Source organism: Salipiger marinus, from assembly GCF_035481585.1.
GTDB classification, from domain to species: Bacteria; Pseudomonadota; Alphaproteobacteria; order Rhodobacterales; family Rhodobacteraceae; genus Salipiger; species Salipiger marinus.
Genome location: NZ_JAYKSL010000003.1, coordinates 56274 through 112499, shown reverse-complemented (window position 1 = coordinate 112499; position 56226 = coordinate 56274). Strand labels below are relative to the sequence as shown.

The 56226-nt window shown below is 67.8% G+C and carries 53 protein-coding genes and 1 tRNA gene; 20 read left to right on the top strand and 34 right to left on the bottom strand.

Going from position 1 to position 56226, the window contains the following annotated elements; translation table 11 throughout:
- The first annotated feature begins 92 nt into the window (after positions 1 to 92).
- A complete protein-coding gene (locus VK682_RS05265) occupies positions 93 to 1043 on the top strand; it encodes an L-threonylcarbamoyladenylate synthase (protein WP_230796002.1) in 951 nt (316 codons plus the stop codon).
- 15 nt (positions 1044 to 1058) lie between these two features.
- Here the strand turns inward: VK682_RS05265 and VK682_RS05260 are convergent, their stop codons facing one another.
- Positions 1059 to 1643 carry a YqgE/AlgH family protein gene (locus VK682_RS05260; RefSeq protein WP_230796004.1) on the bottom strand — a complete coding sequence of 195 codons (585 nt, stop codon included), beginning with the start codon at positions 1641 to 1643 and terminating at the stop codon, positions 1059 to 1061.
- Between the two features lie 149 nt (positions 1644 to 1792).
- On the opposite strand from VK682_RS05260, the gene VK682_RS05255 reads away from it, so the two are divergent.
- Positions 1793 to 2578, top strand: coding sequence for a protein-disulfide reductase DsbD domain-containing protein (locus VK682_RS05255; RefSeq protein ID WP_230796005.1), 786 nt, complete (start codon positions 1793 to 1795; stop codon positions 2576 to 2578).
- On the opposite strand, the gene VK682_RS05250 is transcribed toward VK682_RS05255, so the two are convergent.
- The 7 genes from VK682_RS05250 to sfsA form a co-directional block, all read right to left on the bottom strand.
- On the bottom strand, positions 2560 to 5952 hold the full coding sequence (locus tag VK682_RS05250; RefSeq protein WP_230796006.1) for an efflux RND transporter permease subunit: 3393 nt from the start codon (positions 5950 to 5952) through the stop codon (positions 2560 to 2562). The two genes, VK682_RS05255 and VK682_RS05250, sit on opposite strands and share 19 nt — an antisense overlap.
- A gap of 4 nt (positions 5953 to 5956) precedes the next feature.
- Positions 5957 to 7441, bottom strand: coding sequence for an efflux RND transporter periplasmic adaptor subunit (locus VK682_RS05245; protein ID WP_230796007.1), 1485 nt, complete (start codon positions 7439 to 7441; stop codon positions 5957 to 5959).
- Between the two features lie 103 nt (positions 7442 to 7544).
- Positions 7545 to 8087, bottom strand: coding sequence for a molybdenum cofactor biosynthesis protein B (moaB, locus tag VK682_RS05240; RefSeq protein WP_089843753.1), 543 nt, complete (start codon positions 8085 to 8087; stop codon positions 7545 to 7547).
- A gap of 24 nt (positions 8088 to 8111) precedes the next feature.
- On the bottom strand, positions 8112 to 8663 hold the full coding sequence (locus tag VK682_RS05235; RefSeq protein WP_230796008.1) for a hypothetical protein: 552 nt from the start codon (positions 8661 to 8663) through the stop codon (positions 8112 to 8114).
- On the bottom strand, positions 8660 to 9445 hold the full coding sequence (locus VK682_RS05230) for a uracil-DNA glycosylase (protein WP_230796009.1): 786 nt from the start codon (positions 9443 to 9445) through the stop codon (positions 8660 to 8662). Before VK682_RS05230 ends, VK682_RS05235 begins: the two co-directional genes overlap by 4 nt.
- Positions 9446 to 9508: 63 nt before the next feature.
- On the bottom strand, positions 9509 to 10321 hold the full coding sequence (gene map, locus VK682_RS05225; protein ID WP_324781537.1) for a type I methionyl aminopeptidase: 813 nt from the start codon (positions 10319 to 10321) through the stop codon (positions 9509 to 9511).
- A 261-nt stretch (positions 10322 to 10582) separates the two neighbouring features.
- Positions 10583 to 11290 carry a DNA/RNA nuclease SfsA gene (gene sfsA, locus VK682_RS05220; protein ID WP_230796010.1) on the bottom strand — a complete coding sequence of 236 codons (708 nt, stop codon included), beginning with the start codon at positions 11288 to 11290 and terminating at the stop codon, positions 10583 to 10585.
- Positions 11291 to 11339: 49 nt separating this feature from the next.
- On the opposite strand from sfsA, the gene VK682_RS05215 reads away from it, so the two are divergent.
- From VK682_RS05215 to VK682_RS05205, 3 genes are read left to right on the top strand one after another with little or no spacing between them, the layout of a single operon-like run.
- Positions 11340 to 12062, top strand: coding sequence for a competence/damage-inducible protein A (locus VK682_RS05215; RefSeq protein ID WP_089843769.1), 723 nt, complete (start codon positions 11340 to 11342; stop codon positions 12060 to 12062).
- Positions 12059 to 12784 (top strand): GNAT family N-acetyltransferase, encoded by a 726-nt coding sequence (locus VK682_RS05210; protein ID WP_230796011.1) that lies wholly within the window; start codon positions 12059 to 12061, stop codon positions 12782 to 12784. The genes VK682_RS05215 and VK682_RS05210 overlap by 4 nt, the downstream gene beginning before the upstream one ends.
- A gap of 23 nt (positions 12785 to 12807) precedes the next feature.
- Positions 12808 to 13737 (top strand): OmpA family protein, encoded by a 930-nt coding sequence (locus tag VK682_RS05205; RefSeq protein WP_230796012.1) that lies wholly within the window; start codon positions 12808 to 12810, stop codon positions 13735 to 13737.
- Positions 13738 to 13825: 88 nt separating this feature from the next.
- On the opposite strand, the gene VK682_RS05200 is transcribed toward VK682_RS05205, so the two are convergent.
- The 4 genes from VK682_RS05200 to VK682_RS05185 form a co-directional block, all read right to left on the bottom strand.
- The gene (locus VK682_RS05200; RefSeq protein ID WP_089843776.1) at positions 13826 to 14731 is read right to left on the bottom strand and encodes a LysR family transcriptional regulator; all 906 of its coding nucleotides are present in this window, start codon (positions 14729 to 14731) and stop codon (positions 13826 to 13828) included.
- Positions 14732 to 14926: 195 nt separating this feature from the next.
- On the bottom strand, positions 14927 to 15487 hold the full coding sequence (locus tag VK682_RS05195) for a type 1 glutamine amidotransferase domain-containing protein (protein WP_230796013.1): 561 nt from the start codon (positions 15485 to 15487) through the stop codon (positions 14927 to 14929).
- A 102-nt stretch (positions 15488 to 15589) separates the two neighbouring features.
- On the bottom strand, positions 15590 to 17608 hold the full coding sequence (locus VK682_RS05190) for an NADPH-dependent 2,4-dienoyl-CoA reductase (protein ID WP_230796014.1): 2019 nt from the start codon (positions 17606 to 17608) through the stop codon (positions 15590 to 15592).
- Positions 17609 to 17690: 82 nt separating this feature from the next.
- Positions 17691 to 20060 (bottom strand): thiamine pyrophosphate-binding protein, encoded by a 2370-nt coding sequence (locus VK682_RS05185; protein ID WP_324781536.1) that lies wholly within the window; start codon positions 20058 to 20060, stop codon positions 17691 to 17693.
- 130 nt (positions 20061 to 20190) lie between these two features.
- Between VK682_RS05185 and VK682_RS05180 the strand changes: the two genes are divergently transcribed.
- Positions 20191 to 20643, top strand: a complete 453-nt coding sequence (locus tag VK682_RS05180; RefSeq protein ID WP_089843792.1) for an Lrp/AsnC family transcriptional regulator — start codon at positions 20191 to 20193, stop codon at positions 20641 to 20643.
- A 10-nt stretch (positions 20644 to 20653) separates the two neighbouring features.
- Here the strand turns inward: VK682_RS05180 and VK682_RS05175 are convergent, their stop codons facing one another.
- From VK682_RS05175 to VK682_RS05155, 5 genes are read right to left on the bottom strand one after another with little or no spacing between them, the layout of a single operon-like run.
- Complete coding sequence (locus VK682_RS05175; protein ID WP_230796016.1) at positions 20654 to 21586, bottom strand: SMP-30/gluconolactonase/LRE family protein; 933 nt, start codon at positions 21584 to 21586, stop codon at positions 20654 to 20656.
- Positions 21583 to 22518, bottom strand: a complete 936-nt coding sequence (locus VK682_RS05170) for an ABC transporter permease (RefSeq protein WP_324781535.1) — start codon at positions 22516 to 22518, stop codon at positions 21583 to 21585. The genes VK682_RS05175 and VK682_RS05170 overlap by 4 nt, the downstream gene beginning before the upstream one ends.
- A gap of 10 nt (positions 22519 to 22528) precedes the next feature.
- Entirely contained in the window at positions 22529 to 23458 is a 930-nt protein-coding gene (locus VK682_RS05165; protein ID WP_089843799.1) for an ABC transporter permease, read from the bottom strand.
- 1 nt (position 23459) lies between these two features.
- Entirely contained in the window at positions 23460 to 24890 is a 1431-nt protein-coding gene (locus VK682_RS05160; RefSeq protein ID WP_324781534.1) for a sugar ABC transporter ATP-binding protein, read from the bottom strand.
- A 5-nt stretch (positions 24891 to 24895) separates the two neighbouring features.
- Positions 24896 to 25906 carry an ABC transporter substrate-binding protein gene (locus VK682_RS05155; protein WP_324781533.1) on the bottom strand — a complete coding sequence of 337 codons (1011 nt, stop codon included), beginning with the start codon at positions 25904 to 25906 and terminating at the stop codon, positions 24896 to 24898.
- 218 nt (positions 25907 to 26124) lie between these two features.
- Between VK682_RS05155 and VK682_RS05150 the strand changes: the two genes are divergently transcribed.
- The 3 genes from VK682_RS05150 to VK682_RS05140 all read left to right on the top strand — a co-directional run bounded on the left by VK682_RS05150 (position 26125) and on the right by VK682_RS05140 (position 30439).
- Positions 26125 to 27327, top strand: a complete 1203-nt coding sequence (locus VK682_RS05150; RefSeq protein ID WP_230796022.1) for a sensor histidine kinase — start codon at positions 26125 to 26127, stop codon at positions 27325 to 27327.
- A complete protein-coding gene (locus VK682_RS05145; protein WP_089843811.1) occupies positions 27324 to 28049 on the top strand; it encodes a response regulator transcription factor in 726 nt (241 codons plus the stop codon). The genes VK682_RS05150 and VK682_RS05145 overlap by 4 nt, the downstream gene beginning before the upstream one ends.
- Positions 28050 to 28123: 74 nt before the next feature.
- Entirely contained in the window at positions 28124 to 30439 is a 2316-nt protein-coding gene (locus VK682_RS05140) for a Tex family protein (RefSeq protein WP_230796023.1), read from the top strand.
- Between the two features lie 43 nt (positions 30440 to 30482).
- Here VK682_RS05140 and VK682_RS05135 read toward each other — a convergent pair whose 3' ends face one another.
- Positions 30483 to 31313 carry an alpha/beta fold hydrolase gene (locus VK682_RS05135; RefSeq protein ID WP_230796024.1) on the bottom strand — a complete coding sequence of 277 codons (831 nt, stop codon included), beginning with the start codon at positions 31311 to 31313 and terminating at the stop codon, positions 30483 to 30485.
- Between the two features lie 173 nt (positions 31314 to 31486).
- Between VK682_RS05135 and VK682_RS05130 the strand changes: the two genes are divergently transcribed.
- Positions 31487 to 32509: a GlxA family transcriptional regulator gene (locus VK682_RS05130; protein ID WP_230796025.1), complete on the top strand. Its 1023-nt coding sequence runs from the start codon at positions 31487 to 31489 to the stop codon at positions 32507 to 32509.
- Positions 32510 to 32565: 56 nt separating this feature from the next.
- Here VK682_RS05130 and wrbA read toward each other — a convergent pair whose 3' ends face one another.
- Positions 32566 to 33186, bottom strand: a complete 621-nt coding sequence (wrbA, locus tag VK682_RS05125) for an NAD(P)H:quinone oxidoreductase (protein ID WP_230796026.1) — start codon at positions 33184 to 33186, stop codon at positions 32566 to 32568.
- Positions 33187 to 33287: 101 nt separating this feature from the next.
- On the opposite strand from wrbA, the gene VK682_RS05120 reads away from it, so the two are divergent.
- Positions 33288 to 34199 (top strand): LysR family transcriptional regulator, encoded by a 912-nt coding sequence (locus tag VK682_RS05120; protein WP_230796028.1) that lies wholly within the window; start codon positions 33288 to 33290, stop codon positions 34197 to 34199.
- 78 nt (positions 34200 to 34277) lie between these two features.
- Here the strand turns inward: VK682_RS05120 and VK682_RS05115 are convergent.
- A tRNA-Arg gene (locus VK682_RS05115) sits at positions 34278 to 34354 on the bottom strand.
- 168 nt (positions 34355 to 34522) lie between these two features.
- Between VK682_RS05115 and VK682_RS05110 the strand changes: the two genes are divergently transcribed.
- Entirely contained in the window at positions 34523 to 35545 is a 1023-nt protein-coding gene (locus VK682_RS05110; protein WP_089843830.1) for a LacI family DNA-binding transcriptional regulator, read from the top strand.
- 3 nt (positions 35546 to 35548) lie between these two features.
- Here the strand turns inward: VK682_RS05110 and VK682_RS05105 are convergent, their stop codons facing one another.
- On the bottom strand, positions 35549 to 36280 hold the full coding sequence (locus VK682_RS05105) for a Crp/Fnr family transcriptional regulator (protein ID WP_324781532.1): 732 nt from the start codon (positions 36278 to 36280) through the stop codon (positions 35549 to 35551).
- A gap of 92 nt (positions 36281 to 36372) precedes the next feature.
- Between VK682_RS05105 and VK682_RS05100 the strand changes: the two genes are divergently transcribed.
- Entirely contained in the window at positions 36373 to 36744 is a 372-nt protein-coding gene (locus VK682_RS05100; protein ID WP_230796030.1) for a hypothetical protein, read from the top strand.
- A 182-nt stretch (positions 36745 to 36926) separates the two neighbouring features.
- Here VK682_RS05100 and hydA read toward each other — a convergent pair whose 3' ends face one another.
- Together hydA and VK682_RS05090 are read right to left on the bottom strand one after the other, a co-directional pair.
- The gene (gene hydA, locus VK682_RS05095; protein WP_324781531.1) at positions 36927 to 38381 is read right to left on the bottom strand and encodes a dihydropyrimidinase; all 1455 of its coding nucleotides are present in this window, start codon (positions 38379 to 38381) and stop codon (positions 36927 to 36929) included.
- A 93-nt stretch (positions 38382 to 38474) separates the two neighbouring features.
- The gene (locus VK682_RS05090; protein WP_230796032.1) at positions 38475 to 39725 is read right to left on the bottom strand and encodes a Zn-dependent hydrolase; all 1251 of its coding nucleotides are present in this window, start codon (positions 39723 to 39725) and stop codon (positions 38475 to 38477) included.
- A gap of 168 nt (positions 39726 to 39893) precedes the next feature.
- On the opposite strand from VK682_RS05090, the gene VK682_RS05085 reads away from it, so the two are divergent.
- Together VK682_RS05085 and VK682_RS05080 are read left to right on the top strand one after the other, a co-directional pair.
- The gene (locus tag VK682_RS05085; protein ID WP_230796033.1) at positions 39894 to 40544 is read left to right on the top strand and encodes a TetR family transcriptional regulator C-terminal domain-containing protein; all 651 of its coding nucleotides are present in this window, start codon (positions 39894 to 39896) and stop codon (positions 40542 to 40544) included.
- A gap of 23 nt (positions 40545 to 40567) precedes the next feature.
- Positions 40568 to 40810 carry a hypothetical protein gene (locus tag VK682_RS05080; protein ID WP_089843852.1) on the top strand — a complete coding sequence of 81 codons (243 nt, stop codon included), beginning with the start codon at positions 40568 to 40570 and terminating at the stop codon, positions 40808 to 40810.
- A gap of 76 nt (positions 40811 to 40886) precedes the next feature.
- Here the strand turns inward: VK682_RS05080 and preA are convergent, their stop codons facing one another.
- From preA to rpsD, 3 genes are all read right to left on the bottom strand, one after another.
- On the bottom strand, positions 40887 to 42191 hold the full coding sequence (gene preA / locus VK682_RS05075; protein WP_230796035.1) for an NAD-dependent dihydropyrimidine dehydrogenase subunit PreA: 1305 nt from the start codon (positions 42189 to 42191) through the stop codon (positions 40887 to 40889).
- Positions 42192 to 42203: 12 nt separating this feature from the next.
- The gene (locus VK682_RS05070; protein WP_230796036.1) at positions 42204 to 43526 is read right to left on the bottom strand and encodes an NAD(P)-dependent oxidoreductase; all 1323 of its coding nucleotides are present in this window, start codon (positions 43524 to 43526) and stop codon (positions 42204 to 42206) included.
- A 175-nt stretch (positions 43527 to 43701) separates the two neighbouring features.
- Positions 43702 to 44322: a 30S ribosomal protein S4 gene (rpsD, locus tag VK682_RS05065; protein WP_089843861.1), complete on the bottom strand. Its 621-nt coding sequence runs from the start codon at positions 44320 to 44322 to the stop codon at positions 43702 to 43704.
- Between the two features lie 247 nt (positions 44323 to 44569).
- Between rpsD and VK682_RS05060 the strand changes: the two genes are divergently transcribed.
- The 4 genes from VK682_RS05060 to VK682_RS05045 all read left to right on the top strand — a co-directional run bounded on the left by VK682_RS05060 (position 44570) and on the right by VK682_RS05045 (position 48673).
- Complete coding sequence (locus tag VK682_RS05060; RefSeq protein ID WP_089843864.1) at positions 44570 to 45379, top strand: EAL domain-containing protein; 810 nt, start codon at positions 44570 to 44572, stop codon at positions 45377 to 45379.
- A gap of 181 nt (positions 45380 to 45560) precedes the next feature.
- Positions 45561 to 46736 (top strand): acetyl-CoA C-acetyltransferase, encoded by a 1176-nt coding sequence (locus VK682_RS05055; RefSeq protein ID WP_089843868.1) that lies wholly within the window; start codon positions 45561 to 45563, stop codon positions 46734 to 46736.
- A 146-nt stretch (positions 46737 to 46882) separates the two neighbouring features.
- Positions 46883 to 47605 (top strand): acetoacetyl-CoA reductase, encoded by a 723-nt coding sequence (gene phbB / locus VK682_RS05050; protein ID WP_089843871.1) that lies wholly within the window; start codon positions 46883 to 46885, stop codon positions 47603 to 47605.
- A 141-nt stretch (positions 47606 to 47746) separates the two neighbouring features.
- Positions 47747 to 48673, top strand: a complete 927-nt coding sequence (locus VK682_RS05045) for a VOC family protein (protein WP_324781530.1) — start codon at positions 47747 to 47749, stop codon at positions 48671 to 48673.
- A 152-nt stretch (positions 48674 to 48825) separates the two neighbouring features.
- On the opposite strand, the gene VK682_RS05040 is transcribed toward VK682_RS05045, so the two are convergent.
- From VK682_RS05040 to VK682_RS05030, 3 genes are all read right to left on the bottom strand, one after another.
- Positions 48826 to 48999 carry a YdcH family protein gene (locus tag VK682_RS05040; protein ID WP_089844103.1) on the bottom strand — a complete coding sequence of 58 codons (174 nt, stop codon included), beginning with the start codon at positions 48997 to 48999 and terminating at the stop codon, positions 48826 to 48828.
- Positions 49000 to 49090: 91 nt separating this feature from the next.
- Positions 49091 to 49888 (bottom strand): tRNA1(Val) (adenine(37)-N6)-methyltransferase, encoded by a 798-nt coding sequence (locus tag VK682_RS05035; RefSeq protein WP_324781529.1) that lies wholly within the window; start codon positions 49886 to 49888, stop codon positions 49091 to 49093.
- The gene (locus tag VK682_RS05030; protein ID WP_089843878.1) at positions 49878 to 50093 is read right to left on the bottom strand and encodes a putative signal transducing protein; all 216 of its coding nucleotides are present in this window, start codon (positions 50091 to 50093) and stop codon (positions 49878 to 49880) included. The genes VK682_RS05035 and VK682_RS05030 overlap by 11 nt, the downstream gene beginning before the upstream one ends.
- Positions 50094 to 50147: 54 nt before the next feature.
- Here VK682_RS05030 and VK682_RS05025 point away from each other — a divergent pair, with 54 nt between their 5' ends.
- Positions 50148 to 51149, top strand: a complete 1002-nt coding sequence (locus tag VK682_RS05025) for a polyprenyl synthetase family protein (protein WP_324781528.1) — start codon at positions 50148 to 50150, stop codon at positions 51147 to 51149.
- Here the strand turns inward: VK682_RS05025 and VK682_RS05020 are convergent.
- The 5 genes from VK682_RS05020 to VK682_RS05000 all read right to left on the bottom strand — a co-directional run.
- Positions 51143 to 52018: a 4-(cytidine 5'-diphospho)-2-C-methyl-D-erythritol kinase gene (locus VK682_RS05020; RefSeq protein ID WP_324781527.1), complete on the bottom strand. Its 876-nt coding sequence runs from the start codon at positions 52016 to 52018 to the stop codon at positions 51143 to 51145. The genes VK682_RS05025 and VK682_RS05020 overlap by 7 nt on opposite strands.
- The gene (locus tag VK682_RS05015; RefSeq protein ID WP_230796041.1) at positions 52005 to 53726 is read right to left on the bottom strand and encodes a tetratricopeptide repeat protein; all 1722 of its coding nucleotides are present in this window, start codon (positions 53724 to 53726) and stop codon (positions 52005 to 52007) included. The genes VK682_RS05020 and VK682_RS05015 overlap by 14 nt, the downstream gene beginning before the upstream one ends.
- Positions 53727 to 53825: 99 nt before the next feature.
- Positions 53826 to 54872 (bottom strand): ABC transporter ATP-binding protein, encoded by a 1047-nt coding sequence (locus VK682_RS05010; protein WP_230796043.1) that lies wholly within the window; start codon positions 54870 to 54872, stop codon positions 53826 to 53828.
- On the bottom strand, positions 54869 to 55651 hold the full coding sequence (locus VK682_RS05005) for an ABC transporter permease (RefSeq protein ID WP_230796044.1): 783 nt from the start codon (positions 55649 to 55651) through the stop codon (positions 54869 to 54871). The genes VK682_RS05010 and VK682_RS05005 overlap by 4 nt, the downstream gene beginning before the upstream one ends.
- Positions 55648 to 56226, bottom strand: a 579-nt coding sequence (locus tag VK682_RS05000; protein WP_324781526.1) for an ABC transporter permease, incomplete at its 5' end; no start/stop codon positions are given. The genes VK682_RS05000 and VK682_RS05005, both read right to left, overlap by 4 nt.

The window sequence follows — 56226 nt, the reverse complement described above, 5'->3', positions numbered from 1 at the left end:
CCCCTCGGCTACGAAAGGGCCACTCCTCCGGGCGCGACCCTAGGCCTTTTGTCCCGCCCGGTCCAACCGGAACGCCGCGTCACGGACACCCCATGCAAGACACCCCCACCCTGCGCCTTGGCCCCGATGCCGCTGGCATCTCCCGCGCGGCGGATCTGCTGCAGCGGGGCGGTCTGGTCGCCTTTCCCACCGAAACCGTCTACGGGCTGGGTGCCGATGCGCGCAACGATGCGGCGGTGGCGGGGATCTATGCCGCCAAGGGCCGTCCGGATTTCAACCCGCTGATCGTGCATGTGCCCGACATCGCCGCCGCACAGGCGCTGGTCCACTGGTCCCCCGAGGCCGAGGCTTTGGCGCAGGCCTTCTGGCCCGGCCCGCTGACCATGGTGCTGCCGCTGCGCGAGGATGCGGGCCTGTCCTCGCGGGTGACGGCGGGCCTGCCCACGCTGGCGCTGCGCCTGCCCGCCGCGCCGCTGGCGCGCGCGCTGCTGCAGGCGGCGGGGGTGCCGGTGGCCGCGCCATCGGCCAACCGGTCGGGGCGCATCAGCCCCACCCGCGCCGAGCATGTGCTGGCCGGGCTCGACGGGCGCATCGCGGCGGTGCTGGATGGGGGACCCTGCGCGGTGGGGCTGGAAAGCACCATCCTTGGCCTTGCGGGCCATCCCACGCTGCTGCGCCCCGGCGGCATCACCGCCGAGGCGCTGGCGCAGGTGCTGGGCCGCCCGCTTCTGGAACGCAAGGACACCGAAGCCATCTCTGCCCCCGGGCAGATCGCCTCGCATTACGCCCCCGAGGCGCGCATCCGGCTTAACGCCGCCGACTGGCGCGAGGGCGAGGCGCGACTTGGCTTTGGTGCCATGGACTGCGATCTGAACCTGTCGGAGCGCGGCGATCTGGACGAGGCGGCGGCCAATCTGTTCGCGCATCTGCACCGGCTGGACGCGCTTGGCACGGGCGTGATCGCGGTGGCGCCGATTCCGCATCTGGGGGCGGGCATCGCGATCAACGACCGGCTGAGCCGCGCCGCCGCCCCGCGCGGCTAGGCTCGGGTCACAGGGTCAGGCCCGGCCCCCTTCGGCAGACAGCGCCAGCGCCGGGATGCCCAGCCGTTTCAGCGCCGCGCCCCATTTCTGTTCGTCGGGCGTGGCAAAGACCAGCGCCGGATCGGGCGCGCAGACCAGCCACGCGTTCTGCGCCAGTTCCTGTTCCAGCTGCCCCGGCCCCCAGCCTGCATAGCCCAGCATGGCCAGCCATTGCGACGGGCCGTCGCCGCGCGCGATATGTTCCAGCACATCCAGCGTGCCGGTCATGCAGAAGGTGTCATCCACCTGCAGCGTCGTCAGATCCGACCGGTAATCGGCGCCATGCAGCACAAAGCCGCGCCCCATCTCGACCGGGCCGCCAAAATAGACCGATTTGCGGTCCAGCCCGCTGCTGCCCTCGATCTCCAGCTGCTGCAGCAGCGCGCCCAGCGACACGTCGGCAGAGGGTTTGTTGACGATCAGCCCCATCGCGCCGTCATCGGAATGCGCGCACATGTAGATCACCGCGTGTTCGAATCGCGGATCCCCCATGCCCGGCATGGCGATCAGCATGGACCCTGTCAGATCGGTGGCGCCCGAGGCGGTTTGGCTTTCCTGCATCTGCTCTTTCCGGCGGAGGTGTTTGTGCGACTGTGGCCTTCTGCGACCTGTGGCGCAAGCGCCCTGCCCCCCGCAATCCCTGACCTATCGCTGCAATGTGACTTGGCAAGCCGCGCGGCAGACGGCATCTGCAAGGGATGATCCGCGCCATGATAACCGCCCTTGCCTGTGCCGCAGCCGTTGTGCTGGGCTCCCCCGCCTCGGCGGAAACGCCGTTCATGGCCGAACTGCGCCCCGGCTGGCGCCTGCCCGATGGCGACCATATGGCGGCGCTGCACCTGCGGCTGGCACCGGGCTGGAAAACCTACTGGCGCGCGCCGGGCGATGCGGGCATCCCGCCGCTGTTCGACTGGAGCGGCTCGCATAACCTGCAGGCGGTCAGCGTGCTTTGGCCCACGCCGCATGTGTTTCACCAGTCCGGGATGCGGTCGGTGGGCTATGCCCGCGAACTGGTGCTGCCGCTGCGCATCCATGCGCAGGAGGACGGCGACACGGTGCTGAAGATGCAGGTGCAGCTTGGCGTCTGCAAGGACATCTGCCTGCCCGCGCAGATGGATCTGTCCGCCGTGCTGCCCGCCGCCCTGACCCGCGCCGATCCGATGATCGCGGCGGCGCTGGCCTCGGCGCCGTTTTCCGCCGACGAGGCGCAGGTCAGCGCGGTGCGCTGCAGCGTGACGCCGGTCAAGAAGGGCCTGATGCTACGCGCCGAAATCGACATGCCCCCGGCAGGCGACCCCGAAGATACGGTGGTGGAAAGCGGCGCGCCGATGATCTGGGCCGCTCCGCCGCGCACCGAACGCCATGGCGGCACGCTGGTCACCGAAGCGAAGCTCAAGCATGTGGAAGGACGGCCCTTCGTGCTGGACCGGTCGCGGCTGCGCATCACCGTGCTGGGCCGCAATCACGCGGTGGACATTCAGGGCTGCGACCGCTGAGGCGCGCGGCGCGTTCCCCAGAACAGCAGCCCCAGCCAGACCACCAGCAGCACCCCCGCCACGCCGCCGATAAAGGTAAGGAACCCCGCCACCAGCGGCGGCAGTGCCGCGATCCCCGGCAGCAGCAGCGCCGCAGGCAGCGCGCCCGCCACGGCCACATGGCCCATCGTGGCCCCCAGCCAGACCAGCACCAGCCCGGTCAGGCCAAGCAGCGCCAGCCGCACCCGTGACAGGCGGAACCGCAGACCCCGGCGCAGCGCCGCGATCCGCCGCCCGATGTCATGCTGCACCGCGATCAGCGCGGGCACGACCAGAAGCACCAGCACCATGCCGAAGCCCAGCCCGTAAACCAGCGTGATGACCGTGGGCTTCAGGAACTGCGCGTCCGAACTGCGCTCGTAAAGCAGCGGCGCCAGCCCCAGCACCGTGGTCGCCGTGGTCAGGAAGACCGGCCGCAGCCGGTCCGCCGCGCCATCGACAATCGCCTGAAAGATGCCGCGGTCGGGCGCGTATTCGTCGATCTGCGTCACCAGCACGATGGAATCGTTGATGATGATCCCGGTCATCCCCAGCAGTCCCACCACGGTGAACATCGACAGCGGCACCTCCCACAGAGCATGGCCCCAGATCGCCCCCACCAGCCCGAAGGGGATCACCGACATCACCACCAAGGGCCGCGTCCAGCTGGCAAACACCCAAGCCAGCGTCAGGTAGATCCCCAGCAGCACAAGGATCAGCCCGGTGGTCGCATCGCTGAGAAAGGCACGCTCCTGCTCGGACATGCCCGCCATGTGATAGGCGACCTGCCGCGTCGCCGCGATCTCTGGCAGGATCTCGTCGGTCAGCGCCTGCATGACCTCGGCGGCGCGTTCGGCATCATCCCCCGACAGCTCCCCCGAGACCGAGACGAGCCGCAGCCCGTCCTCGCGCCGCACCGTGGAAAAGCCGCTGCGCTGTTCGACCCGCACGATGTCCGACAGCTGCACATACTGGCCTTCGGGCGTGCGCAGCCGGGTGCGGTCCAGAAAATCGGCGGTCAGTTCGGACTCGGGCAGTTCCACCCGGATCTCGGCGCTGCGCGGCCCCACGGGGAAGGTCGCCGCCTCGATCCCGCCCAGCCTCTGCCGCAGCACCTGCCCCAGCGCGCCCGTGGTGAAACCCAGCGCCTGCCCCTGCGGGGTCAGTTCCAGCACCAGCTCGTCCTTGTCATAGGAAAGGTTGTCTTCCACTGCCGACACTTCGGGAAAGCGCAGCAGCGCGGTCTTCAGATCCTCTGACGCGGCCTTCAGCGTGTCGGCATCGGCGCCGTAAAACTCCACGTCGATGTCATCGCCGCCGGGCCCGGCACGCCAGCCCCGGAAGCTGATGGTTTCCGACAGCGGATGCGCCTCCACCCGCTCCTGCAGGTCGGTGACGAACTGCGCGCTGGAATAGGGGCGTTCGTCCGGGGCGATCAGTTCGATGGAGACGGATCCCAGCTGGTCGGCATCCTTGGTGTCGGCCCCGGCCAGCGCGATGCCCGCATTGCCGCCGATTTCCGCGATCATGTAATCGACGGGGTTGCGGCCATACTCCGCCTCGTATTCGCGGCCCAGATCCGCCGCCGCCTGCTGCATCAGGCGCATCTGTTCCAGCGTGTCGGCGCGTTCCGCCCCCGGCGCCATGGCGAAATTGCCGGTGACCGAGGGCTGTTCGGGGGAATCGAAGAACCGCCAGACCACATCGCCCCGGATCAGCTGCGCCGCCTGCGCGGCCAGCAGCAGCACCACCCCCGCCAGCACCACATAGCGCGCCGCCACCACGCCCGCCATGAACGGGCGGAACAGCGTCTCGCGCAGCCAGACAAAGCCACGGTTCACCAGCCGCGACGGCGCGTCATACCAGTGCTTGCGGTTCGCCCCGGCGATGGCATGCGACATGTGGTTGGGCAGGATCAGGAAACATTCCACAAGGCTTGCCAGCAGCACCACGATGACGGTGAAGGGAATGTCCTGAATCATCTCGCCAAAGCGCCCGCCAATGGCGGTCAGGCCAAAAAACGCGATCACCGTGGTCAGCGTGGCGGAAAACACCGGCAGCGCCATGCGGCGCGCGGCGGTCTCTGCCGCCTCCACCGGCGACAGGCCGCGTTTGGCCAGATGGTCGGCATGTTCGCCCACCACGATGGCGTCATCCACCACGATCCCCAGCGTGATGATCAGCGCAAAAAGCGAGATCATGTTCAGCGTCAGCCCCGAGACATACATCAGCGCCAGCGCCGCCAGCATCGAGGTGGGAATGCCCGCCGCCACCCAAAGCGCGGTGCGCGCGTTCAGGAACAGGAACAGCAGCACCACCACCAGCGCCAGCCCGGTCAGGCCATTGTCCAGCAGCAGGTTCAGCCGGTTGGAAATGGCATCGGCGCGGGTGCGGATCAGATCGATGGAGGTGCCTTCGGGCAGCACCGCCTGAAATTCCTGAGCCACCTCCTCGACACTGCGCTGGATGGCGATGGCGTCGCCCTCGGCGGTGCGGTCCACGCGCACGGATATGGCCGGGTTGTCGCCGACGAAATAGGTGCGCGCCCGGTCGATGCCCTCTTCGCGCAGCAGCGCCACATCGCCCACGGTCAGCTTGCTGCCATCGGGCAGCGACCGCAGCACCACGGCGGCGATGTCGCGCGCCTCGCGCTTTTCCACCCCGGTGCGGACGCGGGCATTGGCGCCGGTCACATCCCCCGCCGGGTTCGCGTTCACCTCGTCCCCGATGGCGGAAGCGATTTCCTCCATGGTCACGTCATGGGCGATCAGGTTGGCGGTCGGCACCTCCACGATGATCTGCGGCGCGGCGAGCCCGCGCAGCGTGGTGCGGGTCACGCCCTCGGCAAACAGCCGGGCGACAAATTCATCGGCAAACCGGCCAAGCTGGTCGACCCCGACGGGCCCGGTGATGACCACATCGGTCACCCCGTCGCGCCACGCATCGGCGGCGATGCGCGGATCCTCCGCCTCTTCGGGCAGGTTGTCGACAGAATCAACCGCCGTGGTCACGTCATCCAGCGCGCGGGCCATGTCGTGATTGGGCTCGAATTCCAGCGACACCCGGGCGGAGCCTTCGCGCGACACGCTGCGCGTGCTGACCACGCCATCCACCGCCAGCAGCACCGGCTCCAGCAGCTGCACGATGCCGCTGTCCACATCCTCGGCCCCCGCCCCCTCCCAGCTGACGGAGACCTCGATCTCGTCCTCGATCACGTCGGGGAAATACTGCGCGCGCATGTTGGGCACCGCCAGCAGCCCCGCCGCCACCAGAATGACCAGCAGCAGGTTGGCGACGGTGCGGTGGCGGGCGAAATAGCTCAGGATGCCGCTGGCCTGTCCGGGGATCTGGCGCATGGGCTCAGCCCCCCATCCGCTGTTCAAGCCGTTCGACCACCTGCGCGGGCACGCGGTCCTGCGACAGCTGCGCCAGCATGCGCTGCCGCGCCTCTTCGGGCAGGCGGCTGTTGCCCTCGACATAGGCCACCAGCCTTGCGCGCCGTTCGGCGGTCAGTTCCAGCAGATCGGCCACGGCGGGCAGCGCGGGCGGCGCGCCACGCGGCGCCTCCTGCGCCTGATCGGCGCCCAGCACCCGCACCTTGATGCCCGCCCCCAGCAGCGGCGTGCGTTCGGCCACCACCTGACGGCCCGCCAGCGCCTCGGCCCGCACCAGAATGTCATCGCCCTGACGGCGCACCAGATCCACCGGCAACGCCTCCAGCCGGTCGTCGGCGCCGATCACCAGCACGTCGCCGCTCGCCGCCAATGCCGTGGCGGGCAGCCGCGCCACCTGCTCCAGCGCCGGTTCTTCCAGTTCTACCGTGACAAAATCGCCGGGCTTGAAGCCGCGCGGCGCGTCCAGCGTCGCGAACAGCAGCCGCCCGGTCTGGCCCTCGCCCACCGCCGCCCCTTCGCGGGTCAGCGTGCCGGTCGTGGCCATGGGCGTGCCGAACAGATCCAGCGTCACCACCACCGGCGCGGGCCGCAGCTGCCCCTCGGCATCCAGCAGCCGGGCATAATCCTGTGTCGACACGCGGAAGGCCACCTCCAGCGCGTCGGGATCGATCAGCGTGGCCAGCTGTTCATTGGCCGAGACCAGCCGCCCCGCCACCACCGCCACATCCTGCAGTTGCGCGGTGAATCCGGCCCGGATCTCGGTTTCGGCCAGACGGCGTTCGGCATCGGCCAGCGCGATGCCGGCGCGGTCCAGCGCGGTCGCCGCCTGATCCACCCGCGCTTCGGCCTGTGCCTGTGCCTGCCGCCGGGTCACCACCGCCTGCCGCGCCGAGGACGCGGCCAGCTCTGCCTCTTCGGCGAGTGCCGCAGTGCCCACCCCGCGCGATGCCAGATCGGCCTGCCGCTGGAATGCGCGCTGCCGCAGCGCCGCCTGTTCTTCGGCGGCTGCCAGCGCGTCGGCCTCCAGCGTCACGGCGCGGGCCGCCTCGCGCGCTTCGGCCTGAGCATCGGCGAGCGCACTCTGCGCCCGCGCCCGTTCCGCCATCATGTCCGCCGGGTCGATCCGGGCCAGAAGCGCGCCCGCCGTCACCCGCCCGCCTTCGACAAAGTCCGGTGCAAGCTCGGTCAGCGTGCCGCCCACGGCGCTGCGCAGTTCCAGCGTGCGGCGGCTCTGCACCTCGCCAAAGGCGGTCATCACCGGGATCACGCTGTCGAGCCGCACCGGCACCACATTGACCGCAAAGACCCGTTCGCGCGCCTGCGGCATACGCGGCGCATCGGCAAGCCGGGTCTGCACCGCATCCCGGACCAGAACCCCCGCCCAGACCAGCAGGCCCAGCGTCATCGAAAGCAAGAAGAGCCCCGCAAGACTCCGTCGGAAAAAGCGCATGCCTGCCTACCTGAACCTTGGGAACATGCTGTCCCGTGCCGGAAGCAGTTTACGCCCTGCCCCGCCAGTTTTCCAAGTCACGCAGGTGATACGCGGCGATCGGTCACTTCCGTCGCTTGTGTTCGTCCAGACGCGGAAAAATTTCGACAAAGTTGCAGGGGCGGTGGCGGTAATCCAGCTGCCAGAGCAGGATCTCGTCCCACGCATCGCGGCAGGCGCCGGGGCTGCCGGGCAGCGCAAACAGATAGGTGCCGCCCGCCACGCCCCCCGTGGCGCGCGACTGCACCGCAGAGGTGCCGATCTTGGCCATGGAAACATGGGTGAACACGGTGCCGAACGCCTCGATTTCCTTTTCGTAGACGTCGCGATGCGCCTCCACCGTCACGTCGCGCCCGGTCAGGCCGGTGCCGCCGGTGGAGAGGATCACGTCGATCTCGGGATCGGCGATCCATGCCCGCAGCTGTGCGGCGATGTCTGCGCGGTCGTCCTGCACGATGGCGCGGGCAGCCAGATGGTGCCCTGCGGTGGTCAGCCGCTCCACCAGCGTGTCGCCGGAGCGGTCATCGCCAAGGCCCCGCGTGTCAGAGACGGTCAGCACGGCGATGCGCACGGGGATAAACTCTCGGCTGTCGTCGATGCGGCTCATGGTGCGGCCTTTCCGGAACGGGGATCAGGGACAATCGGTGGCGACGGGAAGGCGCGGCTGGTCAAAGATGCGGGCAAAGCGGCGCATCGCGGGCTCGCTGGCCAGATAATCCGCAAACCCGACCCAGCCCGGATCCGCGCCATCGCCGGGGCACAGCCCTTCCTGAGCGGCACGGCCACGGACCAGCAGCGCCTCCAGCGCGGCATCGCGGGCAGCGGCATCCAGCGGCGGCACGGTGTTGTCGGCAGCAAACTGCGCCGCCCGCAAGAGCTGTGCCGCGAGCCGGTCGCGTTCTTCGGCGGCCAGCACCATGGGGCAAAGCTGCACGGCGGCGGTGATCAGCGCCAGCCGTTTCAGCGCGCAGCCCGCCGGACCCCAGGCGCTTTGATCCTGCGCGGTCACGTAACCGCCCTGCCGGGTCAGCACGACCGGCCCCGGAAGCTCCAGCACCTCGATGCCGGGGGCCGGGCTCTGCACCTCTGCGGCGTGATCGGCAAAGACCCGGTCAAAATCGGGATCAAAACCCTGCCCGGCGGCGGGAAGCGTCGTCAGCAGCAAAAGAGCGATCGCCCTCATTTCAGCACCCGAAGTTTCATCTGCAATTCCAGAAGGTCCGCCCATGTCTGCCGCTTCATCTGCGGCTGGCGCAGCAGATAGGCCGGATGGAACATCGGCAGGGCGGGCCGTCCCTCGGCCTCGGTCCAGTGGCCGCGCAGGCGGCTGATGCCGCGCCGCCCCAGCAGCGCGTCGCAGGAGATGTTGCCCATCACCACCAGCAGGTCGGGATCGACCAACGCGATATGGCGCGACACGAAAGGCCGCATCATGGCAATTTCCTCGGCGCTGGGGTCGCGGTTCTGCGGAGGGCGCCATGGCAGGACATTGGTGATATAGACCGACTGCGCGCGCGACAGCCCGATGGCGCCCAGCATCCGGTCCAGAAGCTGCCCGGCCCGCCCCACGAAAGGCAGGCCCTGCTGGTCCTCCTCGCGGCCCGGCGCTTCGCCGACGATCATCACCCGGGCCTGCGGCGTGCCATCGGCAAAGACCAGATTGCGCGCGCCGCGCTTCAGATCGCAATGCGGATAGGCGTCAAGGGCGGCGCGCAACTCCTCCAGCGTGGTGGCGGCACGGGCGGCGGCGGTCGCTTCGGCGACGGGATCGGCCTCGGCCATCACGGGCCGGGCGGACAGGGCGGCGGCGGCAGGCGGGGGTGCAGGTGCGGCCCGCGCGGCGCGCTCCGCCGCCTCATGGGCGAAACGGTCCACCGGCGCCTCGCCGATAGCCTCATCCGCGCCCAGCTCTACCTGCCAGGCCAGTGCCGCATAGGCGGCATGCCAGTCCATACCCGATTCCATGCCGGTCACCCTAGGCGATTGCGCGGGGGGCGGAAATGCCCCGCGCGCCGATCCCGCGCCGGATCAGGACCAGGTGGGGTGAAAGCGGCCTGCGGACGACAGGGTGAAGATCTCGACCCCGTCCGCGGTCACGCCCACCGAATGCTCGAACTGCGCCGACAGCGACTTGTCGCGGGTCACCGCCGTCCAGTCATCGGCCAGCACCTTGGTTTCGGGGCGGCCAAGATTCACCATGGGCTCGATGGTGAAGAACATGCCCTCTTCGAGCTTGGGTCCGGTGCCGGGGCGCCCGTAATGCAGCACGTTGGGCGCGGCGTGGAACACCTGCCCCAGCCCGTGGCCGCAGAAATCCCGCACCACCGACATGCGCTGCGCCTCCACATAGGTCTGGATGGCATGGCCAATATCGCCGAACGTGTTGCCGGGCTTCACCGCCTCGATGCCCAGCATCAGCGCGTCATGGGTGACCTCGATCAGCCGCTCCGCCTTGCGCGCGAGCTTGCCCGCCACATACATGCGCGAGCTGTCGCCATACCAGCCATCCACGATCACCGTCACGTCGATGTTGAGGATGTCGCCATCCTTGAGCTTCTTCTCGCCCGGGATGCCGTGGCAGACCACATGGTTGATGGAGATGCAGCTGGCGTGCTGGTAGCCCCGGTAGCCGATCGTGGCCGAGGTGGCGCCCGCCGCCTCCACCGCGTTGCGGATGAAATCATCCACGGCGCCGGTGGTCTGGCCGGGCCAGACCTGTGCCGCGACATCGTCGAGGATGCGCGCGGCCAGCGCGCCCGCGCGGTGCATCCCGGCGAAATCCGAAGGATCGTGAATGCGAATGCCGTCCCGGTTGAGACGGCCGGTGGTGTCATGTCTCAAGACGGACCGCTCCGTAGCTCTGTCACAAAATGATGTAATACGTCTGCGCGGGCAATGCCAGAGCGAGGGCGGGAAAGGCAAGCCCCCGCCCCGGCTTTGCTGTCGCGGGCGGCAGCCGCGACGGACGGGCGGTGCTGGCTTCGCTGCCAGAGAGGCCTCGCGGGCTCTGGCCGATCCGCCGCAGACGGAACCTGACGGCAGAGGGGGCTCTGCCCCCGTCCCCTGCGGGGACTCCCCCGGGATATTTGGGGCCGCTGGAAATCAGGGCGCGTGGAAGGGCAAGGGCGCGGCGATCCGGATGCCTTCGGGATCGAGCCTGCAGCCAAACGCCAGCACCTCGACCCCGGCGGCGGTCGCCGTGGCGAAGGCGCGGGCATAGCCGGGATCGAGATCGGCGGCGAGGGTCACGGCGCGGGCATCGCTGCGCTGCACGAGATACAGCATCACGGCGCGCTGGCCCGCCTGCGCCATGGCGGCAAGATCGGCAAGGTGGCGGGCGCCGCGCGCGGTGACGCTGTCGGGAAATTCGGCAAGCCCGGGCTGGCGCGACAGGGTGACGGATTTCACCTCCACCCAGGCGTCGGGGCGGGCGCCCCCGGTCAGCAGGAAATCGACGCGGCTTTTTTCGCCATAGCGGACTTCGGGGCGCAGCGTGGCATAGCCTTCGAGCCCCGCGACCTGTCCCGCCGCCAGCGCCGGGCGCAGCAGGCGGTTCGGCACGGCGGTGTCGACGCCGGTGAACGCGCCGGTCTCATGCTCCACCAGCCGCCACGCGTAGCGCAGCTTGCGCTTGGGGTCGTCATTGCGTTCCAGCCAGATGCGGGTGCCGGGATCGGCCAGCCCCAGCATGCTGCCGGGGTTGGCGACATGGGCGGTGATCTCTGTGCCATTCTCCAGCCGCGCATCCGCGAGGAACCGCTTGTAGCGGCGGATCAGCGTGGCGGGCATGAGAGGGGTTTGAAAGCGCATGGCGGCGGCCCTATACCATCGGGAAAGCCCCCTGCAAGGAGATCGCGCCATGTCCAACCCCACCGCCGCCATGCTGGTGATCGGAGACGAGATCCTGTCGGGCCGAACGCGCGATTCCAACATGCACCATCTGGCGCAGGAACTGACAAAGCAGGGCATCGTGCTGGCCGAGGTGCGGGTGGTGGCCGACCAGCACGCGGCCATCGTTGCCGCGCTGAACGCGCTGCGGGGGGCGTTTGACCACGTGTTCACCTCGGGTGGGATCGGGCCCACCCATGACGACATCACCGCCGATGCGGTGGCGGCGGCCTTTGGCGTGTCCATCGGCATCCGCGATGACGCGCGCGCGCTGCTGGCCGCGCATTACGAGCGGCAGGGGCAGGAGTTCAATGCCGCCCGCCAGCGCATGGCCCGCATCCCCGAGGGCGCCTCGCTTATCGACAATCCTGTCTCCATCGCGCCGGGTTTCACACTGGAGAACGTGCATGTGATGGCAGGTGTGCCCACGATCTTTCAGGCGATGGTGGCAAGCGTGCTGCCCACGCTGACCGGGGGCGCGCCGCTGCTGTCGCAGAGCCTGCGAATCGCGCGCGGCGAGGGCGAGATCGCCGGGCCGCTGGCGGATCTGGCGGCGGAGTTTCCGGATCTGTCCTTCGGCTCTTACCCGTTCCAGAAGGACGGGGCCTATGGCGCCAATGTGGTGGTGCGCGGGCAGGACGGCGCGCGGGTTGACGCGGCGATGACCCGGCTGGCCGGGATCTTTCCCGCATGACGCCCGATCTGCCGCGGCTTTACGCCGCGCTGGATGCCACATGGCCCGCCGCCGCGATGGTGGAGGCCGGGCCGTGGCGTCTGCGCGAGGGGGCGGGCGGCGGCAAGCGGGTGGCCTGCACCACGGCAGAGGGCGACTGGGGCCCCGATGACCTGCACGCGGCGGAAAAGGCGCAGCAGCTGCTGGGGCAGGTGCCGCTGTTCATGATCCGGCAGGGCGAGGTGGCGCTGGACGCGGCGCTGGAGGCCGAAGGTTATGCGCTGATCGACCCCGTCAACCTGTGGCTCTGCCCGATCGCGCGGCTGACCGACCGCCCCCTGCCCCGCGTCACCGCCTTTGCGGTCTGGGAGCCCTTGGCGGTGATGCGCGAGATCTGGGCGGCGGGCGGCATCGGCCCGGCGCGGGTGGCGGTGATGGACCGGGCGGCGGGACCAAAGACCGGCATTTTTGGCCGTATGTCCGACCGGCCCGCCGGGGCGGGATATTGCGCGATCCATGACCGCATCGCCATGGTGCACGCGCTGGAGGTGCTGCGGGCGCATCGCGGCATGGGCTTGGGCAAATGGATGATGCGCTGCGCCGGGATCTGGGCGGAGGCGCAGGGGGCGGAGTGGATGGCACTGGCCTGCCTGCGCGACAACCACGCGGCCAACGGGCTTTATGCCGCGCTGGGGATGGAACTGGTGGGTCAGTATCACTATCGCATCAAGGTCGCAGCGTGAGGGCGCGCGGCCTTTCTGCCGCCTTGACAGCGGTCCTGACACTGGCGGCGGGCCCGCTTGCGGCGCTGGATCTGGCCCTGCCCTCGGGGGCGCGGCTGACGGCGGAGCGGCTGACCGAGGCGGGCACCTATGCCGTGCCCACCGGCCCGTGGCGCGAGGGCAGCGGCGTGCCGGTGCAGCTTGCCGAAGGCCGGGTGCTGCGGCAGGCCTATCGCATCGATTCCTCTGATCTCACGACGCTGCAGGTGCTGGCGCCGCTGCGCACGCAGCTGGAACAGGCGGGCTACAGCGTGCTTCTGGACTGCGTGACCGGCACCTGCGGCGGTTTCGATTTCCGCTTCGGGATCGAGGTGATGACCGCGCCGGACATGTATGTGGATCTGACCGCCTACCGCTTCCTGTCCGCCGAGGGACCGGAGGGCGATTTCCTGACGCTGCTGGTCAGCCGCAGCGCCGCAGCAAGTTTTGTGCAGCTGGTGCGGGCGAACGGCCCCGAACCCGCGCCAGAGGATCCCGGACCGGTCGTGTCCCCCGGTCCTGCGGATGCCCCCGCCGCCGCCCCGGCCACGCCGGAGCAGATCGCGGCGCGGCTGGAACAGCGCGGCTATGTGGTGCTGCCCGATCTCAGCTTTGCCACCGGCGAGGCCGATCTGGGCGAAACCGAGGTCGCCTCGCTGGAGGCGCTGGCCAGCTATCTGAAGGACAATCCGGCCCGGCGGCTGCTGTTCGTGGGCCATACCGATGCCACAGGCTCGCTGGAGGCGAACCGCGCCCTGTCACAGCGCCGCGCCTCGGCGGCGCTGGCCTATCTGCGCGACCGGCACGGCATCCCGGCTACGCGCATGGCGGCGGATGGCGCGGGCTATCTGGCCCCCGTGGCCAGCAACCTGACGCAGGAAGGGCGCGAGGCGAACCGCCGCATCGAGGCGGTGCTGCTGGAGGCCGAAGGCTGATCGCCGCTTTCCGGCGGAGGCGCACAAGAAAAAGCGCCCCGGACGGACCGGGGCGCAGGTGGCCCAGAGCAGGGCGCAGGGAAATTCGTCACCAGTCCTGCGGGCCCTTGTCGACAAAGGCATCCACAAGAAAATCGATGAAGGCGCGGACCTTCGGCTGCGTGAAGCGGCCCGGCGGATAAACGGCATAGATGCCTTGGGTTTCCACCGGCAGGTCGGGAATGGCATCCTCCACCAGACCCTGTTTCATCGCGTCGGAATAGAGGTAGGAGGGCAGATAGGCGATCCCCAGCCCCGCGATGCAGGCGTTCAGCAGCGACTGCCCGTCATTGACCGACAGCCAGCCCGCCGTGCGGATCTGGCGTTTCTCGCCCGAGGGGGCCGTCACCTTCCACACATTGCCCGAAGACTGGTTGGAGTAGTGCAGCAGCTTGTGATCGTTGAGATCGTCGATGCGCGCGGGCCGTCCAAAGCGGGCGAAATAGGCCGGGGAGGCGATCATGCGCTTGGTGGTGTCGGTCAGCTTGCGGGCGCGCAGCGTGCTGTCTTCCAGCTCGCCGATGCGGACGGCCATGTCGAAGCCTTCGGAAATCAGCTCCACATAGCGGTTGTTCAGCACCATGTTCACGGTGATGTCCGGAAATTCGGCCAGAAACTCGCCCAGCATCGGGCTCAGATGATTGACGCCAAAATCCGTGGCGACGCTGATCCGCAGCAGGCCAGACGGCGCGGACTGCATCGAGGTGACGAGCGCATCCGCCTCTCCGGCATCGTTCAGCACGCGGCGGGCGCGGTCGTAATAGGCAAGGCCGATCTCTGTGGGCGAGACGCGGCGGGTGGTGCGGTTCAGCAGACGCGCCCCCAGCCGGGCCTCCAGCGAGGAGACATGCTTGGACACTGCCGATTTGGAAATGCCCATCTTCTTGGCCGCATCCGTGAACCCTCCTTGGTCCACGACAGTGGCAAAGGCCTCCATTTCGGTCAGGCGATCCATTGGCAATCCCTCGTTCTTCTGGTCCTGCCCAGCTATCCCCACAGAATGGGGCGTAACTTGGACCTCTGAGGGACAATATCTGGAATTCGGGTCAAACTGTGCGCGACGGGGAAACCCCGCCCGGCGCACGGGAAGGACCGCACCGAGGATACGCGGCGCGGCCCTCTGCCCCGGTTCACGGTCGGGGCAACGAGGTCAGGCGGCCTTGCGGCTGTGTTCGCCTTCCTCGATCTCTTCGACGATCTTCGACACGAAGGCCTTCAGGTCGTCAGGCTTGCGGCTGGTGATGATGCCCTTGTCGGTCACCACTTCCGCATCCTGCCAGTTGGCCCCGGCATTGATCACGTCGGTCTTGATCGAATGGAACGAGGTCATGTCGCGGCCCTTGGCCACGCCTGCCTCCACCAGCACCCACGGGCCGTGGCACACCGCCGCGATCACCTTGCCGCTGTTGTGGAAGTCCTTGACCAGCGACAGCACGCTCTCTTCGACGCGCAGCAGATCGGGGTTGATCTGGCCGCCGGGGATGACCAGCGCATCATAATCGCTGGCCTTGGCATCGGCGATCTTCAGGTCGGCTTCGGCATCGCGGCCCCAGTCGGTGCCTTCCCAGCCCTTGATGCTTTGCCCGTCCAGCGTGGCGACATGCACCGTCGCGCCCTTGGCGCGCAGCTGGTCGCGGGGAAATTCAAGTTCCGACTGTTCGAAGCCGTTGGTGGCGATGACGAGGACGTTTGCTGCGGTAATGGCAGTCATGTCTGTGTCTCCTTTTCCTGTAACGCTCTTTTGCGTCTCGGGAAAGGAACGGGCCCGGACCGCCTGTGGTTCCGCCCTGCCCGCACACGGGTTCTTGAGCGGTCAGAGCGCCAGCGCCAGCCGCACCCCCTGATCGATGGCGCGCTTGGCATCCAGTTCCGCCGCCACATCGGCGCCGCCAATCACCTGCGCGGCGATGCCCGCCCGGGCCAGCGCCTCGGCCAGACCACGCTCGGGCTCCTGCCCGGCGCAGATCACCACCGTGTCGCAGGGGATCAGATCCGGCGTGCCGTTCACCTCCACATGCAGGCCTGCCGCGTCGATATGGCGGTAGCTGACGCCGCCGCGCATCTGCACGCCCTTGGCGGCAAGGCTGGCGCGGTGGATCCAGCCGGTGGTCTTGCCCAGCCGTCGCCCGGGCCGTTCCGCCCGGCGCTGCACCAGCATCACCTGCCGCGCCGGGGCTGCGGGCTGCGGCCCTTCGGGGGCAAGCCCGGCGGGGGCAAGCGCGGGATCGGTCACCCCCCATGTGCTGCGCCAGAGCACGGGATCCAGCGTGGCGCTGGCGCCCTGATGCACAAGGTATTCCGCCACATCGAAGCCGATGCCGCCCGCGCCCAGCACCACAACGCGCGGCCCCACCGGGGCACCGCCGCGCAGCACCTCGGCATAGCCCAGCACGTTGGGCCCGTCCTGCCCGGGGATCTTTGGGTCGCGCGGGCGCACGCCGGTGGCCACCACCACGGCGTCATAGCCGCGCAGATCGTCCACGCCCGCGCTGGCCCCCAGCCGCAGCGTCACCGCCGTTTCGCGCAGCATGGTGGCGAACCAGTCGACAAGGCCGTGAAACTCTTCCTTGCCGGGGATGACGCGCGCCATGTTCAGCTGCCCGCCGATCCGGTCATCGCGGTCGAACAGCGTGACATGATGCCCGCGCTGCGCGGCGGTGATGGCGCAGGACAGGCCTGCAGGCCCCGCCCCCACCACCGCCAGCCGTTTCGGCAGGGCCGCGGGCCCCAGCGGCAGTTCCGTCTCGAACCCGGCGCGCGGATTGACCAGACAGCTGGACACCTTGCCCGCGAAGGTATGGTCCAGACAGGCCTGATTGCAGGCGATGCAGGGCGCGATCAGATCGGGCCGCCCCGCCCGCGCCTTGGCCACAAATTCGGGATCGGCCAGAAACGGCCGCGCAAGGCTGACCATATCGGCGCCGCCCTCCGCCAGCAGGCGTTCCGCCAGATCCGGCGTGTTGATCCGGTTGGAGGTGACAAGCGGAATGCCCACCTGCCCCATCAGCTTCTGCGTGACCCATGCAAAACCGCCGCGCGGCACCGAGGTGGCGATGGTGGGCACGCGCGATTCATGCCAGCCGATGCCGGTGTTGATAAGGCTGGCGCCTGCCCGCTCCACCTCCTGCGCCAGCTGCAGAACCTCGGCGAAGGGGGCGCCGCCGGGGACCAGATCGATCATCGACAGCCGGAAGATCACGATGAAATCCCGCCCCACCGCCGCGCGCACCCGGCGCAGCACCTCCAGCGGAAAGCGCCTGCGGTTTTCCGCGCTGCCGCCCCAGTCATCGGTCCGGCGGTTGGTGCGCAGGCTCAGGAACTGGTTCAGCAGATAGCCTTCGGACCCCATCACCTCCACGCCGTCATACCCGGCCTCGCGGGCGCGGGCGGCGGTGGTGGCGATGTCGCGGATCTGTTTTTCGATGCCCGCCTCGTCCAGCGCGGCGGGCACATGCGGAGAGATGGGCGATTTGATGGCCGAGGGCGCCACGCAGCCGGGGCCATAGGCATAGCGCCCGGCATGCAGGATCTGCAGCGCGATGCGCCCGCCGCAGTCCTGCACCCGCTCTGTCACAAGCCGGTGGCTGGCGATGTCCTGCGGCGTGAACAGCCCCGCGGCACCGGGAAACACCGCGCCTTCGGCATTGGGCGCCATGCCCCCGGTCACGATCAGCCCCGCCCCGCCCCGCGCCCGGGCGGCATAAAATTCCGCCACGCGGTTCCAGTCGCCGCGCTCTTCCAGATTGGTGTGCATCGACCCCATCAGCACCCGGTTGGGCAGGGTCACATGGCCCAGATCAAGCGGGGCAAAGAGGTGCGGATAACGGGTCATGGCGGGGCTCCTTGGGCGGAGCCTGCCATTGCGCGCGCCGCGCTGTCACGCTGGGACGTGACGTCACGGCGCGCGGCGTGCGCTAGTGCAGCGCAGAGATCTCCCGCCCCTCGGTCAGCCCCGCCACCCGGTCGACGATGGTGGCGGCATCGATGCCGAAATGGTGGTAAAGATCGCCGATCGTGCCGGTCTGGCCAAAATGTTCGACGCCAAGCGGGATGGTGCGGTGCCCCGCGACCGAGCCCAGCCATGACAGCGTGGCCGGATGCCCGTCGATCACCGTGACCAGATGGCAGTGCCGGGGCAGCCCGCCCAGCAGACGTTCCACGTGTGACAGCGCGCCGCGCTGGCCGCGCGCCCGCGCCCGCTGCGCCGCCGTCCAGCCCGCGTTCAGCCGGTCGGCGGAGGTGACGGCCAGCACCCCCACATCGCGCCGCCCCTCGGCCAGATGGCCCGCCGCGCGGATAGCCTCGGGGGCGACGGCGCCCTGATAGGCGATGACCACCTCGCAGTTCGGGCCCGGCGGGCGCAGCCAGTAGGCGCCGTCGATGGCGCCCTGACGGAAGGCGTCGTCATGGCGCTGGCCGGGCTGCTCCAGCGGATTGGTGCTGAGCCGCAGATAGACCGAGCCGCCGGTTTCATCGCGCAGCCATGTGCGTTCGTCGGGATCCCCTTCGCCATCGCGCTGCAGGTAGTCAAAGGCCCATTCCATGATGACCGCCAGTTCATCGACAAAGGCAGGCTCGAAGGCGGCAAGCCCGTCCTGCGCCATGCCGATCAGCGGCGTGCTGACCGACTGATGCGCGCCGCCTTCGGGCGCCAGCGTCACGCCGGAGGGCGTGCCCGCGATCAGGAACCGCGCGTCCTGATAACAGGCGTAGTTCAGCGCATCGAGCCCGCGCACCACGAAAGGATCATAGACCGTGCCCACCGGGATCAGCCGTCTGCCGAACAGCGTATGCGACAGCCCGGCGGCGGCCAGCAGCAGGAACAGGTTCATCTCGGCGATGCCCAGTTCGATATGCTGGCCCTCGGGGGCGAAATCCCATTTCGCGGTCGACGGGATGTTCTGTGCGCGGAATTCATCGGCGCGGGCATGGCGGGCAAAAAGCTTGCGCCGGTTCACCCATGCCCCCAGCCCCGTGGTGCCGGTCACGTCCGGCGAGGTGGTGACGATGCGTTCGGCCAGCGCGCTGTCGCCCCGCGCCAGATCGTCGAGGATCTTGCCAAAGGCCGCCTGCGTCGACAGGCTGCGGTCGGTGGCGATCTGAAGCTGCGGCACCGGCAGGCGCGCATCGGTTTTCCGGCGCGGCCCTTCGGCGAAAAACGGCACCTCGCGCAGGAAGCTGCGCAGCGCCTCGGGATCGTCCACAGCCGCAAAAGGCTCCCATTCCTGCCCTTCGGGCACGCCCATGTGCCGCTGCCAGTCGGCCATCTGCGCCTTGGTCATCAGCCCGCCATGGTTGTCCTTGTGCCCGGCAATCGGCGTGCCCCAGCCCTTGACCGTATAGGCCAGAAAACAGGTCGGACGGTCATGGTCGATGCTGGCAAAGGTGTCGGCCATGGTCTGCACGCAGTTGCCGCCAAGGTTTTCCATAAGGTCCGCCAGCTCGCGGTCCGACCGCCGGTCGATCAGCGCCGTGACATCGCCCTGATCGCCCAAAGCCTCCATCAGGCGGGCGCGCCAGACGGCGCCGCCCTGATAGGTCAGCGCGGAATAGACCTCGTTCGGGCAGGCATCGATCCAGTCGCGCAGCGCCTCGCCCCCCGGTTCGGCAAAGGCCGCGCGCTGCAGCGCGCCGTATTTCACCCGCACCACATCCCAGCCAAAGGCGGTGAAGATCTGTTCGATCCGCGACCAGAGCCCTTCGCGCACCACGCCATCCAGCGACTGGCGGTTGTAGTCGATCACCCACCAGACGTTGCGCAGGTCGTGTTTCCAGCCTTCCTGCAGGCATTCGTGGATATTGCCCTCGTCCAGTTCGGCATCACCCATCAGCGCGATCATCCGGCCCATGCGCTGCCCCTCTCCCCAGGGCTTGGCGGCGATGTAATCCTGAATGAGCGACGCAAAGGAGGTGACCGCCACGCCCAGCCCCACCGAGCCCGTGGAGAAATCCACGTCATCCACATCCTTGGTGCGCGACGGATAGGACTGCACCCCGCCGAAGCCGCGGAAATTCTCCATCTTCTCGCGCGGCAGGTTGCCCATCAGATACTGCATGGCATGAAACACCGGCCCGGCATGAGGCTTGACCGCCACCCGGTCCTGCGGACGCAGCGCGCCGAAATACAGCGCGGTCAGGATCGACACCATGGAGGCAGAGCTGGCCTGATGCCCGCCCAGCTTGATCGCGTCCACCTTGGGGCGGATGTGATTGGCGTTGTGGATCATCCAGTGCGACAGCCAGAGCAGGCGCTGTTCGACGGTATTCAGGGGGCTGTGCGGCATGAAACTCCTCCGTATGTCGCGGCAGGATACCACGCCCCGCCCGAGCGGATCCTTGCGATTTCCGCGCCACACGGGTTCACTGCTGGTGGAAACGCGCGTGTTGCGTGCAAACAGAGGGGATTCCGCTACGATGGACGAGGTGGATGTGCGAATCCTGCGCCTGCTGCGGCAGGACGGGCGGGCCAGCCTGCAGCAGATCAGCGACAGCGTCGGGCTGAGCCCCACCCCCGTGGCGCGGCGGCTGCGCGGGCTGGAACAGCGCGGCATCGTCACCGGCTACACCGCCCTGCTGGACGAGGCGGCGCTGGGGTTTCAGGTGTCGGTCTTCGTGTCGGTGCAGCTTGACCGGCAGGTGGATCAGGCGCTGGCGCAGTTCGAAACCGCCATCGCCACCTTTCCCGAGGTGGTGGACTGCTGGCTGATGACCGGCAACCGCGATTACCTGATGCGGGTGGTCACCGAAGGTCTGGCGGAGTTCGAGACCTTCCTGACCCACAAGCTGACCCGGGTGCCCGGCGTGGCCAAGATCGAAAGCTCGATCCCCCTGCGCCGGGTCAAGTCGGGCATCTCGCGCATGCCTTAGAGGTTCGGCCTCAGGCGCGGGCGCTCCGCGTCCAGGGCTCCGCGCCTTTCACGTCGACAAAGACGCGATAGACCGAGGTGGTGGCGGTGATGAACAGCCGCTGCCCGTCCGCGCCGCCGAAACACAGGTTGGACACGGTTTCCGGGATCAGGATCTTGCCAAGCCGCGTGCCGTCCGGGGCAAAGCAGTGCACCCCGTCCCCGGCAGAGGACCACAGGTTGCCCAGCACGTCGCAGCGCATCCCGTCCGGCAGCCCGCAGTCCAGCGTGGCGAAATCCCCCAAGTGGGTCAGCGTAGCCCCGTCCACCGCGTATTTACGGATGACCGACGGCACGGTTTCGTCATGGCTCGACCCGCTTTCGGCGACATAAAGCAGGCTTTCGTCGGGCGAGAAGCAGAGCCCGTTCGGCTGCGCGAAGTCCGAAATCACCGGCACCGGCGCCCCGCCTTCGGGCGGGATGCGGAACACATGGCGCGCGCCCTGTTCGGGCTCGGCGCGGTTGCCCTCGAAATTCGACATGATGCCGTAGGTGGGATCGGTGAACCACACCGCCCCGTCGGAACTGACCACCACGTCATTCGGGGAATTGAGGCTCTTGCCGTCATGGGCGGAGGCCAGAACGGTCAGCGCGCCGTCATGTTCGGTGCGCACCACGTCGCGGAAGCCATGGCGGCAGCCCACCAGACGGCCCTGCCGGTCCCGGGTGTTGCCGTTGTTGAACCCCGAAGGCTGGCGGAACACCGACAGATCGCCGGTCTCGGTCAGCCGGTAGAGCGTCTGGGACGGGATTTCGGAAAAGATCAGGCAGGCGTGATCGCCGAACCAGACCGGACCTTCGGTCCATGTGAAGCCGGTGCAGAGCCGCTCCAGTTGCGAGGTGGGATGCACCAGATCGCGGAAGCGGGGATCGTCGATCTGCAGATGGTCAGGCAGGCGGATCATCGCGTGGCCCTTCTTGTGCTGGCGGCAATGACAATGCCGATGATGATGGTGCCGGTCAGGATCAGCCGCACCCCGGCGCCCGCGCCGTAGGAGTTGAGCATCGAGACCACGAGAAACATGAACAGCGAGGCGCCCCAGACGCCGGGCACGTTGGAGGAGCCCCCCGCGATGGAGGTGCCGCCGATGACCACCACCGCAATGGACATGAGCAGGTATTCGGTGCCCATGTTCAGCGCGGCACCGCCCGAAAAGCTTGCCAGCAGATAGCCCGCGATGGCGGCAAAGACGGTGACGGCCAGATAGGTGGCGGCGCGCACCGCCTCGACCGGGATGCCTGCCAGCCGCGCGGCGCGCAGGTTCTGCCCGGAGGCAAGCAGCCAGCGCCCCCAGACCGACCGCTCCAGCAGCACCCAGATCACCACGGACAGCGCCAGCCCCACCAGCGCCACGTTGGGGATGCCGAAAAAGCGGCCCGTGGCGAAATCGGCCAGCCCCTCGGGCGGCTTGATGCGCAGGCCGCGGTTCGACCAGATGGCGATGGACTGATAGACCAGCGAGGCGGCGAGTGTCGCGATGATCGGCGGCAGGCGCAGCAGGTAGATCAGCGTGAAATTGGCAAGGCCGGTGCCAAGCCCCACGAGGATGGCGACGCCCAGCCCCAGCCACGCGGTGCCCGGATCGCTGCCCATGGTCTTGAGCGCAAGCGTGCCCGCCAGCGTCATGGTGGCCGGAATGGACAGGTCCACATTGCCCGGCCCCAGCGTGATGACCAGCATCTGGCCCAGCCCCACGATGGCGGCGAAGGCCCCGAAGCTGAGCGCGGCATAGGCCAGTTCGCTGGCGCCGCTGCCCCCGGTCAGGGTGACGGTCAGCGCAAAGGCGGCGGCGGCGGCAACCCAGGACCAGAGCCATGGTTTGTGCAGAAGTTTCATCAGAGCCCCCTTAGGCCTGCGCGTCGCGGCGGGTGAACAGCAGCCGCGCCGTGAGAACCAGAATGAGGATCGCGCCCTGCGCGCCGATCTGCCAGTCGGGCGACAGCCGCAGGAAGCTGAGGAACGAAGCCGCCAGCGTCAGCGTCAGCGCGCCGATCACCGCCCCCACCGGGCTGACCTTGCCGCCGGTGAATTCGCCGCCGCCAAGGATCACCCCCGCGATGGACAGCAGCGTGTAGCGCAGCGCGATATTGGCATCGGCAGAGGTGGTAAGCCCCACCAGCGCCATGCCCGCCAGCACTCCGAAAAGCCCCGCGCAGCCATAGGCCAGCGCCTTGAGCCGGATCACCGGCCAGCCCGCCCGCGCCACCGAGCGGGCATTGCCCCCCACCCCGCGCAGCACGGTGCCAAGCCCGGAGCGGATGAACAGCAGATGCGTGATCCCCGCGATCAGCACCGAGGCGACCACGGCCATGGGCACGAAGGGCGGCTTGACCGTCATCAGCGTGCGCAGCCAGTCGGGGCTGCTGCCCCCCGGCGAGGGCAGGATGAACAGCGCAAGCCCGCCCCAGACGAAGGACATGCCCAGCGTCACCACGATGGCGGGCAGATCCAGCGCATGGATCACCGCCCCAAGCGCGGCATAGGCCAGCACCAGCGCCAGCAGGATCACCAGCCCCAGCAGCGGCGTGTCGTTGAGAAAGGTGGCGACGACACAGGCCACCAGCGACACGAAGGCGCCCAGCGACAGGTCGATGTCATTCACCATGATGATGCACATCTGCGCGATGGTGGCGAGCGCGATGGGCACCGCGAGGTTGAACAGCAGGTTGACGCCGAAATAGCTCATGGCGCGCGGCTGCATGTAGAAGGTGGCGGCCAGCAGGATGGCAAGCGACAGCACCGGCAGCAGAATCCGGTAACGGGCGAACAGGGTCATGTCAGGCCTCCGCCATTTCGAAAGAGGCGCTCAGGATGCGTTCCTCGGTGATGTCGGCCCCGGTCAGTTCGGCAGAGATCTGCCCGTCGCGGAAGACGAAGACGCGGTCGCACTGGCAGACCTCCTCGGTTTCGGTGGAATACCACAGGAAGGTGCGGCCCCGCGCGGCCTCGGCGCGGATCATGGCATAGACATCCTGTTTCGTGCCCACGTCGACGCCGCGCATGGGATCGTCCATCACCACCACCGGCGCGTCAGAGGCCAGCGCGCGGGCAAACAGCACCTTCTGCTGGTTGCCGCCCGACAGCGACAGGATTGGATTGGTCACGTCTTCGGTGCGGATGCCGATGCGGGCTTTCCAGTCGGCGGCAATGCGGGATTCTTCGGCCCGGTCGACCAGCCCGCGCCGCGCGATGCGCGGCAGGATCGACACGGTGGCGTTGCGCAGGATCGACCACAGCGGCAGCACGCCGTCGCGGCCCCGGTCACCCGCGACAAACACCATGGGCGCAGCCTTGGGCGCGCGCCAGGACGAGGTGGCGCCCAGATAGAGCCGGGCCAGCGCCTCGGCCTGACCATGGCCCGCAAGCCCCGACAGGCCCACGATTTCGCCCCGCCGCGCGGTCAGCCCTTCGGGGGTGGTCACCACGGTCTCGCCAAAGCTGCGCGCCGCCTCGACAGCGGCGGCATCGGGGGCGACATGGCCCATGGCATCCACCAGCCCCTGCCGGGTAAAGCGGTCCGCAGGCTCGTCGGCGACCACGCGCCCGTCCTTCATCACAAGGATCCGCGTGGCCACGGCAAAGATCTCGCCCAGCATGTGCGAGATGAAGATGACCGCGCCCCCGGCGGCGCAGAACCGTTTGATATGGCTCAGAAGCTGCTCCGCGATCCCCGCATCGAGCGAGGATGTCGGCTCGTCAAGGATCACCAGCCGCGCCTCTGTGCCGCGCGGGGCAAAGCCGATGGCGATCTCGACCATCTGGCGCTGTGCGATGCTCAGGCTGTCCACCGGCGCATCTGCGGCGATGCCATGGCCCGGAAACACCTGATCCAGCGCCTGCGCGATTTCCTCCCGCGCCTGACCGCGCCAGCGCAGCCCCTTCAGCGCGGCATGGGAAATGCGCAGGTTCTCCGCCACCGTCAGGTTGGGGCAGAGCGACAGTTCCTGAAACACCGACCGCACGCCCGCGCCCAGCGCGCTGCCCGCGCCGGAGGCCGGAAAGGCGACGGTGCCCGCCGACGGCGAAAGCCCGCCATTCACCACATTGACCAGAGTGGACTTGCCCGCGCCGTTATGGCCGACAAGCCCCAGACATTCCCCGGGAGAGATGGACAGGCTCACGCCGTCGAGCGCCCTGACCGCGCCAAAATGCTTGGCGGCGTCAGTCAGGGCGACGATCGGCGCAGCCGCTGCGGCTGCGCTGTGCATGAGGGTTATTTCGCCTCTGCGATGACGGCCTTCGCGTCATCCAGCGTGTAGACGGTGTTGGCGACCGACCCTTCGGGGGTGCTTTCCAGCGCCTCGTCCAGCGTGTCCTGCGTGACCTTCAGGAAGGGCACCACCAGATCCTTCGGCACTTCCTGCCCGTCGAGGATCTGCTGCGCGACCCAGAACGCCAGCGAGGCGACGCCGGGCGCGATGGACAGCGACATGGTCTCGTAGCCGTTCGCGTCGCGCTGTTCGGCCCACCACGCCATTTCGTCCTGCCGGTTGCCCAGCACGATCAGCGGCATGTCGCGGCCTGCGGCCTTGAACGCCTCGGCGGCGCCATAGCCGTCGCCGCCCTGCGTCACCACGCCCACGATCTCGGGCAGCGAGGGCAGGATGCCTGCAACGGCCTTCTGCGCGACTTCCTGCGCCCAGTCGCCGTTCACCGACCCGGCGATGGTGAACTTGTCATGCGCGGCCACGCCGTCTTCGATGCCTGCGTGGATTTCGTCATCCACGAACACGCCAGCCAGACCGCGGATTTCCAGCAGGTTGCCGCCCTCGGGCAGACGCTCCGCCAGATAGTCGACCTGTTCGCGGCCCATCGCCTTGAAATCCACCGCGATGCGCCATGCGCAGGGGGCAGTCACGATGCCGTCGAAGCTGACCACGGTGACGCCTGCATTGCAGGCCTCTTCCACGGCGCCGTTCAGCGCCGTGGGCGACGCGGCGTTGAGGATGATCGCGTCATAGCCCTGCAGGATCATGTTCTGGATCTGCGCGGCCTGTTCGGTGGCCTGATTTTCCGAGGTGGTATAGGCATCCGCCGCCGCCACCACACCGTCGGAAACGGCCTGCCCGCCGACTTCTTCGAAGGTCTGCAGCATCGCCTGCCGCCACGAATTGCCCGCGTAGTTGTTGCTGAGCGCGATGCGCTTGTCGCTGGTTTCCGCCATGGCGGCACCTGCGGTCACAGCAAGCGTCGCCGCCCCAAGCAGCAGTCTGGAAATGGTCATGTCGCCTCCCTTTGCGCCCGCATCACGGCGGTGCGTCCGATCGCCCGTCCTCCACGGGCACTGGCATGATGGTGACCCTGCCCGCTGCCGCCTGTAAAGTGAGCATCCCGCAGATCGGATGCGGGAACCCGCATCTTGGCTGCGGGAATCGGTGTTTTCTTTGCGACGGACACAGGGCATTCTTGCGGAGACGCGCAAAACCCGCGTCCGGAGGAGAGATGACAGCAGCACAGATGGCAGCCGACCCGCCCGCGCGCGGGGACGTGATCCTGCGGCTTGGCGCACAGCTGGCGGGCGTGGTGGAGATTCGCTCTGCCCTGTCGGCGGTGGCGCCGCAGATCGCGGAGATCGTGTCCTATACCCATGCCGACATCTGCCTGCATGACAGCCCCGGCTGGGTGGTCAGCTACGAGGTGGGCATAGAAACGCGCTGGTCGCGCAAGCGCACGCGGGTGCAGTATTCCCCGGTGCGCGAACTGCTGACCGGACGCACCGACCTGATGCTGACCGCCAATGCGATGACCGATCCGCGCTACACCTATCCCGGCGCCTGCTGCGAACCGATCCTGAACCATCGCCTGCGGTCGCGCATCAACGTGCCCATGGTGGTGATGGGCCGGGTGATCGGCACGCTCAACGTGTCGCACAACATCGAAGGTCTTTACGGCATGGCGCAGGTGGAGGCGGTGCGGGAACTGTCGCAGGTGCTGTCGCCGCATTTCCACGCCCTGCACGCGGCGGAAAAGGCGCAGCAGGCGGCGCGGGCGCGGGCGCGGGCGCAGGAACAGGCCGACGGGCTGCGGCGCGGCGCGCTGGAACTGACGCAGGCGCTGGAACAGGAGCGCCAGCGCATCGGCATGGATCTGCATGATCAGACGCTGGCCGACCTGACCCGCATCTTGCGCGACCTGACCAGCGAGGCGCCGCTGGACCGCGACCTGCTGGCCAAGCGCGTCACCGACACCATCGACGACCTGCGGCGGCTGATCGACATGGCGGTGCCGACGCTGCTGGATCTGTTCGGCTTTGCCCATGCGGTGCGGGTGCATCTGGAACGCGCGGTCGGCAGCGACCCGGTGACCATCGACGTGGAGGATGCCACCGAAGGCGCACCCGACCGGCTGAACCCCACGGCGCGCACGGCGCTGTACCGCATCGCGCAGGAGGCGATCAACAACGCCGCCCGCCATGCCCGCGCCACGCATATCGTGGTCAGCATCACCCGCGATGCCGCAGCCCGGCTGCGCGTCATCATCCGCGACGACGGCTGCGGCATTGGCGCCGATGGCGGCGGGCGACATTCGGGGCTGGCGCATCTGCGCACCCGCGCGCATCTGGTGGGCGCGGATCTGGAAATCGTGGCGGATGGCGGCACCTGCGTCACCGTCACCCTGCCTGCGGGCGCGGAGGGCACGGCATGAGGGTTCTGCTGGTCGAGGATGATCCGTTCCACGCCACCTTCCTGCAGGATGTGCTGGCCGAGGCCCTGCCCGAGGTCACCGAGACCCTGCACGCCACCGATGGCGCCGCAGGCGAGGCCGAGGCCCGCGCCACCCGCATCGAAGCCGTGGTGATGGATCTGCAGATGGACCGCCGCAACGGCATCGAGGCGGCGCGCGCGATCTGGGCCGAACGTCCCCGCACCCGCATCCTGTTCTGGTCCAACTATTCCGACGAGGCCTATCTGCGCGGCATCTCGCGTATCGTCCCCGAAGACAGCGCCTATGGCTATGTGCTGAAAACCGCCACCCGCGAACGGCTGAAGCTGGCGCTGCGCGCCGTGCTGGTCGAGGGCCAGATCATGGTCGACCGCGAGATTCACCGCCTGCAGCGCCGCACCGGCTCGCCCCGGCAGGCGCTGGATGACAGCGAATATGCGGTGCTGCTGGATCTGGCGCTGGGGCTGCAGGACAAGCTGATCGCGGAACGGCGCGGCATGTCGCTGCGCACCGTGCAGAACCGGCTGCTGTCGCTTTACGACAAGCTGGGGGTCGAGGGCGAGGACGAGGGCCCCGCGCTCAACAAACGGGTGCGGGCGCTGTCCCGCGCCTTCAGCACCCGCACGCTGAACGTGGAAACGCTGGAAGGCGCGCAGCGGGAATATGACCGCTGGCTGGTGCGGCGCGCGCGGGGCGCCGCCTGATCCCGCGCGCCCCCTTGGCGGGCGGGCCGCGGATCGGTAAGACAGCGATCCGGACCCAAGAGGAGAGCGCCGCCGTGGACAGCCAGACCCGCATCGCCCGCACCATCGCCACCGAAATTCAGGCCAGCCCGCAGCAGGTGGCCGCCGCGGTGCAGCTTCTGGATGGCGGCGCCACGGTGCCCTTCGTGGCGCGCTACCGCAAGGAAGTGACCGGCGGGCTGGATGACACCCAGCTGCGCACCCTGTCAGAGCGGCTTGGCTATCTGCGCGAGCTGGAAACCCGGCGCAAGGCGATCCGCGAGTCGATCCGCGAACAGGGCAAGCTGACCGACGCGCTGGACCGCGCCATCGAGGGGGCGGAAACCAAGGCCACGCTCGAAGACATCTACCTGCCCTACAAGCCCAAGCGCCGCACCCGCGCCATGATCGCCCGCGAAAACGGGCTGGAGCCGCTGCTGCGCGCCATCCTGTCCAGCCGCGGCACCGATCCGGCGGCGCTGGCGCAGGGCTATCTGGGCGAAAACGTCCCCGGCGTGAAAGAGGCGCTGGAGGGCGCGCGCGACATCCTTGGCGAGGAACTGAGCGAAAACGCCGCCCTTCTGGGCAACCTGCGCGAGTTCATGCGCGCCGAGGCGGTGATCTCTGCCCGCGTGGTGACCGGCAAGGAAGCCGAGGGCGCCAAATTCTCGGATTACTTCGACCATCGCGAAAAATGGTCCGCGATCCCGTCGCACCGGGCGCTGGCGATCCTGCGCGCCTCGAAGGAAGAGATCGTGACGGTGGAAATCGCGCCCGATCCCGACACCGCCACCCGGCGCGGCGAGGATCTGGTGGCCGCCGCCATCGGCATCCGCGGCGACGGCCCCGGCGACCGCTGGCTGCGCGGCGTGGCGGACTGGTGCTGGCGGGTCAAGCTGAGCCTGACCATGTATGTGGATCTGATGACCGACCTGCGCCGCCGCGCCCATGACGAGGCGATCGCGGTCTTTGCCCGCAACCTGCGCGACCTGCTGCTGGCCGCGCCCGCAGGGGCCAAGGCGACGCTGGGGCTTGATCCCGGCATCCGCACCGGCTGCAAGGTCGCGGTGGTGGATGCCACCGGCAAGGTGCTGGAGACCGCCACCATCTATCCCTTCCAGCCGAAAAACGACATTCGCGGCGCCACGGCCACGCTGTTGGATCTGATCAAGCGCCACGGGATCGAACTGATCGCCATCGGCAACGGCACCGCCAGCCGCGAAAGCGAACGGCTGGTGACCGATGTGCTGGGCCTGCTGCCTGCGGGGGTGAAAAAGCCGGTGAAGGTCATCGTCTCCGAAGCGGGGGCGTCGGTCTATTCCGCGTCGGAACTGGCGGCAAAGGAATTTCCCGATCTGGATGTCAGCCTGCGCGGGGCCGTGTCCATCGCGCGCCGGTTGCAGGATCCGCTGGCGGAACTGGTGAAAATCACCCCGCAGAGCATCGGGGTCGGCCAGTATCAGCACGATGTCGACCAGCGCCGTCTGGCGCAGGCGCTGGAAGCGGTGGTGGAGGATGCGGTGAACGGCGTCGGCGTCGATCTCAACACCGCCTCGGCCCCGCTGCTGGCGCATGTGGCGGGGCTGGGCCCGTCGCTGGCGCAGGCCATCGTCAGCCATCGCGACCAGAACGGCGCCTTCCGCGCGCGCAAGGCGCTGCTGAAGGTCACCGGGCTTGGCCCCAAGGCGTTCGAGCAATGCGCGGGTTTCCTGCGCATCCGCGACGGCGAAGAGCCGCTGGATGCCTCCTCGGTCCATCCCGAGGCCTATGGCGTGGCGCGGCGCATCGTGAAGGCCTGTGGCCGCGACATCCGCCAGATCATGGGCGACGGGCAGGCGCTGAAGGGCCTGCGCGCCGAGGAATTTGTCGATGACCGTTTCGGCCTGCCCACGGTGCGCGACATCCTGTCGGAACTGGAAAAGCCGGGCCGCGATCCGCGCCCGGATTTTGTCACCGCAAGCTTTGCCGAGGGCGTGGACAGCATCACCGACCTGCGCCCCGGCATGCTGCTGGAAGGCACGGTGACCAATGTCGCGGCCTTTGGCGCCTTTGTGGATATCGGCGTGCATCAGGACGGGCTGGTGCATGTCAGCCAGCTGGCCGACCGGTTCGTGAAAGACCCGCACGAGGTGGTGAAAGCGGGCGATGTGGTCAAGGTCCGGGTGACCGAGGTGGACGTGCCGCGCAAGCGCATCGGCCTGACCATGCGCAAGGATGGCGGCGGCGAAAAGCCCGCGCCGCGCGGCAAGGACAGCCCCCGCCCGCAGGGCAAGACCCCGCGCGGCCCGATGCAGGCCGCCCCCAAAGGCGCAGGTGCCGGTCAGGGCGCGCTGGGGGCAGCGCTTCTGGATGCGATGAAGCGCAAGCCCTGAGAGCGGCACGGGGGGCAGGCTGCCCTGCCCCCTGCCCCCGCCGTCAGGCCTGCACGAAGGCCAGCAGATCGGGGTTGATCACCTCGGGATGCGTGGCGAACAGACCATGCGACAGGCCGGGATAGACCTTGAGCGTGCCGTTCCGCAGCAGCGTGATGGCCTTGTGCGCGGAATTGGCGATCGGCACGATCTGGTCGTCTTCGCCATGGATCACCAGCACGGGGATGGTCAGCGCCTTCAGATCCTCGGTGAAATCGGTCTCTGAAAAGGCCTTGATGCAGTCGTAATGCGCCTTGGCGCCCCCTGCCATGCCCTGCCGCCACCAGTTCTGGATCAGGCCCTGATGCACCGTGGCCCCCTCGCGGTTGAAGCCGTAGAACGGCCCCGACGGGATATCGAGGAAGAACTGCGCCCGGTTGGCCGCCAGTGCCGCCCGGAAGCCGTCGAACACCTCCAGCGGGATGCCGTCGGGGTTGCTGTCGGTGCGGGCCATCACCGGGGGCACCGCGCCGATCAGCACGGCCTTGGCGATGCGGCCCGGTTCGGCACGGGCGGCATAGCGCGCCACCTCGCCCCCGCCGGTGGAATGGCCGATATGGATCGCATCCCGCAGATCCAGCGCGCGGGCCAGATCGATGACATCCTGCGCGTAGGTGTCCATGTCATTGCCGGTGTCGGTCTGGTCGGACCGGCCATGGCCGCGGCGGTCATGGGCGATGACGCGGTAGCCGCGGTCCAGAAAATACAGCATCTGCGCGTCCCAGTCATCCGCCGACAGCGGCCAGCCGTGGTGGAACACCAGCGCCTGCGCGTCGCGCGGGCCCCAGTCCTTGTAAAACAGCGTGGTGCCGTCGCGGGTTTCAAACGTTGCCATGGGGAAATCTCCTGTGGTCTGTGCAAAGGTGGTGCGGGTCATCAGCAGAAGGGCAGCCGTGGCGGCCCCGGTGGATCTCAGTGTGCGGCGGGTCAGGCCTTGATCAGCGTCGGTCCTTTCCGGTTCGACTGGATCACCCTACCCAAGGCGGGGCAGCAAAGGACGTGGCGGAAATGACAAATACCGTGGCAAAACAGACAAGACCCTCGGACCCCGGACCTGCCGCCGAAATCGGTCTGCTGATCTACCCGGACTGCCAGCTTGCGGCGATCTACGGGCTGACCGACCTGTTCCGCATCGCGGGCGAATGGTCGGGCGCGCCCGCCCGGCACATCCGCGTCACCCACTGGCAGGCGACGGGCGACAGCGTCACCTGCATCTGGGACAGCCATCCCGGCGCCCCGCACCGGCTGAGCCATGCCATCACGCCGCCCAGCCTGATCCAGCCCGACCGCATGGCGCCGCAGCCCATCGCCGCGCGCTGGTTGTCCGCGCGCCATGCCGAAGGTGCCACGCTGTGTTCGGTCTGCGCGGGCGCGTTCGTGCTGGCGGAAACCGGGCTGATCGACGGGCGGCGCGCCACCACGCACTGGGCCTTTGCCCGCCAGCTTGCCGAACGCTTCCCCAAGGTGCAGCTTGCCGACAGCATGATGGTGGTGGACGAGGGCGACATCCTGACGGCGGGCGGGATCCTCGCCTGGGCCGATCTGGGGCTGACGCTGGTGGGGCGGCTTCTGGGGCCGGCCACGATGCTGGCCACCGCGCGGTTCCTGCTGATCGAGCCGCCCCGCCACAGTCAGCGGCCTTTTGCCCAGTTCATCCCGCGCTTCGATCATGGCGACGACCCGATCCGGCAGGTGCAGCATCAGATCCACGCCGAAGCCGCCACGCTGGAGGGGGTGGCCGATCTGGCCGGGCGCGCGGGCATGACCAGCCGCACCTTCCTGCGCCGGTTCCGCGCCGCGACCGGCATGACCCCGGTGGAATATCTGCAGCAGGTGCGCATCGCCAAGGCGCGGGAGGCGCTGGAGCGGACGCTGCTGCCGGTGGACCGCATCGCATGGGATGTGGGCTATTCCGACGCGGCCACCTTTCGCAAGCTGTTCCAGAAGCTGGCGGGCCTGCCCCCCGCCGCCTATCGCCAGCAGTTCGGCATCGCCCCCGAGGAGCGCGCGCCCCCTCCTGCCAAGGGCTGAGACGGCGCTGCCGAGGGCGGGTCAGCGGCGCCTGATCCTGCCCCCGGCGGGCTTGGTCAGGCGCGCATCTGGCGGGCCAGCGCGGCCCAGCGGGCGGTGCGCGCGCCCTGATGCCGCGCCGCCTGCAGCACCGGTTCGGGCAGCGCCGCGCCGCGCGGGTCGGTGAAGCTGGTGCCATAGGGGTTGCCCCCGGCGGCATGGATCGAAGGATCGGTATAGCCCGGCGGCACAAGGATCGCGCCCCAGTGATAGAACACGGTCTGCAGCGCCAGCAGGGTGGCTTCCTGCCCGCCATGGGCATTGCCCGCCCCGCCAAAGGCGCTGGCCACCTTGTCGGTCAGGTGGCCCGCCATCCACAGCCCGCCGCAGCTGTCGATGAACTGCTTGATCTGCGCGGCGGGCAGGCCAAAGCGGGTGGGCGTGCCGATGACAAAGCCATCGGCCCATTCCATGTCGGCATGGGTGATTTCCGGCACGTCGCGGGTCGCCTCCAGATGGGCGCGCCATGCGGGCATGCTGTCGATCGCGGCCTCGGGGGCCAGTTCGGCGGCGCGGCGCAGCCGCACCTCGGCGCCGGTGCTGGCAGCCCCCGCCGCAACCGCCTCGGCCATGGCATGAGTGCCGCCGGTGCTGCTGTAGTAAAGGACGGTCAGACGGGTCTGGACAGAGCTGGTCATCGGTTGTTTCCCTTGCTTGATGGCCGGACCCTAGCCCCGCGCGGGATCTGTCAGTAGCCGGTCATTTCCCGTTTCACTGTTCCCCCAGGTGGACAATCGCGATGCCAAAACTGCCCAGCCTCGATGATCTCGCCCATTTCCAGAAGGTGATGGACAAGGGCTCCTTCGCCGCCGCCGCGCGCGAACTGGGCCTGCCGAAAAGCACCCTGAGCAAAAGCATCGCCCGGCTGGAAACCGATCTGGGCGTGCGGCTGATCGAACGGACGACCCGCAGCCTGCGCCCCACCGAGATCGGGCGCATCGTCAGCGCCCATAGCCGCGACATGGTCGAGGCGTTTCAGGCCGCCCGGCTTGCCGCCGCCGCCGTGATCGAGGGGCCATCGGGGCGGCTGCGGGTCAGCTGTCCGCAGGGCCTGCTGGAAAACCTTGTGGACGAGGTCATCCTGACCTTCCTGAAGACCTATCCCAAGGTGGAGGTGGAGCTGCTGGTGCAGGGCCGCCCGGTCGACCTGATCACCGACAATGTGGACATCGCCCTGCGCGCCCGCACCCAGATGGAGGCGGGCGCCTCTTTCGTGACGCGGCGGCTTGGCCTGTCGCGCGGCATCCTTGTCGCCGCCCCCGCCCTGCTGCGCGCGGCCCCGGATCTGCGTGACCTGCGCGACATCGCGGAGCTTCCGGCGCTGGTCCTGCCCGGAGAGGAAGGCGACTGGCGCATGGTGGACCAGACCGGCGCCGTCTCGACCGTGCGCGTGGCGCCCCGGCTGGTCACCAGCAACATGGAAACGCTGCGCCGCGCGGCGGTCCGGGGGCTGGGCGTGGCGCAGCTGCCCGAACATTTCTGCGCGCGAGAGATCGCGGCGGGGGAACTGGAGCGGATCCTGCCGGATCTGACCACCCATGTCGGCACGATCTACGCCGTCTATTCGCGTGAAACCGCCCGCGCCCCGGCGCTGCGGGCCTTCATCGATCATCTGGTGCTGGAGTTTCAGACCCTGTCCAGCCCGGCCTGACCGGCGCGACGGCAGCAGTCGAGGTTCATTGAACCAAAGAGAAGCCCCCCTGACCCAGACGCAGCAGCGAGGAAAGACTGGTGATCCCGGCAGGACTTGAACCTGCAACCTGCCCCTTAGGAGGGGGCTGCTCTATCCAGTTGAGCCACGGGACCACGCGCCGTTCCATAGCGCGATGCGGCGGGCTTGTCATCCCGGAAGCGACGCTGCGGCCCTGCCCGGCGGGGGGCGCGGGGAAATCGCCGCGGGCTGCGGCAAGACCTTGTGCGCGCGGGGGAAACGGATAACATCCCCGGTAATTTCCGCATCAAGGAGGCCCCGCCGTGGCAGACGATGATCCGCGCCCGCTGACGCTCAGAGACGTGTCGGAAGCCTCTGGCGTGTCGGAAATGACGGTCAGCCGGGTGCTGCGCAACCGCGGCGACGTGTCGGAATCGACCCGCGCCCGTGTGCTGGAGGCGGCCAAGACGCTGGGCTATGTGCCCAACAAGATCGCCGGGGCGCTGGCCAGCCAGCGCGTCAATCTGGTGGCGGTCATCATCCCTTCCATGCGCAACATGGTCTTCCCCGAGGTGATGGCCGGGATTTCGGCGGTGCTGGAACAGACCGACCTGCAGCCGGTGGTGGGTGTCACCGACTACCTGCCCGAAAAAGAAGAGCGCGTCCTTTACGAGATGCTGTCATGGCGGCCCTCTGGCGTGATCATCGCGGGGCTGGAACATACCGAAGCGGCCAAGGCCATGATGAAAGCCTCCGGCATTCCGGTGGTGGAGATCATGGACATCGACGGCACGCCGGTGGACTGCGCCGTGGGCATTTCGCACCGCCGCGCCGGGCGCGAGATGGCGCGGGCGATCCTGCGCGCGGGCTATCAGAAGATCGGCTTTCTGGGCACCAAGATGCCGCTGGACCACCGCGCCCGCAAACGGTTCGAAGGCTTCACTGAAGCGCTGGCCAAAAGCGGCGTCGAGGTGGTGGATCAGGAATTCTATTCCGGCGGCTCCGCGCTGAAAAAGGGCCGCGAGATGACGCAGGCGCTGCTGGAGCGCGAGCCGGAGATTGATTTCCTTTATTACTCCAACGACATGATCGGCGCGGGCGGGCTTCTGTACCTGCTGGAGCAGGGCCGCGACATTCCCGGTTCCATCGGGCTTGCCGGGTTCAACGGCGTGGAACTGCTGGAGGGGCTGCCCCGCCGTCTGGCCACGATGGACGCCCACCGCGAGGAGATCGGGCGCAAGGCCGCAGAGATCATCGCCGCACGCACGGAAAACCCGGCGGCGGAGTTCGAGCGGATCGTCGAGCTGACCCCCAAGATCACCTATGGCGACACGCTGCGCCGCTAGCCGTCAGAGCAGCGGGCGCATGTCCGGCAGCGAGGCATCGCCCAGCGCCATATCGGCCAGCGTGTCCACATCGGGGATGCGCAGCCTGCCCTCCCCCCACGAGGCAAGCTGCCGTTCGCGCAGCCGCGCCAGCGTCTTGTTGGTGTGGACCAGCGACAGGCCCAGCGCATCGGCCATGTCCTGCTGCCGGTAGGGCAGCGGCACCTCGCCCTCCTTGCCGGTGTCGAGCGCGCGCAGCCGCTGGTAGACTTTCAGCAGCGCCCAGGCGACGCGCTGCGTGCCGTTGCGCTGACCCAGCGTGGCCACCGTCTCGCCCAGAAAATGCTCCTCCGCGGCGGTGATCCACGTCACGTCATAGGCCAGAGAGGGCTGGTTGCGGAACAGCGTCCACAGATCATCACGTTTGAAGACACAGAGCCGCATCGCGGTGGTGGCTTCCACCGAATACTTCATCTCGCCCAGCAGCCCCGCATGCAGCCCGACCAGATCGCCGGGAAACAGGAAGTTGATGACCTGCCGCCGCCCGTTCTCGAGTGTCTTGTAACGTAAGCCCATGCCGTCGAGCACGGTATAGAATTGCGGCGCGGTCGAGCCCTCGATAAGAATATGAGTGCCGGGATCTACTGTCAGTTCCCCTGATTTGAAGCGCGTCAGGAAGTCTATCTGCTCCTCCTCGAAAGGCCGGAAGAAAGACTTCCGGCGCAACGGGCAGGTTTCACAGGAAATTGGTGTCATGGGGTAAAAACCGTGTCGCGTCTATGTCGTAGTTTAATGCAGCTTCTTTTGAATGGTTCCATGATGCAGCCTCAGGATCCGGAGAAATTGCCATGACCGCGGAACAGGCCCTGTCGCCTGCAAGAACCTATCTCGTGCTGCTGAAGGACAGCTTCGTGGCCGAAGATGTGGTGCGTGCCATCGCCGCAGAAGTGGGGGCGGAGGGCGTGCTGACCGCCAGCAGCGCCGAGACGGCGCTGGCGCTGCTGCACGACCACGGCCCGGTCGAGGTGGCGCTGGTGCAGATGGGTCCGGAGGAGCTGCGCACTTCGGCGCTGGGTCAGGCGCTGATCCTCGCGGGAACCCGAATCGCCCTCACCGGCTCTGCCGCCGAAGAAAGCCGCGCGGCAGAGTTCGAGGTTCTGCACCGCCCCTTCACCGACCGCGACCTGTGGTCCAGCCTGATCCGCGCCAGCGCAGGCTAGGGCCGGTTTTCTGTCATATCCCTGTCACCCGCCGCGGCTATGTCTCGCCGCGTCCATAAGTGCTGACGCCGTGCCGGACCGATCATCCCCATCCGGCCCCCCAAGGCGACTGACAGGTGATTTAAGAACGAAGGGGTGACGCCATGCGTCACCCCGTTTTTCTGCCTACCATTGCTGCGCCTTCAGACGCCGCTGGCGGGGATGCTGCCGCGGGGCACCGGGCGCGGCGCCGTCAGATCCTTCCACGACGACAGCGCCCGGTTGACCGGCCCCGCAGGCGGGCGGCTGACGAAGCGGCCCTGCCCCTCATGCGATGTCAGGGCGCCCTCGGTCACCACCACCCTGCCGCGCGACAGCACGAAGCGCGGCAGCCCGCAGACCTCCATGCCTTCGAAGACGTTGTAATCGATGGCCGACTGCTGGTCCGCGGCAGAGATCACGCGGCGCCGCGCCGGATCCAGCACCACGATATCCGCATCCGCCCCTTCCATGATCGCGCCCTTGCGCGGATAGAGGTTGAGGATCTTGGCGATATTGGTCGAGGTGACGGCGACAAATTCCTCGGGCGTCAGCCGCCCCGTCGCCACCCCCGCCGTCCACAGCATCGGCAGCCGGTCCTGCAGCCCGCCGGTGCCATTCGGGATCTTGGTGAAATCGCCAAGCCCGGTGCGTTTCTGCGCGGTGGTAAAGGCGCAGTGATCGGTCGCCACGCAGGACAGCGACCCCGCCGCCAGCCCCGCCCACAGGCTGTCCTGATGCGCCTTGTTGCGGAAAGGCGGCGACATCACCCGCCGCGCGGCATGATCCCAGTCGGGATGGGCATAGGCGCTGTCATCCAGCACCAGATGCTGGATCAGCGGCTCGCCCCAGACGCGCTTGCCCTGCTGGCGGGCGCGGCGGATGGCCTCATGCGCCTCCTCGCAGCTGACATGCACCACATAGAGCGGCACCCCCGCCATGTCGGCGATCATGATGGCGCGGTTGGTGGCCTCGCCCTCCACTTGCGGCGGGCGGGAATAGGCATGTGCCTCTGGGCCGGTATTGCCCGCCGCCATCAGGCTGCGCTGCAGCTCCGCCACCACATCGCCGTTTTCGGCATGAACCAGCGGAATCGCCCCCAGCTCGGCGCAGCGGCGGAACGAGGCGAACATCTCCTCGTCATTCACCATCAGCGCGCCCTTGTAGGCCATGAAATGCTTGAAGCTGGTGATGCCACGCTCGCGCACCACCGTCTCCATCTCGGAAAACACCTGTTCCGACCACCATGTGACCGCCATGTGGAAGGAATAGTCGCAATGCGCGCGGGCCGCCTTGTTGTCCCACATCCTCAGCGCGTCCAGCAGCCCCTGCCCCGGCGCGGGCAGCGCAAAATCCACCACCATCGTGGTGCCCCCCGCCAGCGCGGCGCGGGTGCCGCTGTCGAAGTCATCCGCCGAATAGGTGCCCATGAAGGGCATCTCCAGATGGGTATGCGGATCAATCCCGCCCGGCATCACATAGCAGCCGCTGGCATCCAGCACGCTGTCGCCCGCCAGATCGGGCCCGATGCGGAGGATCCGCCCGTCCTCGATCAGCACATCCGCTGCGCGGCTCAGATCGGCGGTGACCACGGTGCCGCCCTTGATGACTGTGGACATGTCCTGCTCCCTGTCGCGGACCAGCCCCTTCTTCTTGGTCCAAATATCCCGGGGAGTCCGCGGCCCCCGGCCGCGGACGGGGCAGAGCCCCTGTCAGCGCAGAAGTTCCGCTGTCTCCAGCACGGCGTGGAACAGAACCTCCGTCCCCGCCGCCGCCCAGTCCTTGCTGATCTCCTCCGCCTCGTTATGGCTCAGCCCGTCGACGCAGGGACACATGATCATCGTGGCGGGCGCCACCTTCGCCGCCCAGCAGGCATCGTGCCCGGCCCCCGACACCACATCCATATGGCTGTATCCCAGTCGTTCGGCGGCACCACGCACGCTGCGCACCAGATCCGGCGCAAAGGTGACCGGATCAAAATGCCCCACCACCTCCACCGCGCAGCCCACGCCCAGCTCGGCACAGATCGCGGGCGCGCGCGCCTCCACCTCGGCGCGGAGCGCATCCAGCTTCGCCTGATCGGGAGACCGCAGATCGACGGTGAAGACCACCGATCCGGGCAGAACGTTGCGCGAATTCGGCAGGAACCGCGCCTGCCCCACGCCGCCCATGGCATCGGGCTGCGCGGCCATCGCCACCTCCTGCACCATCTCGATGATCCGCGCCATGGCGAGCCCGGCATTGATCCGCATCGCCATCGGGGTGGACCCGGTATGCGCGGCGCGTCCCGTCAGGGTGAATTCCAGCCACCACAGGCCCTGACAATGGGTGACCACGCCGATCTGCCGGCCCTCCGCCTCCAGAATGGGGCCCTGTTCGATATGCAGTTCGTAATAGGCGTGCATCCGGCGCGCGCCCACCTCCTCGGTGCCCTTCCAGCCGATCCGCGCCAGTTCCTCGCCATAGGTCCTGCCCTCGGGATCGGTGCGGCCATAGGCGTAATCCAGCGTGTGCACCCCGGCAAAGACGCCGGAGGCCAGCATGGCGGGCGCAAAGCGCGCGCCCTCCTCATTGGACCAGTTGGTGACCACGATGGGATGCCGGGTGCGGATGCCAAGATCGTTCATGCTGCGCACCACCTCCAGCGCGCCCAGCACCCCCAGCACCCCGTCATATTTGCCGCCCGTCGGCTGGGTGTCGAGATGCGAGCCCATATAGACCGGCAGCGCCTCCGGATCCTCGCCCGCGCGGGTAGCGAACATCGTGCCCATGGCATCCAGACCCATGGTCATCCCCGCCGCCTCGCACCAGCGTTGGAACAGCGCGCGGCCTTCGGCATCGGCATCGGTCAGGGTCTGGCGGTTGTTGCCCCCCGCAACTCCGGGGCCGATCCGGGCCATCTCCATCAGGCTGTCCCACAGCCGGTCGCCATTGATGCGCAGGTTTTCTCCCGCTGCCGCCATTCTGCCCTCCATTCCGCCCGTCCCGGCGCGCAGCCTGCACAGACGCGGCGATTTTTTACCGTTTGGTCAAGCCACGATTGCAATCCGCCCCAAGCCTGTCAAGAAAACCCCAACGGGGCAGGGTCCGGCAGTGTCCCGCAGCGCCCGCAAAAGCAGCAGAGGAACCCCATGGAGGCGACACCGGCCAAAAAGACCAGCCGCATCCAGACCAGAAACCGCCGCCGCATCCTTGAGGCGGCGCTGGAGGTGTTTTCGCAGCAGGGGTTCCGCGGCGCGACTCTGGACCAGATCGCCGATGCCGCAGGCATGTCAAAGCCCAACCTGCTCTATTATTACGAGAGCAAAGAAGCCATCCACGTGCAGCTGCTGAATGCGCTGATGGAAAAATGGCTCGCGCCGCTCGACCATCTCGATCCGGCAGGTGAGCCGCTCGACGAGATTCTGGGCTATGTCCGCCGCAAGATGGAGATGAGCCGCCGCTTCCCGCGGGAAAGCCGTCTCTTTGCCAATGAGATCCTGCAAGGCGCCCCCCGGATGCACCCCCATCTGCAGCACAGGCTGAAGCCGCTTTTTGACACCAAATGCGCCCTGCTGCGGCGCTGGATGGACGAAGGCCGTCTGGCAGAGGCCGATCCGGCGCAGGTTCTGATCTCGATCTGGGCGCTGACCCAGCACTATGCGGATTTTGACACGCAGGTCCGGATTCTGGTCCCCGACGAATCCGCCGGATGGCGCGCGGCGCAGGACCATGTGCTGACGGTCGTTCGGAAGCTGCTGACCCCGGCACCTCCCGCTCCTGCGGCGTCAACTCTGCGTTAATCAGAATGCCGCAGAGTGCGGATATGGACCCGCATCTCTCCCCTTCGCCAGACGTGATCCCGAACCGGTGCTGGCAGGCACGGATTTTCGGCGCGAAGTCCGTACAGACGGGCGGCGTGGTCCGGCGCAAGATCCGCGATGTTCACCGCGAGATCGGACGTGACGCCCTGATCGCCGAGGTTAAGGCGCGCGGATTTCATCTTCTGGAATGCGGCGATCAGTATGTGATCATCTGCAATTCCGGCCAGCTGCGCGTGGTGTGTTGAGCGAGAAAATTCGTCCGAATTTTCTCGCGACTCCCGGTGCACGATTTCGAGATTTTTCGTCGAAAAATCTCGAACCTCACTCCGCAGCCTGCTGGGCCATCGGATTGTTGGGATGCCTCGTCCAGTCCGCCCGATCCGCTGACACCTGCAGCCCGGTGCGGGGATCAACCGCCCCTGCGGGCAGCCGCACCATGGTGATGCAGCTTTCGACCGGGCAGACATTGACGCACAGGTTGCAGGCGACGCAGTCCTCGTCCTTGACCTCGAAAACCCGGCCCGGCAGCATCGCGATGGCCTGATGCGAGGTATCCTCGCAGGCGGCGTAGCAGCGTCCGCAGCTGATGCAGAGATCCGGGTCGATCCGCGCCTTGGACACCGCGTTCAGGTTGAGATGCTGCCAGTCGCTGACATTGGGCACGGCCCGCCCGATCAGATCGCCAAGCCCGATCTCCTTGCTGTCGAGATATTCCGACAGCCCTCGCGTCATCTCCTGCACCACCTTGAACCCATAGGTCATGGCCGCCGTGCAGACCTGCACATTGCCCGCCCCCAGCGCCAGAAATTCCGCCGCATCCCGCCATGTGGTGACGCCCCCGATGCCCGAGATCGGCAGGCCCCGCGTTTCGGAGGACCGCGCGATTTCGGCCACCATGTTGAGCGCGATGGGTTTGACCGCCGGTCCGCACAGCCCGCCATGCGCGCCCTTGCCGTCGATGGTGGGCTCGGGCGCGAACAGATCCAGATCCACGGCGGTGATCGAGTTGACGGTGTTGATGAGGCTCACCGCATCGGCCCCGCCGCGTTTCGCCGCCGCTGCGGGTTTGCGGATGTCGGTGATGTTCGGCGTCAGCTTCACGATGCAGGGCATGCGGCTGGCCTGTTTCACCCAGCGTGTCACCATCTCGATATAGTCGGGCACCTGCCCCACGGCAGAGCCCATCCCGCGCTCGCTCATGCCATGCGGGCAGCCGAAATTCAGCTCCACCCCGTCCGCCCCCGTCTCCTCGACCAGAGGCAGGATCGCCTTCCAGGCCTCTTCGGTGCAGGGCACCATCAGCGACACCACCAGCGCCCGGTCCGGCCAGTCGCGCTTCACCGCCTTGATCTCGCGCAGGTTCACCTCCAGCGGGCGGTCGGTGATCAGTTCGATGTTGTTGAGCCCCAGCAGCCGCCGGTCCGCGCCCCAGATCGCCCCGTAGCGGGGACCGTTGACGTTGACCACCGGCGGGCCCGCTTCGCCCAGCGTTTTCCACACCACCCCGCCCCAGCCTGCCTCATAGGCGCGGCGGACATTGTATTCCTTGTCGGTGGGCGGCGCCGAGGCCAGCCAGAACGGGTTCGGCGAGGAGATGCCCACGAAGTCACAGGAAAGATCAGCCATATCGCGTGCTCCTCAGCCCATCAGGCTTGTATGGATGGCGTCCGCGGCGTCGCGACCCTGCGCCACCGCCGTCACCGTCAGATCAGTGCCGCCGCTGGCACAGTCGCCACCGGCCCAGACCCCGGGCAGCGAACTGCGCCCCTGCCCGTCCACCGCGATCCTGCCGCCTGTCAGGTCCGGGAGCCCGTCGCCCGTCAGGGTCTGGCCGATGGCGCGGAACACCTGATCGGCGGCCAGCCGGATCCGCGTGCCGGTGGGCTGCAGCGCGTCATCGGCAAATTCAAACTCCACCTCGCGCACCGCGCCATTGCCATGCACCGCCACCGGCACCGCATTGCAAAGGATCCGCACGCCCTTGCTCTGCGCCAGATCCTGTTCGAAGCGCGAGGCGCCCATCCGTGCCTGCGACCGTCGGTAGACCACCGTGACGTTGAGCGCCCCCAGCAACTTGGCCTGCACCGCCACGTCGATGGCGGTCATGCCGCCGCCAATCACCACCACGTCGCGCCCCACCGGCAGGCGGGACAGATCCTCGGCCTGCCGCAGATCGGCGATGAAGCCCACGGCGTCCAGCACGCCCTCGCGGTGATCGCCCTCGACCCCCAGCGCATTGACCCCGCCCAGACCAAGGCCAAGGAACACCGCGTCATGCCCGGCCCGCAGGTCATCCAGCGTCAGGTCGCGTCCCAGCGCCATGCCGGGGCGCAGGGTGATCCCGCCAATGCCCAGCAGCCAGTCCACCTCGCGCGCGGCAAAATTCTCCGGGCTTTTATAGGCGGCGATGCCATATTCGTTGAGCCCGCCGGGCTTGGGCCGCGCGTCGAACAGCGTAACCTCGTGCCCGTTCAGCGCCAGACGGTGGGCGCAGGCCAGCCCTGCGGGCCCCGCGCCCACAACGGCCACGCGCTTGCCGGTGGGGGCGGCGCGGTCAAAGGGATGCGCGTTGCGCGCCATGATCCGGTCGGTGGCGTGGCGCTGCAGGCGCCCGATCTCTACCGGGCGGCCTTCGGCGGCCTCGCGCACGCAGGCCTGCTCGCACAGCGTTTCGGTCGGGCAGACGCGCGCGCACATGCCGCCAAGGATGTTCTGCTCCAGAATGGTGCGGGCCGCCGCCTCGGGCTGGCCGGTGCTGATCTGCCGCACGAACAGCGGCACGTCGATGCCGGTGGGACAGGCGGTGATGCAGGGCGCATCATGGCAGAAATAGCAGCGGTCCGCCGCGACCTGCGCCTCGTGGGCGCTGAGCGGTGGGTGCAGATCGGCGAAACCCGCCTCGATCACGGCCCGGTCCAGCCGTCCGGGGCGGATGCCCTCTGCCAGTTGCCTTGCGTCCATCGGTCGCCTCCCGCTGCCTGCGCTATGGAAAAACGCTCTCACGGGTCAAAATTTTTATCAATCGGTAAAGAAATTCGCCCCGCCCCTGCCGGGATGTCTGCTCAAAAATCCGGCAGACAATGCAGAAAGGCCGCCCCCGGAGGGACGGCCTTTGCACAGATCGCGGGCAGAAGGATCAGTTCTGCGCGTAATATTCGATGACGAGATTCGGTTCCATGATCACGGCATAGGGCACGTCGGCAAGGCCGGGGGTGCGCACGAAGGTCGCGGTCATCTTGGAATGGTCTGCCTCGATGTAATCGGGCACGTCCCGCTCGGCCAGCTGCACGGCTTCCAGCAGCACGACCATCTGGCGCGACTTCTCGCGGACCTCGATCACGTCGCCTTCCTTCACGCGGTAGGAGGGGATGTTCACGCGGCGACCGTTCACCATGACGTGGCCGTGGTTCACGAACTGACGCGCGGCGAACACGGTCGGCACGAACTTGGCGCGGTAGACGACGGCGTCCAGACGGCGCTCCAGCAGGCCGATCAGCAGCTCGCCGGTGTCGCCCTTCAGGCGCTCGGCATCCGAGAAGATGCGGCGGAACTGCTTTTCGGTCAGATCGCCATAATAGCCCTTCAGCTTCTGCTTGGCGCGCAGCTGCAGACCGAAGTCGGACAGCTTGCCCTTGCGGCGCTGACCGTGCTGGCCGGGGCCATATTCGCGCTTGTTCACCGGGGACTTGGGACGGCCCCAGATGTTCTCGCCCATGCGGCGGTCAAGCTTGTACTTGGCAGACGTGCGTTTGGTCACGGCTGATCTCCTTCATATGTGACGAAGGGCGTTGTCCTTTGCCCGAAGGCCGACAGGGCATCCCCTTGCGGGGGCCACCAACACCAATGAAGGCGCGCTTATATGCGGCTTTGGCCCGGAGTCAACACGCCAGCCCGTGGCGAGCGGCGAATTTGCCGCCAAGTTTGTCCTTTAAACCGCCGTTAAACCCGCAGGCGCAGGATGGCGGGGCGCAAAGACCGCCAGCACACAGGGGAACGGGCCGGAGATGATTGCACCCACCGCACTGGATCTGGCGCTGGACGCGCGGGACCGCGGCATCGTCGACATGGTGCGCGACGCGATCCGGCACCGGCAGGTGCTGCTGGCCTATCAGCCGGTGGTGCGCGCCCGCGACCCCGCCACCATCGCCTTTCACGAGGCGCTGATCCGCGTGCTGGACGAGACCGGGCGCATCGTCCCCGCCCGGGACTTCATGCCCGCGCTGGAAGACACGGAATATGGCCGCCTGCTGGACTGCATCGCGCTGGATCACGGGCTGCGGGAACTGGCGCGGGAACCGGGGCTGCGGCTGTCGGTCAACATGTCGGCCCGCTCCATCGGCTATCGCGCATGGTCGCGCACGCTGACCCGCGGCATCGACCGCGACCCCACCGTGGCCGAACGGCTGATTCTGGAAATCACCGAATCCTCGGCCATGCTGGTGCCCGAACTGGTGGTGGATTTTATGGCCTCGCTGCAGCGCCGCGGCATCACCTTCGCGCTGGATGATTTTGGCGCGGGCTATACCGCGCTGCGCCATTTCAAGCAGTTCAGCTTCGACATCCTGAAAATCGACGGGCAGTTCGTGACCGGCATCGCGCAGGATGCCGACAATCAGGTGCTGACCGGCGCCATGCTGGCCATCGCCGACCAGTTCGACATGTTCACCGTCGCCGAATCGGTGGAGCGGGCCGAAGACGCCGCCTATCTTGCGGCGCTTGGCGTCGACTGCCTGCAGGGCTACCATTTCGGCGCGCCCACCGTCACCCCCGCATGGCGCAGGCCGCAGGCGCGTCCGGCGCAGGCCCGCGCCTGAGCGGGAGGCCCTGCCGGGGCAGCGACAAATTGCGCTACCAGCTGCAAAACATGTGCAGAAACACTGTCCTGCGGCCCTGCAGCGCGGTATCAAGGGCGGGAAGTCAGGCGCAGAAGGTCGGTTCCTGCCACGAGGGCGGGACCGCGCATCAGCGCCGAGGCTCTGCATGGAGGGAGAATTCATGACCAATGTGGTTATCGCATCCGCGGCACGTACAGCCGTGGGCAGTTTCAGCGGCGCCTTCGCCAACACTCCGGCCCATGATCTGGGTGCCGCGGTGCTGGAGGCGCTGGTGGCCCGCGCCGGAATCGAAAAGGGTGAAGTGTCCGAAACCATCCTCGGGCAGGTGCTGACCGCGGCGCAGGGCCAGAACCCCGCCCGTCAGGCCCATATCAATGCCGGTCTGCCCAAGGAATCCGCCGCGTGGTCGATCAACCAGGTCTGCGGCTCCGGCCTGCGCACCGTGGCGCTTGGCGCGCAGCACATCCTGCTGGGTGATGCCGACATCATCTGCGCCGGTGGTCAGGAAAACATGACGCTCAGCCCCCATGCCGCCTATCTGCGCGCCGGGCACAAGATGGGCGACGTGACCTATGTGGACACCATGATCCGCGACGGTCTGTGGGATGCCTTCAACGGCTATCACATGGGCCAGACCGCCGAAAACGTCGCGACCCAGTGGCAGATCAGCCGCGAGATGCAGGACGAATTCGCCCTCGCCTCGCAGAACAAGGCCGAAGCCGCGCAGAAGGCCGGGCGTTTCGACGACGAGGTGATCGCCTTCACCGTCAAGACCCGCAAGGGCGAGACCGTGGTCGACAAAGACGAATACATCCGTCACGGCGCCACCATCGAAGCGATGCAGAAACTGCGCCCCGCCTTTGCCAAGGATGGCAGCGTGACGGCGGCCAATGCCTCGGGCATCAATGACGGCGCGGCGGGCGTGCTGCTGATGACCGCCGAAAACGCCGAAAAGCGCGGGATCGAACCGCTGGCGCGCATCGCGTCCTATGCCACTGCCGGGCTTGATCCGTCGATCATGGGCGTGGGTCCGATCCACGCCTCGCGCAAGGCGCTCGACAAGGCAGGCTGGCGTGTCGAGGATCTGGATCTGGTCGAGGCCAACGAGGCCTTTGCCGCGCAGGCCTGCGCCGTCAACAAGGACATGGGCTGGGATCCGGCCATCGTGAACGTCAACGGCGGCGCCATCGCCATCGGCCACCCCATCGGCGCCTCGGGCGCGCGGGTGCTGAACACGCTGCTGTTCGAGATGAAGCGCCGCAACGCCAAGAAAGGCCTCGCGACGCTCTGCATCGGCGGCGGCATGGGTGTCGCGCTCTGCGTGGAACGCCCCTGACCCTTCGACATAAAAAGGGGCGCCGCCGCGCCCCTTTTTCTTTTTGCCCGCCTTGCTGCATCTGCGAAGAACTGCGCAATATTGTTGCGAATAAGGTATTCATTGGGTAACAACGTTACAAGACATCGGCCATATTGGAGGATAGCATGGCAAGAGTTGCATTGGTGACCGGGGGCAGCCGGGGCATTGGCGAGGCGATTTCCAAGGCGCTGAAGGCGGCCGGATATGAGGTGGCCGCGACCTATGCCGGCAATGACGAGGCTGCGGCCAAGTTCACCGAAACCACCGGCATCAAGACCTACAAGTGGAACGTGGCCGATTACGACGAGTCCAAGGCCGGGATCGCGCAGGTCGAAGCCGATCTGGGGCCCATCGACGTGGTGGTGGCCAATGCCGGGATCACCCGCGACGCGCCCTTCCACAAGATGACCCCGCAGCAGTGGAAAGAGGTGGTCGACACCAACCTGACCGGCGTGTTCAACACCGTGCACCCGGTCTGGCCCGGCATGCGCGAGCGCAAGTTCGGGCGGGTCATCGTCATTTCCTCGATCAACGGCCAGAAGGGACAGTTCGCGCAGGTGAACTATGCCGCGACCAAGGCGGGCGATCTGGGCATCGTAAAAAGCCTCGCACAGGAAGGCGCGCGCGCGGGCATCACCGCAAATGCCATCTGCCCGGGCTATATCGCCACGGAAATGGTGATGGCGGTGCCGGAAAAGGTGCGCGAGTCCATCATCGGGCAGATCCCCGCAGGCCGTCTGGGCGAGCCTGAGGAGATCGCGCGCTGCGTGGTGTTCCTCGCGTCCGACGATGCGGGCTTCATCAACGGCTCGACCATTTCGGCCAATGGCGGGCAGTTTTTCGTCTGATCCCGACGCTTGAACCACGGCCCCGGCGTTCCGCGCCGGGGCCTTGATGTGCGCAGACGCAGCCCTCCCCTGCGGAGCCTCCCGTTTCCGTCACGCCGGATCCGCCTATATTCGGGTCATATCCGCATCAGGAGAACCCCAATGCCTGACACCATCAAGGGCCTGCACCACGTCACCGCACTGGCCAGCAGCGCCGCTCGCAACAACGCCTTTTTCACCGGAACGCTGGGCCTGCGCCGGGTGAAGAAGACGGTGAATTTCGACGCGCCCGATGTCTATCACCTGTATTACGGCGACGAGGCTGGCACGCCCGGTTCGGTGATGACCTATTTCCCCTTCCCCCATGCCCGCCGGGGCCGTGGAGGCAGCGGCGAGGTGTCCACCACCGCCTTTGCCGTGCCCGAAGGCACGCTGGACGCGTGGGAGGCCCGGCTGGGCGAGGCGGGCGTTCCCGGGCTGGAGCGGGTGAACACCTTTGGCGAAAACCGCCTGCTGTTTCAGGGCCCGGATGGCGACGGGCTGGCGCTGGTCGAGGCAGACGATGACCGCACGCCATGGACCGGCAACGGCATCGGCGCCGATACCGCGCTTCGCGGCTTTCATTCGGTGGAACTGCGCCTGCGCGACACCGGCCCCACCGCGGATCTGCTGGGCCTGATGGGCTATCAGGAAGAATGCCGTCAGGGCAACGTGACCCGCTTTGTCCTGCCCGCGCATAATGGTGCGGGCACTGTCGATCTGGCGCAGGTGGATGCGCCGCAGGCCGATCAGGGCGCGGGCAGCGTGCATCACATTGCCTTCGCGGTCGATGATCGCGCCGCACAACTGCAGATCCGGCAGGCCCTGACCGAGGCGGGGGCGCAGATCACCCCGGTGATCGACCGCGACTATTTCTGGGCGATCTATTTCCGCAGCCCCGGCGGCGTGCTGTTCGAGATTGCCACCAACGAGCCCGGCTTCGACCGCGACGAGGATCTTGCCCATCTGGGCGAGGCGCTGAAACTGCCGCAGCAGCATGCCCATCTGCGCGCCGATCTGGAACGCCGCCTCGAACCGCTGGGCGACTGACCCGTTAAGATAGAATCGTCAGGCCAGAACAGAAAAACGCCCCGGGCTCCTCCCCCGGGGCGTTTCCTGTTTCTGCACTGCTTCAGACAGGCGCACACATGTCAGGGCGGAAAACTGGCCGGGACCGCAGACCCGAGCCTGTCCGCCTCCGCCTAGTGCGGCTGAGACGACAGACGGGTGATCTGTTCCTTGATGCGGAGCTTCTGCTTCTTGAGGTTGGCGACATGCAGATCGTCCACGCCCGGACTGCGCTGCATCTGTTCAACCGTCGTGGAGAGGTGTTGGTGCTTCTTCTTCAGTTCCTGCAAGTGCGAAGTCACGCTCATATCGTCCTCCTTGTGCTGAATAAGCAAAAACCAGTGCAACATAACTTTTACATTCTGTCACGCCGCACCCGCAGCATTGCTTGACGAAACGTTACACTCTGCCCTTTCCGCGGTCGTCAGCGGCAAAAGCCAGCGGCGCGCCGTCCCGCAACGCTGCCCGTATGACATTTGTGTAACTCTCGCCGTCTTCAAGGTGAGTCGCGCCCTCGTGCAGGACCAGCGGCGCCTGCAGGCGGAAAGCCGCACGCCCGCCCTTGCGGCCACGGGCAAGAACCAGCCGGGGCGCGCGGCCCGCGCGCGGCGCCAGCGGCAGCACCTCCAGCGATCCCAGATGTGCGCCCAAGGCGGCCAGAAGCTCGGGCAGCCGTTCCACCCGCTGCACGAAGGTCGCGGTGCCGCGCGGCGCCAGCCTGCGCGCGGCCAGTGCCACCCAGCCCGCCAGCGGCAGCGGCCCCGCCAGCGCCAGTTCGCGCCCCGCATCGGGGGCGGCGCTGCGCTGGCCCTCCTCGAAATAGGGCGGATTGGCCAGAACATGGTCAAAGCTCTGCGCCTTCAGCGCGGCGGGGGGCACGGCCAGATCCGCCTCCAGCACCTCGCCGGTCAAACCATTCTGGGCAAGGTTGCGGCGGGCAAGCGCGGCATAGGCGGGCTGAATCTCCACCCCGGTCAGCGCCAGCCCCGGCACCCGCACCCCCAGACAGCAGAGCGCGGGCGCGGCGCCGCAGCCCAGTTCCAGCACGCGCTGCCCCGCCCGCGCCGGGATCGAGGCTGCCAGCAGCACCGGATCGATGCCCGCACGATAGCCGTGACGCGGCTGCCACAGCCGCAGCCGCCCGCCCAGAAAGGCGCAGCAGTCCAGATCCGCCTCGGCAAAGGGCTCAGCCCTCAAAGACGACCCCGTTCTCGCGCAGCACCCGCCGCGCCGCCTCAAGCTCGGAGCCGCGGACCATCAGACGGCGCGGCAGAATGCCCAAGCTTCCCTCGAGGATGCTCATGTTTACGTCCAACTCAAAGCTGGCTATACCCTGCGCATCGAGGAGGGTCTTCGCCAGCGGGATCAAGGTTATGTCGTTGGTTCTGAGAAGCTCTTCCATAATGGGGATGTAATGGCAGGGCTGCGGCCTTGTCGAGCCTTGGGCGAGGGTCTTATGGGCTTGGACACACCGGATGCAAAGCCGCACGACCGCCTTGCGGCGATGCTGGCAGACGACATGGGGCAGGTCAACACGCTGATCCGGGCGCGGATGGCGTCGAAACACGCGCCCCGCATCCCCGAGGTGACGGCGCATCTGGTGGAGGCGGGCGGCAAGCGCCTGCGCCCCATGCTGACGCTCGCCGCCGCGCGGATCTGCGGCTATGACGGGCCGTTCCACATCCATCTGGCCGCCACGGTGGAATTCATCCACACCGCGACGCTGCTGCATGACGATGTGGTGGACGAAAGCCGCCAGCGGCGCGGTCGCCCCACCGCCAACCTGCTGTGGGACAACAAATCCTCGGTTCTGGTGGGGGATTACCTGTTCGCCCGCAGCTTCCAGCTGATGACCGAACCCGGCGATCTGCGCGTGCTGGAGATCCTCTCCAACGCCGCCGCCACCATCGCCGAAGGCGAGGTGCTGCAGCTGACCGCCGCGCAGGATCTGCGCACCGACGAGTCCATCTATCTGCAGGTGGTGCGGGGCAAGACCGCCGCGCTGTTTTCCGCCGCAACCGAGGTGGGCGGGGTCATCGCCCGTGCCGAGGAATCGCAGGTGCAGGCGCTTTACGCCTATGGCGACGCGCTGGGGATCGCCTTTCAGATCGCCGATGACCTGCTGGACTATCAGGGCGTCAGCAGTGCCACCGGCAAAAATGTCGGCGACGATTTCCGTGAACGCAAGCTGACCCTGCCGGTCATCAAGGCCGTGGCCGCTGCCGACGAGACCGAGCGCGCCTTCTGGCAGCGCACCATCGAAAAGGGCCGTCAGGAAGACGGCGATCTGGACCATGCGCTGGCCCTGCTGAAAAAGCACGGCGCGCTGGAGGCGACGCGGGACGAGGCGCTGCTCTGGGCCGGGCGCGCCAAGGAGTCCATGGCGACGCTGCCGCCGTCAGAGATGCGCGACGTGCTGATCGATCTGGCGGATTTTGTGGTGTCGCGGCTTTACTGACGGCGCGGCGTCGCGCGCTGCGTCTGGTCCCCCAGCACGGCAGGCGCGATCCACCAGCCCGACCGGGCGGCGCGCAGCAGCTGCGCCGCCTGACCAGCCTCCGCTTCGGTGTCGAAAAGCCCGAAACAGGTGGCCCCCGATCCCGACATGCGCGCCAGACGGCAGCCGGGCAGCTGACGCAGCGCGTCAAGCACGGCAGAAATGGCAGGCTCCACCGCGCAGGCGGCGGGCTGCAGGTCGTTGCGCTGCCCCGCCAGCCAGTCGATCAGCGGCTCTGGCGCCGCAAAGACCGGCAGCGCCTCGGGCAGGGGCGGATTGCTGCGGCAGGCCAGCGCGCGAAAGATCGCGGGCGTCGCCACCGGCAGGCGCGGATTGACCAGCAGCGCGGGCAGCGGCGGCAGCGACAGCGGCTCCAGCACCTCGCCGATGCCGCGCGCGCGCAGCGGCGCGTTCATCCGGCACATGGGCAGATCGGCCCCCAGCGCCAGCAGATCCTGCCCCAGCCCGGCGGGCGCCTCGGTTCCGCGCAGCGCCAGCATGCCACGCACCGCCGCCGCCGCATCGGCAGAGCCGCCGCCAATGCCGGAGGCCACCGGCAGATGTTTGGCAAGATGGATCGCCGCCCCCTGCCCCGCCGCCACCAGCGCGGCGCCGCGCAGCGCAAGATTGTCCGGCCCCGGGCTCAGCCCTGCGGATTCCGGCCCGGCCAGCGTCAGGCTCAACGCTTCGGCAGGGCGAAGCTGCAGCACGTCGCCGACCGGGGCGAAGGCCACGAGGGAATCGAGCAGATGGTAACCGTCGGCGCGCTGGCCGGTGACATGCAGGGCGAGGTTGATCTTTGCCGGGGCAAAGACCTCAATGCACGTCATTCGCCACCTTCAGGGGCGGTGCGCCTTCTTCGGACAGCACCTGATCCAGCCCCACCTCCAGCTTGCGGCGGATGCGGTCGGGATCCAGTTCCTCGGATGCCTCTTCCCAGTCGACGAAGGACAGCGCCCGCTGCCACTGGAACCGCGCCTCGGTATGGCGGCCCACAGCCCAGTAGACATCGCCCAGATGGTCGTTGACCACCGGATCCACCGCCATCAGTTCGGCGGCGCGCTCCATATGGCCCACCGCTTCGTCATAGCGGCCAAGGCGATACAGCGCCCAGCCCAGACTGTCGACGATATAGCCCGCCTGCGGCTGCGCCGCGACGGCGCGTTCGATCATCGCCAGCGCCTCGTCCAGATTCTGCTGATGCTCCACCAGCGAGTAGCCCAGATAGTTCAGCACCTGCGGCTGGTCGGGGTTCAGCTCCAGCGCCTCGCGGAAATCGGCCTCGGCGGCGGGCCAGTCATCCAGCCGCTCCTTGCTGATGCCGCGCGCGTAGTACAGGAACCACTGCGCCGGATCGGGCCGTTCAAAAGCGCCCAGCGCGCGGTCATAGGCGGCCACGGCAGCGTCATAGCGTTCCAGCTGGCGCAGCAGATCGCCCAGCGCGGAATGCACCGCAGGCTGGTTGCCATGGGTTTCGGCCAGCTGTTCCAGCACCTCGACCGCCGCATCCATCTTGTCCTCGGCGCGCAGCGCATCGGCGCGGCCCATCTCGGCGATGTGGTAATTCGGATCCTCGCGCGGCACGCGCCGATAGGTGGTCGCGGCCAGATCATACTGGCCCAGCTGGTCCAGCAGATCGGCGGTCATCAGGATGGCCCCCGCATTGTCGGGGCGCAGGAAATCCGCGATGCGGGCGTAAAGCAGGGTGAAATCCTCGTCGGCCTCATCGGCCAGCGCACCCGCGAGCGTATAGAACACCTCGGCGATGCCGTCGCGCGGGCTGCGCACGCCGCTGAAGGGCAGCGCCTCGCCCGACGCCAGCCGGTCATGCAGCGCGCGCAGTTCCGGATCCAGCACCTGCCCGAAGGCCTCCTCGATCAGATCCGCCGCCTGTTCGGGCTGGCCCAGCTGCGACAGGATTTCGGCGCGCGCCATGATGCCGCGACGGGTCAGCTGCATGCCCCCCGTCTGGCTGGAGGCAAAGATCGCTTCCGCGCCGCCAAAATCCCCGACCGAGGCCAGCGCCATCGCCTTGTGATAGGCGGCAAATCCCGCCAGCCCGCGATCCTGCGCCACCGCGTCGAAGGCCGCGCGCGCGGCATCCATATTCCCGCCGCCCAGTTCGGCCCATGCGATCACCAGCCCGTCGACCAGCGGCCCGATGCTGTTTTCGCCCTTCAGGCTGGCAAGGATGGCCGCGTAATCTTCGTCCCGCGCCATCGTGGCCACCTGCGCCATGGTGCCGATCTGGCTGTGCACGCCGCGTTCGGTCAGCCGGTCCGCCAGTGCCGTGGCCGCGTCGATCTCGCCCAGACCGATATGGGCATAAGTCGCGCGTTCGATGATTTCGGTATTGGTGGGGTCATGGGTCGCGGCTTGGGCGTAATACTGTGCCGCCGCCTTGAAATCGCCGGTAAAGCTGGCCTGACGCGCCGCCAGATAGGCCCCCGCCAGACCATCCGCCGCCACCGGCACCGGAGCCAGCAGCGCCAGCGCCGCCACCATGCCGCGCAGAGTTCCCCGAGCCTTGCCTGCCATGCCGTCTCCTGCATTCTGAGTTGGGCCAAGCCTAGCCTGCCGCGCCTCACGGCGCAATGCAGGCGGCTTCACGGCCTTGTCACAGCAGCGGGCGGACGCTCAGGCCCCGATCACCAGCGCATCCGTCGGATCCAGCGCCAGCGTCACGCTGTCGCCGACGCGCGGTGGTGTGGCGCGGGTGGTGTTGAACAGATCCACCGCCAGCCGCTGGTCGCCCAGATCCAGCCGCAGCCGGATCACCGAGCCCAGAAAATCAAGCTCGGTGATGGTGCCGGTCAGGCTGGCCATGCCCGGCTCTGCCCCCAGCCGCAGCATTTCCGGACGCAGGCCCAGCACCACCTCGCCGCCGGGCAGCGCGCGGCCCAGCACCAGATCCGATCCCCCCACCCGCACATGCCCCGAGGCGGGGTCGATCACCTGCGCGGTGAGCGTGTTCAGCGTGCCGACAAAGCCCGCGACAAAGCGCGTGGCGGGGCGGTTGTAGATGTCGAAGGGCGTGCCCACCTGATCCGCGACGCCCTGATGCATGACCACGATGCGGTCCGACATCGACAGCGCCTCTTCCTGATCGTGGGTCACGAAGATGGTGGTGATGCCGAGTTCGCGCTGGATGGCGCGGATTTCGTTGCGCAGGCTGACGCGCACCTTGGCATCCAGCGCCGACAGCGGCTCGTCCAGCAGCAGCACCTGCGGTTTTGGTGCCAGCGCCCGGGCCAGCGCCACGCGCTGCTGCTGCCCGCCCGACAGCTGATAGGGGTAGCGTTCGCCCATCTCGGGCAGGCCGATCAGCGCCAGCATCTCGGCCACGCGCGCCGCGATCTCGCGCGCGGGCGCGCCTTTGACCTTCAGCCCGAAGCCGACATTCTGCGCCACGGTCAGGTTGGGAAACAGCGCATAGGCCTGAAACACCATGCCGATGTTGCGGTGGTTGGGCCGCAGCCGCGACACGTCCTTGCCCGCGATGGTGATGCGCCCGGCGCTTGGCAGTTCGAACCCAGCCACCATGCGCAGCACCGTGGTCTTGCCGCAGCCCGAGGGCCCCAGCAGCGAGATGAACTCGCCCTTCTCGACCTCGAGGTTGAAATCCTTGACGACGCGGTTCGCGCCAAAGCTCTTCTCCAGACGGGAGATGGTGAGAAAGGTCATCGGGCGGCCTTGTCGTGTTTGGTGAACCGGGTGACGAGCTGGATCAGCCCCATGCAGGCCCAGGTGATGATGAAGGCGATGGTGGCCAGCGCAAACGGCTCATAGGCCTTGTTCGCGCCCATAAGCTGCAGATAGGGGCCAAAGGCCGGACGGTTGAGCAGCGCCGCCATGGTGAATTCGCCCATCACGATGGCAAAGGTGACAAAGGCGCCGGACAGCACCGCCACCAGCACGTTGGGCAGGATGATCCGGCCCAGAATGGTGATCCAGCCCGCGCCAAGGCTCTGCGCCGCCTCGGTCAGGGTGGTCACGTCAATGGTGCGCAGCCCGGTATCCACGGCGCGATACATGTAAGGCAGCGACAGCGTGGCATAGCCGAACATCAGAAGCAGGTTGGTGCCCAGCACAGAGCCGGTCAGCGGCAGCCAGCTGGAGGTGTTGTAAAGCCGGATATAGCCGAACACGACCACGATGGCCGGGATCACCAGCGGCAGCAGGGTGATGAATTCGACCACCGGGCGCAGATGCGGCAGTTTCAGCCGCACCCAGAACGCCGTCGGCACCACCAGCAGCATCCCGAACACGATGGTCAGCAGCGCCATCATCACCGAATAGCTGAAGGTCTGGCGGAACTGCGGATCGCCCAGCACCGCCACATAGGCGTCAAAGCTGTATTCGCCCCGCCGCATCGACAGCGAGAATTCGATCATCCCCAGCAGCGGCAGGATGAAATAGGTAAGCCCCAGCAGCAGGATGGCCCATGACGCGGCGCGGGTCATTTCAGCCACCTCTCTGACCGCATGCGCAGCACGATATAGACGACATTGGCCAGCCCCGTGACGAGGATCATGCCAAAGGCCATGGCATAGCCCAGATGCGGATCGCCCAGCACGTCGCCGCGGATCTGCGCAAAGAGCATGATGGGCACGATGTTGAGCGAACTGCCCGTCAGCGCGATGGCGGTGGCCACGGCGCCGAAGGCATTGGCGAAAAGCAGCGCGAAGGTGCCAAGGATGGTGGGGAACAGGATCGGCAGCGCCACCATGCGCCAGTATTGCGCGCCCGTGGCGCCCAGACAGGAGGCGGCCTCGCGCCATTCCCGTTTCAGCCCGTCCAGCGCCGGGGTGACGATCAGGATCATCAGCGGGATCTGGAAGAACAGATAGGTGATGGTCAGGCCCCAGAAGCTGAGGATGTTGAAGCCCATGGCGCGCAGGTTGATGCCGAATTCGGTGCGCAGGAACACGGTGACCAGTCCCAGCGGTCCCAGCGTCGCCAGAAAAGCGAAGGCCAGCGGCACGCCCGCAAAATTCGACGCCACGCCGGAAAAGGTCATCAGCGGGCTGCGCAGCCC

Coding starts and splice junctions, on each gene's coding strand:
- VK682_RS05145 (WP_089843811.1), top strand. CDS start 27,324: ATGAGGGTTCTGCTGGTCGAGGATGATCCGTTCCACGCCACCTTCCTG.
- VK682_RS05060 (WP_089843864.1), top strand. CDS start 44,570: ATGATTGCACCCACCGCACTGGATCTGGCGCTGGACGCGCGGGACCGC.
- VK682_RS05160 (WP_324781534.1), bottom strand. CDS start 24,890: ATGCACAGCGCAGCCGCAGCGGCTGCGCCGATCGTCGCCCTGACTGAC.
- VK682_RS05190 (WP_230796014.1), bottom strand. CDS start 17,608: ATGACCCGTTATCCGCACCTCTTTGCCCCGCTTGATCTGGGCCATGTG.
- VK682_RS05030 (WP_089843878.1), bottom strand. CDS start 50,093: ATGGAAGAGCTTCTCAGAACCAACGACATAACCTTGATCCCGCTGGCG.
- VK682_RS05040 (WP_089844103.1), bottom strand. CDS start 48,999: ATGAGCGTGACTTCGCACTTGCAGGAACTGAAGAAGAAGCACCAACAC.
- wrbA (WP_230796026.1), bottom strand. CDS start 33,186: ATGACCAGCTCTGTCCAGACCCGTCTGACCGTCCTTTACTACAGCAGC.
- VK682_RS05180 (WP_089843792.1), top strand. CDS start 20,191: ATGGACGAGGTGGATGTGCGAATCCTGCGCCTGCTGCGGCAGGACGGG.
- hydA (WP_324781531.1), bottom strand. CDS start 38,381: ATGTCCACAGTCATCAAGGGCGGCACCGTGGTCACCGCCGATCTGAGC.
- VK682_RS05150 (WP_230796022.1), top strand. CDS start 26,125: ATGACAGCAGCACAGATGGCAGCCGACCCGCCCGCGCGCGGGGACGTG.
- moaB (WP_089843753.1), bottom strand. CDS start 8,087: ATGAGCCGCATCGACGACAGCCGAGAGTTTATCCCCGTGCGCATCGCC.
- VK682_RS05085 (WP_230796033.1), top strand. CDS start 39,894: ATGGAGGCGACACCGGCCAAAAAGACCAGCCGCATCCAGACCAGAAAC.
- VK682_RS05155 (WP_324781533.1), bottom strand. CDS start 25,906: ATGACCATTTCCAGACTGCTGCTTGGGGCGGCGACGCTTGCTGTGACC.
- phbB (WP_089843871.1), top strand. CDS start 46,883: ATGGCAAGAGTTGCATTGGTGACCGGGGGCAGCCGGGGCATTGGCGAG.
- VK682_RS05255 (WP_230796005.1), top strand. CDS start 1,793: ATGATAACCGCCCTTGCCTGTGCCGCAGCCGTTGTGCTGGGCTCCCCC.
- VK682_RS05005 (WP_230796044.1), bottom strand. CDS start 55,651: ATGACCCGCGCCGCGTCATGGGCCATCCTGCTGCTGGGGCTTACCTAT.
- VK682_RS05020 (WP_324781527.1), bottom strand. CDS start 52,018: ATGACGTGCATTGAGGTCTTTGCCCCGGCAAAGATCAACCTCGCCCTG.
- VK682_RS05100 (WP_230796030.1), top strand. CDS start 36,373: ATGACCGCGGAACAGGCCCTGTCGCCTGCAAGAACCTATCTCGTGCTG.
- VK682_RS05195 (WP_230796013.1), bottom strand. CDS start 15,487: ATGACTGCCATTACCGCAGCAAACGTCCTCGTCATCGCCACCAACGGC.
- VK682_RS05165 (WP_089843799.1), bottom strand. CDS start 23,458: ATGACCCTGTTCGCCCGTTACCGGATTCTGCTGCCGGTGCTGTCGCTT.
- preA (WP_230796035.1), bottom strand. CDS start 42,191: ATGGCTGATCTTTCCTGTGACTTCGTGGGCATCTCCTCGCCGAACCCG.
- VK682_RS05055 (WP_089843868.1), top strand. CDS start 45,561: ATGACCAATGTGGTTATCGCATCCGCGGCACGTACAGCCGTGGGCAGT.
- VK682_RS05130 (WP_230796025.1), top strand. CDS start 31,487: ATGACAAATACCGTGGCAAAACAGACAAGACCCTCGGACCCCGGACCT.
- VK682_RS05245 (WP_230796007.1), bottom strand. CDS start 7,441: ATGCGCTTTTTCCGACGGAGTCTTGCGGGGCTCTTCTTGCTTTCGATG.
- sfsA (WP_230796010.1), bottom strand. CDS start 11,290: ATGCGCTTTCAAACCCCTCTCATGCCCGCCACGCTGATCCGCCGCTAC.
- VK682_RS05250 (WP_230796006.1), bottom strand. CDS start 5,952: ATGCGCCAGATCCCCGGACAGGCCAGCGGCATCCTGAGCTATTTCGCC.
- VK682_RS05175 (WP_230796016.1), bottom strand. CDS start 21,586: ATGATCCGCCTGCCTGACCATCTGCAGATCGACGATCCCCGCTTCCGC.
- VK682_RS05170 (WP_324781535.1), bottom strand. CDS start 22,518: ATGAAACTTCTGCACAAACCATGGCTCTGGTCCTGGGTTGCCGCCGCC.
- VK682_RS05070 (WP_230796036.1), bottom strand. CDS start 43,526: ATGGACGCAAGGCAACTGGCAGAGGGCATCCGCCCCGGACGGCTGGAC.
- VK682_RS05090 (WP_230796032.1), bottom strand. CDS start 39,725: ATGGCGGCAGCGGGAGAAAACCTGCGCATCAATGGCGACCGGCTGTGG.
- VK682_RS05080 (WP_089843852.1), top strand. CDS start 40,568: ATGGACCCGCATCTCTCCCCTTCGCCAGACGTGATCCCGAACCGGTGC.
- VK682_RS05045 (WP_324781530.1), top strand. CDS start 47,747: ATGCCTGACACCATCAAGGGCCTGCACCACGTCACCGCACTGGCCAGC.
- VK682_RS05265 (WP_230796002.1), top strand. CDS start 93: ATGCAAGACACCCCCACCCTGCGCCTTGGCCCCGATGCCGCTGGCATC.
- VK682_RS05015 (WP_230796041.1), bottom strand. CDS start 53,726: ATGGCAGGCAAGGCTCGGGGAACTCTGCGCGGCATGGTGGCGGCGCTG.
- VK682_RS05260 (WP_230796004.1), bottom strand. CDS start 1,643: ATGCAGGAAAGCCAAACCGCCTCGGGCGCCACCGATCTGACAGGGTCC.
- VK682_RS05235 (WP_230796008.1), bottom strand. CDS start 8,663: ATGAGGGCGATCGCTCTTTTGCTGCTGACGACGCTTCCCGCCGCCGGG.
- VK682_RS05200 (WP_089843776.1), bottom strand. CDS start 14,731: ATGGATCGCCTGACCGAAATGGAGGCCTTTGCCACTGTCGTGGACCAA.
- VK682_RS05135 (WP_230796024.1), bottom strand. CDS start 31,313: ATGGCAACGTTTGAAACCCGCGACGGCACCACGCTGTTTTACAAGGAC.
- VK682_RS05025 (WP_324781528.1), top strand. CDS start 50,148: ATGGGCTTGGACACACCGGATGCAAAGCCGCACGACCGCCTTGCGGCG.
- VK682_RS05120 (WP_230796028.1), top strand. CDS start 33,288: ATGCCAAAACTGCCCAGCCTCGATGATCTCGCCCATTTCCAGAAGGTG.
- VK682_RS05215 (WP_089843769.1), top strand. CDS start 11,340: ATGTCCAACCCCACCGCCGCCATGCTGGTGATCGGAGACGAGATCCTG.
- VK682_RS05105 (WP_324781532.1), bottom strand. CDS start 36,280: ATGACACCAATTTCCTGTGAAACCTGCCCGTTGCGCCGGAAGTCTTTC.
- VK682_RS05185 (WP_324781536.1), bottom strand. CDS start 20,060: ATGCCGCACAGCCCCCTGAATACCGTCGAACAGCGCCTGCTCTGGCTG.
- VK682_RS05210 (WP_230796011.1), top strand. CDS start 12,059: ATGACGCCCGATCTGCCGCGGCTTTACGCCGCGCTGGATGCCACATGG.
- VK682_RS05010 (WP_230796043.1), bottom strand. CDS start 54,872: ATGACCTTTCTCACCATCTCCCGTCTGGAGAAGAGCTTTGGCGCGAAC.
- VK682_RS05230 (WP_230796009.1), bottom strand. CDS start 9,445: ATGGAATCGGGTATGGACTGGCATGCCGCCTATGCGGCACTGGCCTGG.